The sequence below is a fragment of the Streptomyces sp. NPDC090798 genome, from assembly GCF_044768965.1.
GTDB lineage: Bacteria > Actinomycetota > Actinomycetes > Streptomycetales > Streptomycetaceae > Streptomyces.
The window spans coordinates 115344-173014 of the sequence record NZ_JBIVXA010000010.1 but is presented as its reverse complement, the minus strand read 5'-3'; the positions used below and the strand labels follow the sequence as shown (position 1 = coordinate 173014).

50 protein-coding genes (2 of these 50 cut by a window edge) are annotated in these 57671 nt (G+C 70.4%); 21 read left to right on the top strand and 29 right to left on the bottom strand.

From position 1 onward, the window contains the following. Positions 1-1008, bottom strand: partial view of an alpha-amylase family glycosyl hydrolase gene (locus ACIQTP_RS22900; protein ID WP_403402327.1) — the 5' portion only. It extends 666 nt beyond the left edge of the window; 1008 of the gene's 1674 nt are visible here — the first part of the coding sequence; it begins with the start codon at positions 1006-1008; its stop codon lies beyond the left edge, outside the window. A 161-nt stretch (positions 1009-1169) separates the two neighbouring features. Further along, on the bottom strand, positions 1170-2441 hold the full coding sequence (locus tag ACIQTP_RS22895) for an ABC transporter substrate-binding protein (RefSeq protein ID WP_403402324.1): 1272 nt from the start codon (positions 2439-2441) through the stop codon (positions 1170-1172). 177 nt (positions 2442-2618) lie between these two features. Between ACIQTP_RS22895 and ACIQTP_RS22890 the strand changes: the two genes are divergently transcribed. The 3 genes from ACIQTP_RS22890 (at position 2619) to ACIQTP_RS22880 (ending at position 6281) form a co-directional block, all read left to right on the top strand. Then, a complete protein-coding gene (locus ACIQTP_RS22890) occupies positions 2619-3134 on the top strand; it encodes a PadR family transcriptional regulator (RefSeq protein WP_403402321.1) in 516 nt (171 codons plus the stop codon). After that, complete coding sequence (locus tag ACIQTP_RS22885) at positions 3131-3904, top strand: ABC transporter ATP-binding protein (protein WP_402043246.1); 774 nt, start codon at positions 3131-3133, stop codon at positions 3902-3904. The genes ACIQTP_RS22890 and ACIQTP_RS22885 overlap by 4 nt, the downstream gene beginning before the upstream one ends. A gap of 85 nt (positions 3905-3989) precedes the next feature. After that, positions 3990-6281: an ABC transporter permease gene (locus ACIQTP_RS22880; protein WP_403402318.1), complete on the top strand. Its 2292-nt coding sequence runs from the start codon at positions 3990-3992 to the stop codon at positions 6279-6281. A 6-nt stretch (positions 6282-6287) separates the two neighbouring features. Here ACIQTP_RS22880 and ACIQTP_RS22875 read toward each other — a convergent pair whose 3' ends face one another. From ACIQTP_RS22875 to uvrC, 13 genes are all read right to left on the bottom strand, one after another. After that, the gene (locus ACIQTP_RS22875) at positions 6288-7229 is read right to left on the bottom strand and encodes a hypothetical protein (RefSeq protein ID WP_403402315.1); all 942 of its coding nucleotides are present in this window, start codon (positions 7227-7229) and stop codon (positions 6288-6290) included. Positions 7230-7330: 101 nt separating this feature from the next. Continuing rightward, on the bottom strand, positions 7331-8983 hold the full coding sequence (gene pgi / locus ACIQTP_RS22870; RefSeq protein ID WP_403402313.1) for a glucose-6-phosphate isomerase: 1653 nt from the start codon (positions 8981-8983) through the stop codon (positions 7331-7333). A 72-nt stretch (positions 8984-9055) separates the two neighbouring features. Further along, complete coding sequence (locus ACIQTP_RS22865; protein WP_403402310.1) at positions 9056-10324, bottom strand: MFS transporter; 1269 nt, start codon at positions 10322-10324, stop codon at positions 9056-9058. Positions 10325-10510: 186 nt separating this feature from the next. After that, a complete protein-coding gene (locus ACIQTP_RS22860; protein ID WP_075026247.1) occupies positions 10511-10846 on the bottom strand; it encodes an RNA polymerase-binding protein RbpA in 336 nt (111 codons plus the stop codon). Positions 10847-11082: 236 nt separating this feature from the next. After that, positions 11083-11319, bottom strand: a complete 237-nt coding sequence (secG, locus tag ACIQTP_RS22855) for a preprotein translocase subunit SecG (RefSeq protein WP_006373292.1) — start codon at positions 11317-11319, stop codon at positions 11083-11085. A gap of 125 nt (positions 11320-11444) precedes the next feature. Then, the gene (gene tpiA, locus ACIQTP_RS22850; RefSeq protein ID WP_403402307.1) at positions 11445-12221 is read right to left on the bottom strand and encodes a triose-phosphate isomerase; all 777 of its coding nucleotides are present in this window, start codon (positions 12219-12221) and stop codon (positions 11445-11447) included. Positions 12222-12227: 6 nt separating this feature from the next. Beyond that, complete coding sequence (locus tag ACIQTP_RS22845; RefSeq protein ID WP_351435218.1) at positions 12228-13439, bottom strand: phosphoglycerate kinase; 1212 nt, start codon at positions 13437-13439, stop codon at positions 12228-12230. Between the two features lie 128 nt (positions 13440-13567). Next, positions 13568-14578: a type I glyceraldehyde-3-phosphate dehydrogenase gene (gene gap, locus ACIQTP_RS22840; RefSeq protein WP_403402304.1), complete on the bottom strand. Its 1011-nt coding sequence runs from the start codon at positions 14576-14578 to the stop codon at positions 13568-13570. A gap of 190 nt (positions 14579-14768) precedes the next feature. Beyond that, positions 14769-17726 carry a M14 family zinc carboxypeptidase gene (locus ACIQTP_RS22835; protein ID WP_403402302.1) on the bottom strand — a complete coding sequence of 986 codons (2958 nt, stop codon included), beginning with the start codon at positions 17724-17726 and terminating at the stop codon, positions 14769-14771. A 163-nt stretch (positions 17727-17889) separates the two neighbouring features. Next, positions 17890-18879: a DNA-binding protein WhiA gene (gene whiA, locus ACIQTP_RS22830; RefSeq protein ID WP_010987695.1), complete on the bottom strand. Its 990-nt coding sequence runs from the start codon at positions 18877-18879 to the stop codon at positions 17890-17892. Beyond that, positions 18870-19940 (bottom strand): uridine diphosphate-N-acetylglucosamine-binding protein YvcK, encoded by a 1071-nt coding sequence (gene yvcK / locus ACIQTP_RS22825; protein WP_352048600.1) that lies wholly within the window; start codon positions 19938-19940, stop codon positions 18870-18872. The genes whiA and yvcK overlap by 10 nt, the downstream gene beginning before the upstream one ends. Beyond that, positions 19937-20962, bottom strand: coding sequence for an RNase adapter RapZ (gene rapZ, locus ACIQTP_RS22820; protein WP_403402299.1), 1026 nt, complete (start codon positions 20960-20962; stop codon positions 19937-19939). Before rapZ ends, yvcK begins: the two co-directional genes overlap by 4 nt. Continuing rightward, positions 20959-23124, bottom strand: coding sequence for an excinuclease ABC subunit UvrC (gene uvrC, locus ACIQTP_RS22815; RefSeq protein ID WP_403402296.1), 2166 nt, complete (start codon positions 23122-23124; stop codon positions 20959-20961). Before uvrC ends, rapZ begins: the two co-directional genes overlap by 4 nt. Before the next feature lie 291 nt (positions 23125-23415). On the opposite strand from uvrC, the gene ACIQTP_RS22810 reads away from it, so the two are divergent. Continuing rightward, positions 23416-24363 carry a hypothetical protein gene (locus ACIQTP_RS22810; protein ID WP_403402293.1) on the top strand — a complete coding sequence of 316 codons (948 nt, stop codon included), beginning with the start codon at positions 23416-23418 and terminating at the stop codon, positions 24361-24363. A 40-nt stretch (positions 24364-24403) separates the two neighbouring features. Here ACIQTP_RS22810 and ACIQTP_RS22805 read toward each other — a convergent pair whose 3' ends face one another. After that, positions 24404-24808, bottom strand: a complete 405-nt coding sequence (locus ACIQTP_RS22805) for a Rieske (2Fe-2S) protein (RefSeq protein WP_402043278.1) — start codon at positions 24806-24808, stop codon at positions 24404-24406. Between the two features lie 211 nt (positions 24809-25019). On the opposite strand from ACIQTP_RS22805, the gene ACIQTP_RS22800 reads away from it, so the two are divergent. Both ACIQTP_RS22800 and ACIQTP_RS22795 read left to right on the top strand, forming a co-directional pair. Next, the gene (locus tag ACIQTP_RS22800) at positions 25020-26105 is read left to right on the top strand and encodes a LacI family DNA-binding transcriptional regulator (RefSeq protein WP_403402290.1); all 1086 of its coding nucleotides are present in this window, start codon (positions 25020-25022) and stop codon (positions 26103-26105) included. Then, complete coding sequence (locus tag ACIQTP_RS22795; protein WP_403402287.1) at positions 26102-27013, top strand: carbohydrate kinase; 912 nt, start codon at positions 26102-26104, stop codon at positions 27011-27013. Before ACIQTP_RS22800 ends, ACIQTP_RS22795 begins: the two co-directional genes overlap by 4 nt. A 129-nt stretch (positions 27014-27142) precedes the next feature. On the opposite strand, the gene uvrA is transcribed toward ACIQTP_RS22795, so the two are convergent. After that, entirely contained in the window at positions 27143-30184 is a 3042-nt protein-coding gene (uvrA, locus tag ACIQTP_RS22790; protein WP_403402284.1) for an excinuclease ABC subunit UvrA, read from the bottom strand. A gap of 223 nt (positions 30185-30407) precedes the next feature. Here uvrA and ACIQTP_RS22785 point away from each other — a divergent pair, with 223 nt between their 5' ends. From ACIQTP_RS22785 to ACIQTP_RS22765, 5 genes are all read left to right on the top strand, one after another. Beyond that, a complete protein-coding gene (locus ACIQTP_RS22785) occupies positions 30408-31097 on the top strand; it encodes a maleylpyruvate isomerase family mycothiol-dependent enzyme (protein WP_403402281.1) in 690 nt (229 codons plus the stop codon). A gap of 9 nt (positions 31098-31106) precedes the next feature. Further along, complete coding sequence (locus ACIQTP_RS22780) at positions 31107-31763, top strand: MBL fold metallo-hydrolase (protein ID WP_402043292.1); 657 nt, start codon at positions 31107-31109, stop codon at positions 31761-31763. 369 nt (positions 31764-32132) lie between these two features. After that, positions 32133-33017: an ABC transporter substrate-binding protein gene (locus ACIQTP_RS22775; protein ID WP_402043295.1), complete on the top strand. Its 885-nt coding sequence runs from the start codon at positions 32133-32135 to the stop codon at positions 33015-33017. Further along, positions 33014-33916 carry an amino acid ABC transporter permease gene (locus ACIQTP_RS22770; RefSeq protein ID WP_403402276.1) on the top strand — a complete coding sequence of 301 codons (903 nt, stop codon included), beginning with the start codon at positions 33014-33016 and terminating at the stop codon, positions 33914-33916. The genes ACIQTP_RS22775 and ACIQTP_RS22770 overlap by 4 nt, the downstream gene beginning before the upstream one ends. Then, on the top strand, positions 33913-34665 hold the full coding sequence (locus ACIQTP_RS22765) for an amino acid ABC transporter ATP-binding protein (protein ID WP_403402273.1): 753 nt from the start codon (positions 33913-33915) through the stop codon (positions 34663-34665). The genes ACIQTP_RS22770 and ACIQTP_RS22765 overlap by 4 nt, the downstream gene beginning before the upstream one ends. A gap of 76 nt (positions 34666-34741) precedes the next feature. Here the strand turns inward: ACIQTP_RS22765 and aroQ are convergent, their stop codons facing one another. Further along, the gene (gene aroQ, locus ACIQTP_RS22760; protein ID WP_402043304.1) at positions 34742-35215 is read right to left on the bottom strand and encodes a type II 3-dehydroquinate dehydratase; all 474 of its coding nucleotides are present in this window, start codon (positions 35213-35215) and stop codon (positions 34742-34744) included. A gap of 263 nt (positions 35216-35478) precedes the next feature. Between aroQ and ACIQTP_RS22755 the strand changes: the two genes are divergently transcribed. Then, positions 35479-36780 carry an MFS transporter gene (locus ACIQTP_RS22755; RefSeq protein ID WP_403402270.1) on the top strand — a complete coding sequence of 434 codons (1302 nt, stop codon included), beginning with the start codon at positions 35479-35481 and terminating at the stop codon, positions 36778-36780. Positions 36781-36853: 73 nt separating this feature from the next. Here ACIQTP_RS22755 and ACIQTP_RS22750 read toward each other — a convergent pair whose 3' ends face one another. The 6 genes from ACIQTP_RS22750 to ACIQTP_RS22725 form a co-directional block, all read right to left on the bottom strand. Beyond that, complete coding sequence (locus tag ACIQTP_RS22750; protein ID WP_403402267.1) at positions 36854-37954, bottom strand: calcium:proton antiporter; 1101 nt, start codon at positions 37952-37954, stop codon at positions 36854-36856. 126 nt (positions 37955-38080) lie between these two features. Continuing rightward, on the bottom strand, positions 38081-39097 hold the full coding sequence (locus ACIQTP_RS22745; RefSeq protein WP_403402265.1) for a TerC family protein: 1017 nt from the start codon (positions 39095-39097) through the stop codon (positions 38081-38083). A 282-nt stretch (positions 39098-39379) separates the two neighbouring features. Next, the gene (locus ACIQTP_RS22740; RefSeq protein WP_403402262.1) at positions 39380-41398 is read right to left on the bottom strand and encodes a TerD family protein; all 2019 of its coding nucleotides are present in this window, start codon (positions 41396-41398) and stop codon (positions 39380-39382) included. Positions 41399-41443: 45 nt separating this feature from the next. Next, on the bottom strand, positions 41444-42022 hold the full coding sequence (locus ACIQTP_RS22735; RefSeq protein WP_101405777.1) for a TerD family protein: 579 nt from the start codon (positions 42020-42022) through the stop codon (positions 41444-41446). A gap of 160 nt (positions 42023-42182) precedes the next feature. Next, a complete protein-coding gene (uvrB, locus tag ACIQTP_RS22730) occupies positions 42183-44312 on the bottom strand; it encodes an excinuclease ABC subunit UvrB (protein WP_403402259.1) in 2130 nt (709 codons plus the stop codon). Between the two features lie 40 nt (positions 44313-44352). Next, positions 44353-45219, bottom strand: coding sequence for an MHYT domain-containing protein (locus tag ACIQTP_RS22725; RefSeq protein WP_403402256.1), 867 nt, complete (start codon positions 45217-45219; stop codon positions 44353-44355). Positions 45220-45498: 279 nt separating this feature from the next. Between ACIQTP_RS22725 and ACIQTP_RS22720 the strand changes: the two genes are divergently transcribed. The 3 genes from ACIQTP_RS22720 to ACIQTP_RS22710 all read left to right on the top strand — a co-directional run bounded on the left by ACIQTP_RS22720 (position 45499) and on the right by ACIQTP_RS22710 (position 48510). Then, the gene (locus tag ACIQTP_RS22720; protein ID WP_403402253.1) at positions 45499-46374 is read left to right on the top strand and encodes a glycerophosphodiester phosphodiesterase; all 876 of its coding nucleotides are present in this window, start codon (positions 45499-45501) and stop codon (positions 46372-46374) included. 92 nt (positions 46375-46466) lie between these two features. Next, entirely contained in the window at positions 46467-47021 is a 555-nt protein-coding gene (locus ACIQTP_RS22715; protein ID WP_403402250.1) for a methylated-DNA--[protein]-cysteine S-methyltransferase, read from the top strand. A gap of 214 nt (positions 47022-47235) precedes the next feature. After that, positions 47236-48510: an MFS transporter gene (locus ACIQTP_RS22710; protein ID WP_403402248.1), complete on the top strand. Its 1275-nt coding sequence runs from the start codon at positions 47236-47238 to the stop codon at positions 48508-48510. Between the two features lie 13 nt (positions 48511-48523). Here ACIQTP_RS22710 and ACIQTP_RS22705 read toward each other — a convergent pair whose 3' ends face one another. Both ACIQTP_RS22705 and ACIQTP_RS22700 read right to left on the bottom strand, forming a co-directional pair. After that, on the bottom strand, positions 48524-48886 hold the full coding sequence (locus ACIQTP_RS22705) for a cupin domain-containing protein (RefSeq protein ID WP_403402245.1): 363 nt from the start codon (positions 48884-48886) through the stop codon (positions 48524-48526). A gap of 168 nt (positions 48887-49054) precedes the next feature. Further along, the gene (locus ACIQTP_RS22700) at positions 49055-49483 is read right to left on the bottom strand and encodes a VOC family protein (protein ID WP_403402243.1); all 429 of its coding nucleotides are present in this window, start codon (positions 49481-49483) and stop codon (positions 49055-49057) included. 97 nt (positions 49484-49580) lie between these two features. On the opposite strand from ACIQTP_RS22700, the gene ACIQTP_RS22695 reads away from it, so the two are divergent. Together ACIQTP_RS22695 and ACIQTP_RS22690 are read left to right on the top strand one after the other, a co-directional pair. Next, entirely contained in the window at positions 49581-50486 is a 906-nt protein-coding gene (locus ACIQTP_RS22695; RefSeq protein ID WP_403402240.1) for a pseudouridine-5'-phosphate glycosidase, read from the top strand. A 23-nt stretch (positions 50487-50509) separates the two neighbouring features. Then, positions 50510-51457 carry a carbohydrate kinase family protein gene (locus tag ACIQTP_RS22690; protein ID WP_403402746.1) on the top strand — a complete coding sequence of 316 codons (948 nt, stop codon included), beginning with the start codon at positions 50510-50512 and terminating at the stop codon, positions 51455-51457. A 121-nt stretch (positions 51458-51578) separates the two neighbouring features. Here ACIQTP_RS22690 and ACIQTP_RS22685 read toward each other — a convergent pair whose 3' ends face one another. Next, complete coding sequence (locus ACIQTP_RS22685; protein ID WP_403402238.1) at positions 51579-52370, bottom strand: methyltransferase domain-containing protein; 792 nt, start codon at positions 52368-52370, stop codon at positions 51579-51581. A gap of 260 nt (positions 52371-52630) precedes the next feature. Between ACIQTP_RS22685 and corA the strand changes: the two genes are divergently transcribed. After that, positions 52631-53758 (top strand): magnesium/cobalt transporter CorA, encoded by a 1128-nt coding sequence (corA, locus tag ACIQTP_RS22680; RefSeq protein WP_403402235.1) that lies wholly within the window; start codon positions 52631-52633, stop codon positions 53756-53758. Positions 53759-53843: 85 nt separating this feature from the next. On the opposite strand, the gene ACIQTP_RS22675 is transcribed toward corA, so the two are convergent. After that, positions 53844-54272, bottom strand: a complete 429-nt coding sequence (locus ACIQTP_RS22675; RefSeq protein WP_402043348.1) for a CBS domain-containing protein — start codon at positions 54270-54272, stop codon at positions 53844-53846. Between the two features lie 156 nt (positions 54273-54428). Then, positions 54429-55061, bottom strand: coding sequence for a uridine kinase (locus ACIQTP_RS22670; protein WP_403402233.1), 633 nt, complete (start codon positions 55059-55061; stop codon positions 54429-54431). A gap of 165 nt (positions 55062-55226) precedes the next feature. On the opposite strand from ACIQTP_RS22670, the gene ACIQTP_RS22665 reads away from it, so the two are divergent. The 3 genes from ACIQTP_RS22665 to ACIQTP_RS22655 form a co-directional block, all read left to right on the top strand. After that, positions 55227-55922 (top strand): DUF2293 domain-containing protein, encoded by a 696-nt coding sequence (locus ACIQTP_RS22665; protein WP_403402230.1) that lies wholly within the window; start codon positions 55227-55229, stop codon positions 55920-55922. Between the two features lie 159 nt (positions 55923-56081). Further along, on the top strand, positions 56082-56561 hold the full coding sequence (locus tag ACIQTP_RS22660) for a DUF1772 domain-containing protein (RefSeq protein ID WP_403402227.1): 480 nt from the start codon (positions 56082-56084) through the stop codon (positions 56559-56561). A gap of 157 nt (positions 56562-56718) precedes the next feature. Further along, positions 56719-57671, top strand: the 5' portion of a protein-coding gene (locus tag ACIQTP_RS22655; RefSeq protein WP_403402226.1) for a glutamate synthase subunit beta. Its footprint extends 535 nt past the window's final position; the window shows 953 of its 1488 coding nt (coding positions 1-953); the start codon lies at positions 56719-56721; the stop codon falls past the right edge of the window.

Here is a 57671-nt window from a genome sequence, read left to right as displayed (position 1 = left end):
GGTGCCAGCTATGTCCTGCATGGCCTCGGAGATGACCTTGCGGAAGGCGTCGGCGTTCCAGGGCGCGCTGAGCAGGTCGAAGAAGAAGGCCTGGTGGAGCTCGTCGGGGCGTACGTACTGGGCGTGTTCGCGGGCCGTCGGTACTGAGACCTCGCCGACCAGCAGCCGGTCGCGGCCGTCGCGCCCGGTGTACTCCTCGCAGACGGACCGCCAGTGGCGCCACACGTCGTGCACCTCGGGCCGGTTCCAGGCGAGCGGGTTGACCGAGTCGCGGGTGCGGGCGTCGGCCTCCGGGTCGGGCGAGTCCGGCAGGTCGGAGTGTTTGAAGAGGCCGGCGGCGACGTCGATGCGGAAGCCGTCGACGCCCCGGTCGAGCCAGAACCGCAGCACGTGGTCGAAGTGCGCGCCGACCTCGGGGTTGCGCCAGTTCAGGTCGGGCTGGTCGGACGTGAACATGTGCAGATACCACTGGCCGGGGTTGCCGTCCGCGTCGGTGACACGGGACCAGGCGGGTCCGCCGAACATGGCGTGCCAGTTGTTGGGCGGCTCGGCGCCGTCCGGGCCGCGTCCGTCGGCGAAGTGGAAACGGGCGCGGGCCGCGCTGCCCGGCTCCGCCGCGAGCGCGGCACGGAACCACGGGTGCTCACTGGAGCAGTGGTTGGGGACGATGTCCAGAAGCACCTTGATGCCGAGGCGGCGGGCGTCGGTCATCAGCAGGTCGAACTCGGCGAGGTCGCCGAAGAGCGGGTCCACGTCGCAGTAGTCGGCGACGTCGTAGCCGTGGTCGTGCTGCGGCGAGGGGTAGAAGGGGCTCAGCCAGATGCCGTCGACACCGAGCTTCTTGAGGTACGGCATGCCCGCGCGAACCCCGGCGAGATCGCCGATGCCGTCTCCGGTGCTGTCCAGGAAGCTGCGGACGTACACCTGGTAGATCACTGCGTCGCGCCACCAGCGATGTGTGTTGAGGGTCACCCGTTGACCTGTCTGTGCGTGCCTTCGGTTATGCATGCATGTTAAGTAGGCGTGTCGCACGGGTGTCAACGAGTAGGCAGCAGTAACCCGGAAGCTGGTCGGTTATGTACCGACTTTTCGGGCACAAAACCCGGAGATGGGATGCTCCCGTTACCTAACAAGTAACTAGTGGGCGCTGCCGAAGCGCCCCCGAGGTGCTACCGGCTTGAGATGGCCGCCAGCTCGCGTGCGAGCCGCCGTACCGCGGCGGACGGCGTCTCGTGCCCCGTCATCGCGTCGTGGACCACGGCCTGCACGACCAGGCTGACCTGGTCGTAGCGCGGGCTCTTGGGGCGTGGGGCGGCCGCGAGGATGCCCGCGCGCAGCGTGGGCAGATAGGGGAACTCCCGGATCAGCTCCGGGTCCTGGTACAGCGCCGCCCGTACCGGCGGCAGCGCACCTTTGGTGAGGACCTGGCGCTGCGCCCGCTCGGTCGTGAGGTACGCGATCAGGCGCGCGGCCGAATCGGGGTGCCGCGCATGTGTGTTGACGGCCAGGTTGGAGCCGCCCAGCACGCTCGCGCCCGGTCCGTCGGGTCCGGGCAGGGGGACCGCGCCGACCTTCCCGGCGACCGCCGATCCCTTGCCGGAAGCACCGACGTAGGCGTAGGGCCAGTTGCGCAGAAAGAGGAGGTGGCCGTCCTGGAAGGCCTGTTTCGACTCCTCTTCCTTGTACGTCAGCGCCTTCTTCGGAATCCAGCCGTCGCGCACCCCGTCGGCGAGGAACCCGATGCCCTCGCGGGCCGCCTCGGAGTTCACGGTGACGCGCTCGCCCTCGTCGCCGAGGATCGTGCCGCCCGCCGAGTAGACCGCCTCCGCCGCGTTCACGGTGAGACCCTCGTAGGGCAGGAACTGGCCGGCGTAACCGTCGAGTCCGTACTTCGGGGCGATGGTCCTCGCCTGTCGCTCCAGCTCGGCCCAGGTCCGCGGCGGCGCGACGCCCTCCTTGGCGAGGACGTCCTTGCGGTACAGGAGGAGTCCCGCGTTGGTGACGTACGGGACCGCGTACAGCCTTCCGTCGTACGTCGCCGTGTCCACGACCGGCGGCAGGAAGCTGCGGAGCGGGAAGCGGCCGCGGTCCAGCGGGGAGATCCAGCCCGCGGCGGCGAACTCCGAGGTCCAGGCGACGTCGATGTTGAGGACGTCGAAGCGGCTTCTGCCACCGCCGCGCAGGTCGGTCGTCATCTGCGCGTGCGTCTCGTCGGCGGAGTCCGGGAGTTCGACGAGGGTGACCTTCTCGCCGGGGTGGGTACGGTTCCACCCTTCGAGCAGCGGCCCCAGATAGCCGGTGAGGTCCCCCGCGGTCGCCAGGGTGAGCGGGCCGCGACCGGCGCCGTGCGCGCCGTCGGCGGGGGTGCCGGAAGCGACGTAACCGGTCAGGACCACCGCTGCGACCAGGAGGCCCCTACCGGCGGCACGTATCCACCGCATAGGTTCCTCCCTGTACACCGGCGTCGGGCACCTTCGCCCGGCGTCAGTGGCCATGTATACCTGTTAGGTATGGGCGATACTAGGGCCTGCGACACATTGGCCTCCGGCCGCATCGACCGGGCAACGGCCTGACATCGGTGCGCGGCACAAGACAAGGATGCGGGGAGGAGAGCACGGGTGCGGCTGCCCCTCCTGGCCCTGCTGGCGCGAGGCCCGGCCCACGGGTACGAGCTCAAGCAGGACCTTGAGCAACTGCTGGGCGCCGCGTACCCTCAGCCCAACGTCGGCCAGATCTACGTCACGCTCGGCCGCCTCGAGAAGACGGGGCTGATCGAGGGCGAGGAAGTCGAGCAGTCGAGCCGGCCCAACAAGAAGATCTACCACCTCACCGATACCGGGCGCGAGGCACTGCATGCCTGGTACCAGGAGACGGCGGACGAGCCTCGGGTACGGGACGAGTTCTTCATGAAACTCGCGCTCGCCCCGACGACCGGCCTGGCCGACCAGATCGCCCTGATCAACAGGCAGCGGCGGCAGTACCTGAACACCATGCGCAACCTGTCGAAGCTCGCCGCGGCCGAGGACCGGGACAACCGCATCTCCCAGTTGCTGATCGAGGGCGCCATGCTGCACCTGCAGGCCGATCTGGACTGGCTGGAGCGCTGCCAGGAGGAACTGGAGGAGCTGGAATGAGCCGCACCGCTCCTTTGCCGCACGCCGAGGGCCCGGCGCCCTTGCTGCGCGCCGAGGGCCTGGTCAAGACCCACTACGGCGAGGGCGCCCCGGCGTACGCCGTGCGCGGAGTGGATCTTGCCGTGCGCCAGGGTGAGTTCGTGGCCGTCACCGGCCCGTCCGGCGCCGGCAAGTCGACGCTGCTGCACCTCCTCGGCGGCCTCCAGCGGCCCGACTCCGGCAGCGTCTGGCTGGACGCCGAATGCACGGACGCCTACAGCGAGGCGCGCTGGGCGGTGGAACGGCGACGGCGCATCGGCATCGTCTTCCAGTTCTTCAACCTGGTCTCCAACCTGTCGGTCGCCGACAACGTGGAGCTGCCCGCCCTGCTCGCCGGGGTCTCCCCCCGGCAGGCGCGCGCCGAGCGCGAGCGGCTGCTGTCCGAGCTGGGCCTGGAGGGCAAGGGACGCAGCATGCCGGGTGAGCTGTCCGGCGGCGAACAGCAGCGCGTCGCCCTGGCCCGGGCGCTGGTCAACCATCCGTCCCTGCTGCTGGCCGACGAACCCGCGGGCAGCCTGGACAGCAAGGGCACCCGCGAGGTGATGCGGCTGCTGTCGCGCTTCCACCAGCGCGGTCAGACCATCGTGCTCGTCACCCACGACGCCCGGCTCGCCAGCGCCGCGGACCGCGTGATCAGTTTCTTCGACGGCCGCATCGCCGACGACGCGGAACTCGACGGCACGCCGTCGCGCGGCGCCGGGATATCCGGCGTGCTGGAACTGAGGGACTGAGCAGCGTGCGCGAACCGAGGCAGACTCCCGCTGTACGCGCCCTGCGGCACGCGCCCGCCGTACGCGAGCCGAAGGGCTGACCGGCGTGCGGGCCACTTTGCGCTGGGCGCATGCCGATCTGCGCACCCATCGGGGCGAGGCGCTGTTCATCGTGCTCGCCACGGCGGGAATCGTCACCTCGCTGCTGCTCGCCGCGGCGCTCTTCGGATACGCGACGAACCCCTGGCAGCGCGTCTTCACGCAGTCGCACGGCGCCCATGTGTGGATCCACACCGGCGCGTCCGCCGACGCCGGGCGGCTCGCGCGGCTGGACGGCGTCGAGTCCGTGGCGGGCCCGTACCGCACCGCGTCCGCCACCGTCGAGTCACGCGGCACCCGTGCCTCCGTCGAGCTGCGCGGTGCCGTCGAGCCGCCCACCACCGGTCGGCCGCTGCTCGTCTCCGGTCACTGGCTCGACCCCGCCCGGCCCGACGGAGTCGTCCTGGAGGACAGCCTCGCCCGGGCGCTGTGGGCCGAGCCCGGGGACACCCTCACCGTGCCCGGCACCTCGCGCACCCTGACCGTCCTGGGCGTGGCCGACAGCGCAGAGCCCCACTACAGCCCCGGCGAGCGGTCGGGGGTCGTCTGGGCGCCGCTCTCCGCGGTGTCGAGCGCCGACGGGCGCGCCGGCCAGGTCATCGGCCTGCGCCTCACCGATCCGGGCGACACGGACTACGCCGTGCAGCGCGCGGTGACGGCGCTCGGCTCCGGCGCGGTCACCCAGGTGTCGAACTGGCAGCAGGCCCGCGCCGAGGCCCAGGGCGACAACCGGCTGCTGGGACAGGTCCTCGGCCTGTTCGGCCTCGGCGCGCTCCTCGCCGCCGCGCTCGCCGTGCACGGCGCGATCGGCACCCGTATCCGCGGCCACCTGCGGGACATCTCGGTCCTGAAGGCGATCGGGTTCACGCCCGGCCAGGTGGTGCGCATCTTCCTGATCCAGCACGTGGTGTACGCGTCGCTGGGCGCCCTGGTCGCCGCCACGCTCACCCAGGCGCTGGGGAGCCGGATCCCCGGCCGCCTCGGCGACGCCCTGGGCGTCTGGCAGGGACTGCCCGGGCACACCGCGGCACTGTTGGCGGTACCGGTGGCCGCGGTGCTCTTCATCGGGGCGACGACCGGGATCGCGGCGTGGCGGGCGGGCCGGGTGCCTCCCGTGCCCGTGCTGCGGGCCGCGGCGCCGCCGGCCGGCCGCCTGTCGGGCGTGGCCCGCCGGGCGCTCGGACTGCGGCTGCCCCCCGCGCTCGTGCTGGGCTGGCACCAGGCGTTCCCGCGGCGGCCGCGCTCGCTGGCCACGGTCGCCCGGCTGGCCCTGCCGCTGCTGCTGATCGTGGTCGCGCTGAGTGCCTGGACCACCATCGACCGCTTCCACAGCGAACCCGAGCGGATCGGCCTCGCGGCCGCGCTCACGGCGCACCCGGACGAGAGCCTCGGCGATCCGGCAGCCCGCGCCCTGCTCGCCCGCAACGCACAGGTCACCGCCGTGCACCCGGGCGCCGAGGTGGCCGCTCTGGTTCCGGGCCAGACGGCGACGATCGCACTGCGCGGGCTCGGTACGCGCCGGGACCCGTACCCGTTCACGCTGGCCGAGGGCCGCCCGGCCCGCGGGCCCGACGAGGCGGTGGCCGGTCAGGGGCTGCTCGACCTGCTGGACGTGCGCGTCGGGGACTGGGTGCGGATGACCGTCGGCGCGCGCCCGCAGATCCTGCACATCGTCGGCCGCAGCATCGAGCCCGAGAACGGCGGCCGCGTCATCTCCACCTCGCTCGACACCCTGCGCGAGAACGACCCGGAGCTCCGCCCGACCCTCTACCAGCTCCAGTTGCGCCCCGGCGCCGACCCGGGCAAGGTCGCAGCCGAGCTGACCGCGGCCGGGCACGGGCACCTGGACGTGCACGCCGTGACCAACCCGGCCGACGGCCTCTCACCGCTGCGCGGCGTCGTCGTCGGGCTGATCGCCGTACTGGCCCTCATCGGGCTCATCGAACTGCTGACCGCGATCGGCGGCACCGTGCGCGAGGGCGAGCGGGATCTGCTGGCGCTCAAGGCCATCGGGCTGTCCCCGCGGCAGATCACGGCGGTCACCGTCACGGCCACCGCCTGCACCGCGCTGGCAGCGGTCCTCGCGGGTACGGCGCTGGGGCTGCCGTTGGCGCACTGGCTGATCGACGTCCAGGGGAAGTCGAGTGGGATCGGCGCAGGTATCGCCCGGGGACCGTCTCCCCTCCTGCTGTCGCTGTTCGGTCTGGCCGCGGTCCTGGGTGCCGCCGCCCTCGCCGCGCTCCCCGCGGGCCGCGCCGCCCGACGACGGCTCGCGGACACCCTGAGCGCGGTGGCCTGATCACGGTCAGGACCCGTACGGGTTCTGCTGGTTGTACGGGTTCGGGTTCGGGCTTGGCGGCGCGTACGGGTGCCGCGGCGGATACGGGCTCGGCGGGGCGTACGGGTGCCGCGGCGGATACGGGTACTGCGGGCCCGGCGCGTAGAGGTTCCCCTGCGGCGGCACGAACCCCGCGTTCGGCCCGTACGCGGATGGCGCGGGAAGCGGCGGCAACGTGGCGGGGTGCGCGCCCAGCCGAATCCCGTAGCGGCGGCGGAGCCGGTTCATCTCCAGGAAGGCTATGGCCGTGACCGTCACCGGCGCGCCCAGAATGAAGACGATGCCCATCGTGAAGCTGAGCCCGTGCAGATCACCCGTGACCAGGTCGGGAATGGCCATCAGCCAGGTCGTCACCATGGCGAGCAGCGGCGGCAGGCAGCGGTGGACGGCGGCGGAGCCGAAGAAGTTCCCGGACAGCTGCACGGCTCCGTAGGCCAGGAATCCGGTCAGCCAGAGCGCGGTGAAACCGAGCACCACCAGCATGATGCCGCCGAGTGAGGTGGACAGCTGCCACAAGAACACCGTCGCCACGACCATGCCGATGAAGAGCAGCAACAGCTTGAGCGAGTTGAAGAGAGGCACGCGCAGCTGGCGGATCCTCCCGGTGCGCCGCCAGACGAAGAGCATCACGCCCACCGTCGTGGGCGTGATGAACAGCAGGACGACGGCCGCCGTCAGCATGTTCTGCAGAACCTCGGTGAAGTCGAACCTGCCCTGCACGAAGGTGTACACGCCGAACGCCGCGACCGCCCCGGCAACGACACGCACGCGCTTGAGCCGCTCCACGGACGGATCGACCGACGCCGGAATCCACACGGGGTGGAACACCGCCTGCGCCACGGTCTTGGGTTGCAGAATCGACCTCGCCGACAGCGTGCCGCTCAGCCATCTTCCTCGCGAACCAGTCAACTTCCGCTCCCCCGAGCCTTCATCTGCGTGATCGCCGGGGAGTCTACGGGAAGCGGGCGGACTCCCGCCGTCCGCTTCCCGTGACCCACGCGCGTCCGCGCCTACCGGCCGCGCAGCTCCCGGTACTTCGCGACGAGCGCCTTCGTCGACTCGTCCAGGCCCGGCACGTCCGCACCCTCGGTCAGCGCGGGTTCGACCCGCTTGGCGAGGACCTTGCCGAGCTCGACACCCCACTGGTCGAAGGAGTCGATGTTCCAGACCGCGCCCTGGACGAACACCTTGTGCTCGTAGAGGGCGACCAACTGGCCGAGTACCGACGGCGACAGCTCCCTCGCGAGGATCGTCGTCGTCGGGTGGTTGCCCTTGAACGTCTTGTGCGGGACCAGTTCCTCGGCCACGCCCTCGGCGCGCACCTCGTCCGGTGTCTTGCCGAAGGCGAGGGCCTGGGTCTGCGCGAAGAAGTTCGCCATCAGCAGGTCGTGCTGGGCGACCAGGCCCGGCAGCAGATCGGCGACAGGCTCGGCGAAGCCGATGAAGTCGGCCGGGATCAGCTTCGTGCCCTGGTGGATGAGCTGGTAGTAGGCGTGCTGCCCGTTGGTGCCTGGCGTCCCCCACACGACCGGGCCGGTCTCCCACTCCACGTCGTGCCCGTCACGCTCCACGGACTTGCCGTTGGACTCCATGTCCAGCTGCTGCAGATACGCCGTGAACTTCGAAAGATAGTGCGAGTACGGCAGTACCGCGTGCGACTGGGCGTCGTGGAAGTTGCCGTACCAGATACCCAACAGGCCCATCAGCAGCGGCACATTGGTCTCGGCCGGCGCGGTGCGGAAGTGCTCGTCGACGAGGTGGAACCCGTCGAGCATCTCCCGGAAGCGGTCCGGCCCGATCGCGATCATCAGGGACAGACCGATCGCGGAGTCGTACGAGTAGCGTCCGCCGACCCAGTCCCAGAACTCGAACATGTTGGCCGTGTCGATACCGAAGTCGGCGACCTTCTCGGCATTGGTCGACAGCGCCACGAAGTGCTTGGCCACGGCCTCCTGACCGGCCTTCAGCTCCGTCAGCAGCCAGTTGCGCGCGGAGGTCGCGTTGGTGATCGTCTCGATGGTGGTGAACGTCTTCGAGGCGATGATGAACAGTGTCTCGGCCGGGTCGAGGTCGCGGACGGCCTCGTGCAGGTCGGCGCCGTCCACGTTCGACACGAAGCGGACCGTGAGGCCGCGGTCGGTGAAGGAGCGCAGCACCTCGTACGCCATCGCCGGGCCGAGGTCGGAGCCACCGATGCCGATGTTCACGACGTTCTTGATGCGCTTGCCGGTGTGACCGGTCCACTCGCCGGAGCGGACCCGCTCGGCGAAGTCGGCCATCTTGTCGAGCACGGCGTGCACGGCCGGGACGACGTTCTCCCCGTCGACCTCGATCACCGCGTCGCGCGGGGCGCGCAGCGCCACGTGGAGCACGGCCCGGTTCTCGGTGACGTTGATCTTCTCACCGCGGAACATGGCGTCCCGCAGCCCGAAGACGTCGGTCGCCGCTGCCAGCTCGCGCAGCAGCCGCAGCGTCTCGTCGGTGACCAGGTGCTTGGAGTAGTCGACGTGCAGATCGCCGACCTGGAGCGTGTACCCGCTTCCGCGCCCGGGGTCGGTTGCGAACAGGTCCCGCAGATGGGTCTTGGCGAGCTCCTCGCGGTGCTTGGCCAGAGCGGTCCACTCGGGCGTCTGGTTGAGCCTGGCACGGCTGTCTGCGTTCATCTCTGGCTTCCGCCTTCTTTCCTGCGTGTGCTGCTGCTTGCCTCGCCCCACTGCCGGTCCCAACCTAATTGATCAGGGCTTGACGTGAGCTGTCGTAGCGCCGTCATCCGGCTCAACAACAGATACGTCCGGCAGCTGCGCGGGTATCAGCGAGGTGACGGCGAGCCCGAAGAGGGCGGCCGCGAACAGCGCGGGCCCGTTCAGCCCGTAGGCACCCGCCACGGCGCCGCCGAGCAGAGCGCCGAGCGGGGCCCCGGAGGTGGAGGCGGTGCGGAACGCGGAGCTGACGCGGCCCACCATGGCTGCCGGGCTGCGCTGCTGCATCAGCGTGACCTGGTTGACGTTCCACACCATGCCCATCAGTCCGAGCAGTGCCATGCCCACGAGGAGTGCACCCAGGTGGCGGACGGTACCGAGGAGTACCAGGGCCGCCGTCTGGACGCATCCGCACAGGAACAGGCTCCGCACCCGTCCGATCCGGCGCGCGATCCACTGGGCCGGCACTCCCCCGGCCAGGGATCCGGCCGAGTAGGCCGTCATCGCGGCCGCGAAGCCCGCGTTTCCCGCGTGCAGCCAGCCGGTCACGTGCAGGACCAGCGTGGCGATCAGCGCCCCCATGCCGATGTTGCACAGCAGTGTGGCCGTGCAGACCGCGCGCAGCACCCTGTCGTGCCACAGGGTGCGCACTCCTTCGGCCACCTCGGCCCGCAGGGTGCTCCCGGCGGGCCGGGGCTCCCGCTCGGGCACCCGGATCCGCAGGGAGGCCACGAGGGCCGCGGCCAGCAGATAGGTGACCGCGTCGGCCGCGAACGGCGCGGCGGCCCCGAGGGTGAGCAGCAGCGGTACGAAGGGGCCGGCCAGGAAGCCGCCGGCGAACTGCTGGCCGGTCATCAGCCGGGCATTGGCGCTGCCCAGGGTCTCTTTGCCGACCAGGGAGGGCAGCAGGGCCGTGGACGCGTTGTCGAACAGCGTCTGGAGGGCGGTGAGGGCGAAGGCGAGCGCGATCAGCAGGCCGATCGTGGCGTGGCCGAGCCCGACGGCGAGGGCGAAGCAGGCCACCAGCCCGCCGCGTACGGTGTCGACGGCCCACATCGCCCGCCGCTGGTCCACCCGGTCCGCGACCGCGCCGCCCAGCAGCCCGAAGAGGAGCCAGGGGAGGTAGCCGCAGGCCGTGACGGAGGCGATGACGAGCGGATCGTCCGTGAGGCGCACGGCGAGCAACGGCAGCGCGGCGGTGCGCAGGGCGTCCCCGAAACGCGATACCACCGCCGCGCTCCACAGCCGCCCGAATCCCCCGCGCCACGCGGGTGCCCGCACCCCCGCCGCCTCGACCGTCGTCACAACGCCCCCTCGGGTTCCGCCACTTCAAGAACCGTAGAGGGCACCACTGACAATCGGCTCGCGGCAGCGCCGCGGACGCTCCGCGACCGGGCCGGCACAGCGGTCCGCCCCAGCGGCGCGCCCGCGTGACCGGGCGTACGAAACACCTCCGGCCAGGCACCTCGGTGCCCGGCCGGTTCTCAACTTCTAGATCTCGCCCCGCAGTTTGGCGAGCGCCTCGGCGAGGATCGCCTCGCCGTCCGCATCGCTGCGCCGCTCCCGTACGTACGCGAGGTGCGTCTTGTACGGCTCGGTGCGCGGCGGGTCCGGCGGGTTGTCCTGGTCCTGTCCGGCGGGAAAGCCGCAGCGCGGGCAGTCCCAGGTCTCGGGAACCTGCGCGTCGCTGGCGAAGCTGGGCACCGTCTCGTGCCCGTTGGAGCACCAGAAGGAGATGCGCAGCCGCGGCGCGGACTCGCCGCGCTCGGCCTCGCCCATCGGCCCCGCCCCGACCCGGCTTCCTCGGATCGCGTTGCCACTTGCCACGGTCGTAACTCCCTGCGTGATGGTGCCGCGAAGCGAGTCGGCGTGACGCTTCGCTGCGAGCGCCTCAGTCTACGTAAGGCCCAACGCGCGTCCAGTGATTGGAGTTACACCCCGGCCCCTAGACGCAAGCCCCATGATAGGCCGCGCCTGGGGGCGCGTACCGGACATGGGGCCTTACGTGCGGATTGTGCTTGCGTAATGTGCAGTTGTGCTGCTGTACCGATGCCGGTCGGTGATCAGTTGTTGACCTTCATCAGGATGCCGAGCACGACAATGGACGCGAACCAGAGCAGACCGATCACCACGGTGATGCGGTCGAGGTTGCGCTCGGCGACCGAGGAGCCACCGACGGACGACTGCATGCCGCCACCGAACATGTCGGAGAGACCGCCGCCCTTCCCCTTGTGCATCAGCACCAGCAGCATCAGCAGCAGGCTGAAGACGATCAGGGCGATCGAGAACCCCAAAACCACGGCTGGACCAACTTCCTCGGAACTGAATGGACGACGGGGGCCGAAGCCTACTGGGTGAGCACCTCAAGCCCACTCCGAAGGCCACGACCCCCGCAAGGGTACGACGAATCGCCGCTAGCGCATACTTACTGGTCGCGGAAGCGGACGATCTTGACGAACTCGTCGGCGTCCAGGGAGGCACCGCCGACCAGGGCGCCGTCGATGTCGGGCTTCGCCATGATCTCCGCGACATTGCCGGACTTCACGGAGCCGCCGTACTGGATGCGGACCTGGTCGGCCACTTCCTGGGAGTACAGCTCGGCCAGCCGGGCGCGGATCGCCGCGCAGACTTCCTGGGCGTCGTCGGAGCCGCAGACCTTGCCGGTACCGATGGCCCACACCGGCTCGTACGCGATCACGATCGACTCGGCCTGCTCGGCCGGGACGTCCTTGAGACCCCCGTCGACCTGGGCGAGCGTGTGCGCGACGTGGTTGCCCGCCTCGCGGACGGCCAGCTCCTCGCCGACGCACAGGATCGGGGTCAGGCCGTGCTTGAAGGCGGCCTTGACCTTGGCGTTGACGATCTCGTCGGTCTCGTTGTGGTACTGCCGGCGCTCGGAGTGGCCGACCGCCACGTACGTGCACTTCAGCTTGGACAGCATCGGGCCCGAGATCTCGCCGGTGTAGGCACCGGAGTCGTGTGCCGAGAGGTCCTGCGCGCCGTACTTGATCTTGAGCTTGTCGCCGTCGACCAGGGTCTGCACGGAGCGCAGGTCGGTGAAGGGCGGCAGGACGGCGACCTCACAGGCCTCGTAGTCCTTGTCGGCCAGGGCGAAGGCGAGCTTCTGGACGTGCGCGATGGCCTCGAGGTGGTTGAGGTTCATCTTCCAGTTGCCCGCCATCAGCGGCATACGGGTCGTCATGCGGGGTCAGTCCTCCAGTGCGGCGAGGCCGGGGAGCGTCTTGCCCTCGAGGTATTCGAGGGAGGCGCCGCCACCGGTCGAGATGTGACCGAATGCCTTCTCGTCGAAGCCCAGGATGCGGACGGCCGCGGCGGAGTCGCCACCGCCGACGACCGTGAAGGCCTGGGAGTCGACGAGGGCCTGGGCGACCGCCTTGGTGCCCTCGGCGTAGTCGGGGTGCTCGAAGACGCCCATCGGACCGTTCCAGAAGACGGTGGCCGCGTCGGCGAGCTTCGAGGCGTACAGCTTGCGGGTCTCCGGGCCGATGTCCAGGCCCTCCTGGTCGGCCGGGATGGCGTCCGCGGCGACGGTGGTGGGGTTGGCGGGGGCCTTGGTCTTCAGGTCCGGGAACTCCGGAGCGACCAGGACGTCGACGGGGAGGACCAGCTCGACGCCGTTCTTCTCCGCGCGGTCCATGTACTCCTTGACGGCCGGTACCTGGTCCTCCTGGAGGAGGGAGATGCCGACCTCGTACCCCTTGGCCTTGAGGAAGGTGTACGCCATGCCACCGCCGATGAGCAGACGGTCGGCCTTGCCGAGCAGCTGGTCGATGACGGCGAGCTTGTCGGAGACCTTGGCGCCGCCGAGCGCGACGACGTAGGGGCGCTTGACGTCCTCGGTGAGCTTCTTCAGGACGTTGACCTCGGTGGCGATGAGGTAGCCCGCGTAGTGCGGAAGGCGCGCCGGGAGGTCGTACACGGAGGCGTGCTTGCGGTGCACGGCACCGAAACCGTCGCCTACGTAGACGTCGGCCAGGGCGGCGAGCTGGTCGGCGAACTCGCCGCGCTCGGTGTCGTCCTTGGACGTCTCGCCCGCGTTGAAGCGCAGGTTCTCGATCACGGCGACCTGGCCGGGCTGGAGGCCGTTCACGGCGTCGTGGGCGGCGGGACCGACGGTGTCCTGGGCGAACGCCACGGGGGCGCCGAGCAGTTCACCGAGCCGCTCGGCGGGCTGCAGCAGGGAGAACGCCGGGTCCGGGGCGCCCTTGGGGCGGCCCAGGTGTGAGGCGACGACCACCTTGGCGCCCGCTTCGGCGAGGGCCTTGATGGTGGGCAGGACGGCGCGGATACGGCCGTCGTCGGTGATGAGGCCGTCGGCCAGCGGCACGTTCAGGTCGGCGCGGACGAAGACCCGCTTGCCGTCCACGCCTTCGGCGAGAAGTTCGTCGATCGTCTTCATAAAAGGACTCCTAGGAGGGCTCTGTTGTCCGGGAGGGCTGATCGATCCGTGCACAGAGCAGGGCTCGGACAACGCGGCTGTGCGCTGCCCGAGCCCTGCTCTCACATCAGAGGTGCCTGCTCCGGGACTTAGAGCTGGCCGCCGACGAAGACCGTGAGGTCGACGAGGCGGTTGGAGTAGCCCCACTCGTTGTCGTACCAGCCGAGGATCTTCACCGAGTTGCCCTCCTGGACCATCGTCAGGGAGGAGTCGAAGGTGCAGGAGGCCGGGTCGCCGACGATGTCTGAGGAGACGATCGGGTCCTCGGTGTACGACAGGTATCCCTTGAGGTCGCCGTCGTCGGAGGCCTTCTTGAACGCGGCGTTGACCTCGTCCTTGGTGACCTCGCGCTGCAGCGTCACGACCAGGTCGGTGGCCGAGCCGGTCGGGACCGGCACGCGCATGGCGATGCCGTCCAGCTTGCCCTTGAGCTGCGGGAGGACCAGGGCGGTGGCCTTGGCGGCACCGGTCGTGGTCGGGATGATGTTCTCGGCGGCGGCGCGGGCGCGACGCAGGTCCGAGTGCGGGAAGTCCAGGATGCGCTGGTCGTTCGTGTACGCGTGGACCGTCGTCATCAGGCCCTTGACGATGCCGAAGTTCTCGTCGAGCACCTTGGCCATCGGCGCCACACAGTTGGTGGTGCAGGAGGCGTTGGAGATGATGTGGTGCTGAGCCGGGTCGTACTTGTCCTGGTTGACGCCCATCACGATGGTGATGTCCTCGTCCTTGGCCGGAGCCGAGATCAGGACCTTCTTGGCGCCGCCGGCGATGTGCTTCGCGGCGTCGGCCTTCTTGGTGAAGATGCCGGTCGACTCGATGACGATGTCGACGCCCAGCTCGCCCCACGGGATGTCGGCGGGGTTGCGCTCGGAGAGCACCTTGATGGTGTGTCCGTCGACGGTGATCGTGTCGGCGGTGTGCGACACCTCGGCCTTGAGGCGGCCCAGGATGGTGTCGTACTTCAGCAGGTGAGCGGTGGTCGCGGTGTCACCCAGGTCGTTGACAGCCACGATCTCGATGTCAGCACCCTGCTCCAGCAGCGCGCGGAAGTAGTTACGACCGATGCGGCCAAAGCCGTTGATGCCTACGCGGATCGTCACGAACCGATCTCCTCGTTAGGTACGCCGACTCAGTGCCGGCGAGTTGTATGGGATGTCCCCGACCGCCTACGACCCTACCTCCCTGACGCGTCTGCGGTGACATCGAGATGCCCCATACACGGCAGGGCGTTCCGTACCCATCAGTAGGGGTACGGAACACCCTCGAAGTTGACGAGATAGTCACACAGGGTTAGCTCTTCAGCGCCCCGAGCGCCTTCTTGATGAGGGCCGCGCGGTCGGCCGCCGCGGTGACGTGCTCCAGGCCGAAGCCCAGCAGCACCGTGTCGTCCGTGGTGACTCCGCCGTACGTCTTGAACAGTTCCCCGTAGCGCGCCCAGTCCTTGAGCACGGAGGGGCTGCCCGGAGGCGGTCCGGAGGCGCTCCAGGGCCCGAGGGAGGCCTCGAAGCCCTCGGTCTCGGTGGCCGCCCCGCCGACGACGAGGGAGGCGTTGTCCGCGAGGACGCCGTGACCGCCGGTGCTCGGGTCGGTGATGTAGCTCAGCGACACCTCGACCGACTTGCCGGCGTACGCGCTGAGGTCGAAGTCGACCTGCTGCCAGCCGCTGGAGGCACCGGTGAAGCTGTTCCAGGCCCCGCTGGTACCGGTGTTGGCGCAGCCGGTGGAACTCACGGTCAGGTACCGCTTGAGGAACGGGTGCTCCCTGACCAGGAATCCGGCCTCGCAATCCGCGGGAACCGCGGTGCTGGTGGCGCCGCCCGCCTCGGGGAGCGTCGTCCAGTCGTCGGCCCCGGCGGTGTGGGCCTCGAGCACCGCGTGGTCGTAGCCGGGCTCGGTGTCCCACTGGAGCTGGGTGCGCAGCGTCGGCTTGTCGGCGGCGCTGACACCGGTGAGGTCGATGGTCCGGGTGAGGCGCTTGTAGGCGTCGTCGGTGTGGACGGCGGCGGCCATGTACGAACCCGCGTAGGGCCCGTACGGGTTGACGGTCCCGGCGAACTGGCCCGCTCCCGCGCTCGACGCGAACTGCGGGTACTGCGCGGGCGCCAGCGAGTCCGAGGTGACGCCGTAGGTACCCGCCGTGTTCAGCGGATTTCCGGGCGCGTCGCCGAGCGCCCCCGCGAAGCCGGTGAGCTTCCCGGAGCCGGCGAATCCGTTGGCCCCCGCGGTCGACGTACGGGAGTAGGCGCCCAGGTAGTACTGGCTGAAGTCGTTCGAAAGGGTGCCGCCGCCGAGGTCGACGTTGCCGCCGGCCTGCTCGCCCGCCTCGATCAGCTTGCCGCCCTCGTTGAGGAAGGCGCGCAGCTGGAGCTGGGTGGCGTTGCCCGGCCGTGCGGCGCCGGTGTAGTGGACGACCGTCTTGAAGTGGTCGAGCACGCCGAGCGCGTCGGGTGCGCCCAGGGCCGCCACGTCCCAGACGAGCGGCTTCTTGCCGTTGGCCTTCAGGGCGTCGACGTAGGCCTGGGACTGCGTGGCGGGCGCGCCCTCCTCGGCGACGACCAGCGTGTCGGCACTGGGCCGCTGGGCCACGGTGTACGTGAAGTGCGTACTGGAGGTCTTCTTGCCGCTCCTGGTCTCACCGGTGAACCACACCTCGACCTTGTCGCCGGGGTCACCGTCCTTCACCTTGGCGCGGTACTCGTCGAAGTAGAGGTTGTCCTTGCCGCCGTAGGTCTCGCCGCCCTTCCAGGCCTTGAGCGCCATGTCCAGCGTACGGCCGCCGTTGACGCGGTACTTGAGCTCCTTGTCGCGTACGGACTTGCGGACGACGACGGAGACCTCCTGGTCGGCGCCGCGGGAGTACGACGTCGTGAAGGCGGCCGGGGTGAAGTCGGGTGCGTCGAGGCCCACCGAGGACGACGGCTGGTCGGGGTGGGCCGCGGTCTCGGCGACGGAGAGCGCGAACGGGACGTTCTTCTCGAACTCCTGCTCGATCAGCTTCTCGTCGTCCGGGAAGGTGAAGATAGAGGCGCAGTCGGCCGCGTTCCAGGCGTCGTTCGGGTCGATGTTCGAGGCGGTCTCGCAGGTCGACATCTCGGGGGTGAACATCGCCATGCCGTTGACGTTGCCCGCGTGGCCGTCCGCCTCGCCGTTGGTCGTGTAGAGCTCCGAGGAGACCTGGGGGTGGTAGCCCGGGATCGCGGAGTTCTCGGGGGTTCCGGCGAGCGCCTTGTAGAGCACGTCGTCCGGGGTGGGCGTCGCCACCTGCCAGCCCACTCCGTAGAGGAGCAGTTCGGCGGCGGAGTGGTAGTTGATGCCGTACGTGAAGCCGATCCGCTTCTCGAACGTGTCGAGCGCCTTCGTCTCGGGCTCGGAGCCGGGGCTCGCGCCGCGGTAGGTCTCATTGGTGGGGTTGGGTGACGAACCCTCGTCGTCGTAGCCCCACTTGTAGGCGAAGTTGCGGTTGAGGTCGACACCGTCGCCGGTGGAGATGACCCCGTCGCCGTTCACGTCCCGCAGGTTCTTGCGCCACTGGCGGGCGTCGGCGTCCTTGAACGTGTAGTCGTAGCCGTCGGGGTTGGCCGACAGGACGAACCACAGCTCGGTGGAGTCGACGATCTTCTTGATGCGTTTGTTCGTGGAGTAGTTGTCCAAGTAGTAGTGCATCAGACGCCGTGTCATCTCGGGCGTGATCCACTCGCGCGCGTGCTGGTTGGACATGTACAGCACGGACGGCTTGGCGCCGTCCTTGGTCTTCTTCGCGCCCTTGGTCAGTTTGAGCGCGAGGATGTCCTGGCCGTTGACCGTCTTGCCGATGGAGACGACCTTGGTGAGGTCGGGGTGGGCGGCGCCGGTCTTGACGATCTCCTCCTGGAGATTGCCCTTGCCGCTGTACGGGCGGAACACGCCCTGGGCCGCGTTCTCCACCCGTGCCTCGGCCTTGGCCGTCAGGGTGTGCTCGGTGAGGTCGACGCCCTGCTTCTCCAGCTTCTTGGCCTGCTGGTCGGTGACGTAGACCTCGACCGCGCTCTTGCCGTTCCTCCACGTCGTGTCGCCGAGTTCGTGGCCGTCCTGCCCGGCCGCGAGCAGCAGGGGTATCTGCTGCTTCGTGATCTGCGCGCGGAACACCTTCACGGCGTTCGCGTCGGGCTTGGGCGAACCGCCGTTCTGTGCCTGGGCGATGGGCGCCATGCCCGCACCGCCCAGCAGGAGCGCGCCCGTAGCGAGGATCGCTCTCGCTCTTCGTCTCATGAGCCCCCCTTGCGTGAGTCCGCCACAGCAGCGAACAGATGCCAGGCTCATGACACTTCATGGTCAAGTCAAGGGTGCCTCACAGGAACGCAAACGCCGGTGCCGATGTCCCAAGTGGGCATCGGCACCGGCGTGTTGGGCTTCTGGTGGTCGACCGGACGGGTCAGCCCGCGAGGTTGTCCGCCATCTCCTCGGTGAGGTTCGACTCCGTCCCGGGGATGCCGAGATCCTGCGCCCGCTTGTCGGCCATCGCGAGCAGCCGCCGGATACGGCCGGCGACGGCGTCCTTGGTCAGCGGCGGGTCGGCGAGCGCGCCCAGCTCCTCCAGGGAGGCCTGCTTGTGCTCCATGCGCAGCCGTCCGGCGGCCGCGAGGTGCTCGGGCACCTCGTCCGCGAGGATCTCCAGGGCGCGCTGCACGCGGGCCCCGGCGGCGACGGCGGCACGGGCCGAGCGGCGCAGGTTGGCGTCGTCGAAGTTGGCGAGCCGGTTGGCCGTGGCGCGGACCTCGCGGCGCATCCGCCGCTCCTCCCAGGCCAGCACCGACTCGTGCGCTCCGAGGCGGGTGAGCAGCGCGCCGATCGCGTCTCCGTCACGGACGACCACCCGGTCCACGCCGCGCACCTCGCGGGCCTTCGCGGCGATCGAGAGCCGACGGGCGGCGCCCACGAGCGCGAGCGCGGCCTCCGGCCCCGGGCAGGTCACCTCCAGGGAGGAGGAGCGGCCCGGTTCGGTGAGCGAGCCGTGCGCCAGGAAGGCCCCGCGCCAGGCCGCCTCGGCGTCGCAGGTGGCCCCCGAGACCACCTGCGGCGGGAGGCCCCGGATCGGGCGCCCACGGCCGTCCACGAGCCCCGTCTGGCGGGCCAGCTGGTCGCCGCCCGCGACGACGCGTACGACATACCGGGAGCCTCGGCGCAGACCGCCGGGCGCCATCACGATCAGTTCGGAGCTGTGGCCGAAGATCTCCAGAATGTCCCGCTTCAGCCGGCGCGCCGCCATCGCGGTGTCCAGCTCCGCCTCGATCACAATCCGGCCGCTCACCAGGTGGAGGCCGCCGGCGAACCGCAGAATGGCGGAGACCTCCGCCTTTCTGCAGCAGGTCCGGGTGACGGGGAGCCGGGAAATTTCATCCTTCACCGCTGCCGTCATCGCCATGGGCCGATCCTTCCATGCATCCGAAAAATACGGTCGTACGCGGCGGCCAACAGCTCCGGGTCGTGCCGCGGAGATCCGTCGGTCCGGGCCACCGGCGCCAGCTCGACCGCGGCGCCGAACCGCTGGGCGGCGTCGGTGAGTGAGTCGCGATCGGGCACGGCGGCCTCGTCGGCCAGCACCACGTCCAGGGCGAGTTTAGGGGCGTGTCGTCCCAAAACCTCCAAATGACGCTGCGGGGAGAAGCCCTCGGTTTCTCCGGGCTGCGGGGCGAGGTTCAGGGAGAGTACCCGGCGCGCCTTCGTCTCGGTGAGCGCATCGAGGAGCTCGGGCACGAGAAGGTGGGGAATCACCGAGGAGAACCAGGAGCCGGGGCCGAGGACCACCCAGTCGGCGTCGAGGACCGCCGCCACGGCCTCGGGGACGGCGGGCGGGTCGGCGGGGACGACGTGCACGGACTGCACCTCGCCGGGGGTGAGGGCCACGGTCGCCTGTCCCCGTACCGTGTCCACGTCCTCGGGCCGCTCCGGGTCGTGCCCCTTGACCAGGGCCTGGAGCTCCAGGGGTACGGCGGACATGGGCAGCACCCGGCCGTGCGCGCCGAGGAGCCTGCCGACCAGGTCCAGGGCCTGGACATGGTCGCCGAGCTGTTCCCACAGGGCGACGATCAGCAGATTGCCGACCGCGTGCTCGTGCAGATCGCCCTGGGACTGGAAGCGGTGCTGGATGACGCGGGCCCAGGTCTGGCCCCAGTCGTCGTCGCCGCACAGCGCGGCCAGGGCCTTGCGCAGGTCGCCGGGCGGCAGCACGCCCAGCTCGTCGCGCAGGCGCCCGCTGGAACCGCCGTCGTCGGCCACGGTGACGACGGCGGTGAGGTCGCCGGTGATCCGGCGCAGCGCGGCGAGCGAGGCGGACAGCCCCATGCCGCCGCCGAGGGCGACGACCTTGGGCTGGGCACCCCGGCGGCGCGGCTTCCCGCCGCGCGCCTCGGCGGGCCTGTCGCCGCGTCCCTCGGAGGCGACCCGGCGCAGCCTGCTCAGCCGCAGTGCGGCACGTCCGGTCACTCGCGCCCCATGTCCCGGTGGACGACCACGGTCTCCACGCCCTGCGAGACGAGGCGGGCGGCGAGCTTCTCGGAGGTGGCGACCGAGCGGTGCTTGCCGCCGGTGCAGCCGACCGCGATGGTCACATAGCGCTTGCCCTCGCGGCGGTAGCCGGCGGCGATGAGCTGGAGCAGCTCCGTGTAGCGGTCGAGGAACTCCTTGGCGCCGGGCTGGTTGAAGACGTACGCCGACACCTCCTCGTTCAGGCCGGTGAAGGGGCGCAGCTCCGGGACCCAGTGCGGGTTGGGCAGGAAGCGCATGTCCACGACCAGGTCGGCGTCGACCGGAAGGCCGTACTTGAAGCCGAAGGACATGACGGTGGCCCGCAGCTCGGGCTCCTCCTCGCCGGCGAACTGGGCGTCCATCTTGGCGCGCAGCTCGTGCACGTTCAGGCTGGAGGTGTCGATGACCAGGTCGGCGTCGCCGCGCAGCTCGCGCAGCAGCTCGCGCTCGGCGTCGATGCCGTCGACGATGCGGCCGTCGCCCTGGAGGGGGTGCGGACGGCGCACGGACTCGAAGCGGCGCACCAGGGCCTCGTCGGAGGACTCCAGGAAGACGATCCGCCGGGTGACGTTCTTCGCCTCCAGGTCGGCGAGGGACTCGCGGAGGTTGTCGAAGAAGCGGCGGCCGCGTACGTCGACGACGACCGCGATCCTCGCCACGTTGCCCTGGGAGCGGGCGCCGAGCTCCACCATGGTGGGGATCAGCGCGGGCGGCAGGTTGTCGACGACGAACCAGCCGAGGTCCTCCAGACACTTGGCGGCCGTCGACCGGCCCGCCCCGGACATCCCTGAGATGATCACCAGCTCGGGGATGGCGGCTTCGGGCACCGCGGGCGTCTCCATCGTCGTACCCCCCTGGGTCTCGTCGGCGGCCTGTGGTGCGGCCGTCTTCCCGGTCTGCGGTCCGGCCGGTTGTTCGGCCGGTTGTTCGGCCGGTTGTTCGGTCTGTGCTGGGATCTCTTGTCGTCCGTTGTCGCTCATGTCTCCTGCCCCCGTCGCTCGTGTGAGGCGCCCGCGGACACGGGCTCCTCCGGGGAGCCCGCGGTCGTACCGGACGCCCCGACTTCCTCGTCTTCCATGATCTCTCCAGTCGCCGTGTTCACGGCGGGTGCGGCCGGAGCCGCCTGGGCGAGGGCCACGGCGACCGCCTCGGCCGTCTTGCGGCCTATGCCGGGGACCTCGCAGATCTGGTCGATGGTCGCGGATCGCAGCTTTTTCACCGAGCCGAAGTGCTTGATCAGCGCCTGCTTGCGGGTCTCGCCGAGGCCCGGCACCTCGTCCAGCGGGCTCGCCCTGAAACGCTTGGCCCGCTTGGTGCGCTGGTAGGTGATGGCGAAGCGGTGGGCCTCGTCACGGACCCGCTGGAGCAGGTACAGGCCCTCGCTGGTACGGGGCAGGACCACCGGGTCGTCCTCGTGCGGCAGCCAGACCTCCTCCAGGCGCTTGGCGAGGCCGCAGACGGCGATGTCGTCGATGCCCAGTTCGTCGAGGGCCCTCTTGGCCGCCGCGACCTGCGGCTGGCCGCCGTCGACGACGACGAGCTGGGGAGGGTAGGCGAAGCGCTTGGGGCGGCCGTCCTCCTCGGTGAAGGCGTTCACCGCGAAGGCGTTCCCCGTGGTGTCACTCTCCGGAGTGGCGTTCCCCAGGGCCGCGTTCCCCGGGGTCGCGTTCCCCACGGTGGCGCTTTCGGCGGAGGCCCCGTCGGTGGAGGCGCTCTCGCCGTCCGTCCACTCGCCCGTCCGCTCCTTCTCGGCGAGATAGCGCCTGAAGCGGCGGGTGATCACCTCGTGCATGGAGCGGACGTCGTCCTGGCCCTCGAAGCCCTTGATCTGGAAGCGCCGGTACTCGCTCTTGCGCTGCAGCCCGTCCTCGAAGACGACCATGGAGGCGACCACGTCGTCCCCCTGAAGGTGCGAGATGTCGTAGCACTCGATCCGGAGCGGGGCACTGTCCAGGTCGAGGGCTCCGGCGATCTCCTCCAGGGCGCGCGAGCGGGTGGTCAGGTCGGAGGCGCGCTTGGTCTTGTGCAGGCCGAGCGCCTGGAGCGCGTTGCGCTGCACGGTCTCCATCAGCGCCTTCTTGTCGCCGCGCTGCGGGATGCGGAGGGAGACGTTCGACCCGCGGCGCTCGGTCAGCCACTCCTGGACGGGCTCCACGGGGTCGGGCAGTGCCGGAACGAGCACCTCCTTGGGGACGGAGTCGCCCTTCTCCTCCCCGTAGAGCTGCTGCAGCGCGTGTTCGACCAGGTCGCCGGTGGTGACGGCCTCGACCTTGTCGGTGACCCAGCCGCGCTGGCCGCGCACCCGGCCGCCGCGCACGTGGAAGATCTGCACGGCGGCTTCCAGCTCGTCCTCGGCGACGGCCATCAGGTCGGCGTCGGTCGCGTCGGCGAGCACGACCGCGTTCTTCTCCATGGCCTTCTTCAGGGCCTCGATGTCGTCGCGCAGACGGGCCGCCCGCTCGTACTCCATCTCCTCGGCCGCGTCCGTCATCTGCTTCTCGAGGCGGCGGATGTACGTCCCCGTACGGCCGGCCATGAAGTCGCAGAACTCCTCGGCCAGCTCACGGTGTTCCTCGGCGGAGACCCGCCCGACACAGGGGGCGGAGCACTTGCCGATGTAGCCGAGGAGGCAGGGGCGGCCGGTGCGGGCGGCGTTCTTGAAGACGCCCGCCGAGCAGGTGCGGACCGGGAAGACGCGCAGCAGCAGGTCGACGGTGTCGCGGATCGCCCACGCGTGCCCGTACGGACCGAAATAGCGCACGCCCTTGCGCTTGTGGCCGCGCATCACCTGCACCCGCGGGAACTCCTCGTTCATCGTCACCGCGAGGTAGGGGTAGCTCTTGTCGTCGCGATACTTGACGTTGAACCGGGGGTCGAACTCCTTGATCCAGGAGTACTCCAGCTGTAGCGCCTCGACCTCAGTGGACACCACCGTCCACTCCACGGACGCGGCCGTGGTGACCATGGTGCGGGTGCGGGGGTGGAGTCCCGCCAGGTCCTGGAAGTAGCTGGCCAGGCGCTGGCGCAGGCTTTTCGCCTTTCCGACGTAGATCACCCGGCGGTGCTCGTCGCGGAATTTGTACACCCCGGGAGAGTCCGGGATCTGTCCCGGCTTGGGGCGGTAGCTGGAGGGGTCGGCCATGTCACACACCCTACTGGCGAGGGCTGACACCGCGACGACCTCCCGGCCCGCCTGTGGACTCGGCCGCCGGGACCGTGATCGCAGATCGGCCAGAGGGCGGTACGGCAGGGTGAGTAGGTTGCGTATCAGGTGTTGTCGGGGCTTGGTCAACACGCTTCAATGCGTGGAACCTCGGGGTCGTGGACGGCGACAGGCGCGTGTGAACAAGCCCCGCGCGCCTGCCGGGCGCCCCGAAGACCTACATCCAACGGCCTGACCAGCCGTTGTGAACATTCACAGAAAGGCCCCTGCATGCGGTACGGCACACAGCACGCGGACGTCGCCATTGCGGAACTGGAGACGGCCCTGGCGGGCGGCCCCTTCCATGTCGCGCTGCGCGCCGCGATCGCCGCACGCGGCCTGCCCCTGCAGCGCGTGCAGCACCATCTGTCGCGCTACGGGGTCAAAGTGGGGGTCACGAGCCTGAGTTACTGGCAGCAGGGCGCCCGGCGCCCGCAGCGCCCCGAGTCGCTGCGCGCCGTACGCGCCCTGGAGGAGATCCTCCAGCTCCCGGACGAGTCGCTGATCCGGCTGCTGGCCAAGGCCGACGAGCGCTGCGACCCGCAGCGCCCCACCGGCCGCTCGTACCGCTCCCTGGTGGAGGCCTCCGGCGTCCTGGAGCGGCTTTTGGCCGAGCTGGAGTCACCGCTCGACGGCGGGCTGCACACGCTCGGCCACCACGAGCTCGTCCGGATAGGCACGCACCGCGAGCTGCTCGCGCGCGAGTCCCACCACATCGTGCGGGCCTACAAGGACGGTGTGGACCGCTATGTGGCCGTCCACCACGGCGACCCGGGCTGCGCCCCGGAGCGCACGGCGGTCCGGGCCCTGGAGAACTGCCGCACGGGACGGGTGCGCTGGCACCACGACACCGGAGTGCTCGTGGCGGAGTTGCTCTTCGACACGCGGCTGCGCGCAGGAGATACGTTCCTCTTCCGCTACGGCTTCGAGGACGGCACGGCCGGTGCGTCCAGCGAGTACGTACGCGGGTTCGGCTTCGCGGGCGGGCAGTACGCCCTCCAGGTGCGGTTCGCCGAGGAGACACTGCCCGTGCGCTGCCACCGGTTCACCCAGCACTCGGCGGCGGCGCCACGCAGCGGCCGCCAGGAGCTCCCCCTCAGCGGGCGCCATCGCTCGGTGCATCTCGTCGAGCCGCGGGTGCGGTCGGGCATCGTGGGCATCGGCTGGGACTGGGAGTGACCCCGGCCGGCCGGGGACGCGGCGTCACCGCGACTCCCGGTCAGGGACCCGCGACGATCCTGCCGCCCTTGGCCTCCACGGACAGCTCCTTCAGCGCCACGGTGGCCGGGGCCTGCAGCACCTTGCCCGTCGCCGCGTCGAATTCGCTGCCGTGGCACGGGCAGATCAGCGTCGTGCCCTGAAGCTTGTTGATGGCGCACCCGGCGTGCGTGCAGATCGTGCTGAACGCCTTCAGGGAGCCGTTCTCGGCGCGGCTGACCACGACGTTCTCCTCCCGGTACAGCTTGGCGCCGCCCTTGGCGATCTCGCTCTCCGCGCCCAGCTCGACCGGCGCGGTCGGCGTCGCCGGCCTCCCGCCACCGCTGGCGCCGGAGCAGGCGCTGAGGGCGATCCCGGCGACCGGGGCGAGCGCCGCTCCTCGCAGGACGGTACGGCGGGCAGGCATGGCGTCTCCACAGGTCGGGGCCGGGTCTGTGTCGACGATACCGGTACGGATCATTCCGCCCCGCGAGGGTCCGGACAGGTGTGAGTGACCGGACGTAGACGTTTGCGCAAGCGTTTACGTCCACCGCCGAATGCGATACGTTCCCGCCGGAGCAGGCCGAGAGTTCGGGGAGGGCCCAGAGGGGTCGCCCAGGGAGAGGCGAGGCAGGGCGATGGCAACGATGGTCGACGTGGCGGCGCACGCGGGAGTGTCCGTGGCGACCGTCTCCCATGTGCTCAACGACACGCGCCCCGTGCTGCCCCACACCCGCCAGGCCGTCCTGGACGCCATCGACGCGCTCGGATACACACCCAACACCCTGGCCCGTTCGCTGGTCACCGCACGCACCCGGTCCATCGGGCTCGCGGTGTCGGCGATCAGCAACCCGTACTTCACGGAGATCCTCCAGGGCGTCGAGGCGGGCGCCCTGGAGCACGGATACGGGCTGCTCCTCGCCGATCCGCACGACGATCCCCAGCACGAGCGGAAGGTCGTCCAGCTGCTGCACGAGCGACGCGTCGACGGTCTGATCGTCGCACCCTCCGCCGATCCGGAAGCGCTCCTGCGCTACCTCGGGCAGCACAACGTGCCGACCGTCTTCCTGGACCGCCTGGTCGCGGCCCCGGCCGGCCGCCCCTTCCGCTTCGACCAGGTCTGCGCCGAGAACGCCGAGCCGATGGCACAGCTGGTCGGGCACCTCGCCGAGCGGGGTCACCGGCGCATCGGGCTCGTCGCGGGCCTGCCCGGGCTCAGCACCACGAACGAGCGGATCTCCGGCTACCGCCACGGCCTCGCGGGCGCCGGACTCCCCTACGACGAACGGCTCGTGGCGCACGGCGACTCCGAGGCAACGTCCGCCGAACGTGCCACCGACGCGCTGCTGTCCCTGGCGGCGCCCCCGACCGCGCTGGTCACCGGAAACAACGCGATGACCATCGGGGCCCTGCGCGCCCTGCGCGAACGCGGTCTGTCCGTGCCGGACGACCTGGCGCTGTGCTGCTTCGACGACTTCGCCTGGGCGGATCTGTTCGCGCCCCGGCTGACCGCGATCTCCCAGCCCAGCAAGGAGATCGGCGCGCAGGCCGTCCGGCTGCTGCTGGACCGGCTCGCCTCGCCGGACCGCCCGGCCCGCACCGTGCGGCTCCCCTGCGCCTTCGTCCACCGCACCTCGTGCGGCTGCGCCGAGCCTCCCAGGACATCGGGGGCCTCCCCCACCGACCTGAGTCAGAAGAGTCCCGCGAAAGGATCCCTGTCGTGATCGTCGTCGCCGGTGAGGCCCTGATCGACCTGGTACCGCAGGGCGCGGGCGCGCTCGTCAGCCTGCGTCCCGCACGCGGCGGCGGCCCCTACAACACGGCGGTGGCGCTGGGCCGCCTCGGCTCCCCCACCGCCTTCTGCTCCCGGGTCTCGTACGACGCCTTCGGTGAGGCGCTCGTCGGCGGCCTGCGCGAGGCGGGCGTCGACGTGTCCTCGGTGCAGCGCGGAACGGAGCCGACGACCCTCGCGGTCGCCTCCATCGACGCGGACGGCTCGGCGGCGTACTCCTTCTACGTCGAGGGCACGGCCGACCGCCTGTTCGCCGCGCCGGACCGCCTCCCGGACGCCACCCGGGCGGTGTCCTTCGGGACCTGCTCGCTGGTGCTGGAGCCGGGCGCGAGCGCCTACGAGGAGCTGATGCGGGCCGCCGCCGCGCGCGGTGTGTTCACCACCCTCGACCCGAACATCCGGGCCGTGCTCATCCCCGACGCGGACGCCTACCGAGCCCGCTTCAAGAGCTGGCTGCCGTCGGTGTCGCTCCTCAAGCTCTCCGAGGAGGACGCGCTGTGGCTGGGCGGCACCCCGCGCGAGTGGCTGGCGTCCGGTCCCGCGGCCGTCGTGATCACCCAGGGCGGCGACGGCCTGACGGTGTTCACCCAGGACGGCTCCGTCCACTCCGTGCCCGGTGAGCCGGTCGAGGTCGTGGACACCATCGGCGCCGGAGACACGGTGAACGCGGCCCTGCTGCACGGACTGGCCGCGCGGGACGCGCTGTCCCCGGCGGCGCTGGCCGAGCTGGGCCCCGACGGCTGGAGCGAGCTGCTGCGGTTCGCGGCCCGCGCGGCGGCGATCACCTGCTCACGAGCGGGCGCGGAGCCACCGTTCGCCGCGGAACTCGACGCCCCCTGAGGCAACTGGATCCTCCGGGACCGATGTGGTCCAAGGACGGCCGGCTGCGCAACAGGCGGTGCCCCACGGGGAGTTCCCGTGGGGCACCGTTTTCTTCGTGACGTCTCGGGCCTGGCCCGTCCGGCCGGATCAGGCCTTGCGTGCCCGCGTGGTCTTCTTCGCGGGGGTCGCCTTCTTCGTGGCCGTCGTCCTGGTGGCCGCGGCGGCCTTCTTCGTGGCCGTGTTGTTCACGGTCTTCGTGGTCGTCTTCCTGGCCGTCGACTTGGCCGCGACCGCCTTCTTGGCCGCCGCCTTGCGGGGAGCCGGTACGGAGGCGGCGTCGCTGATCCGGTCCGCGCCCAGGACCTCGCGCAAGAACTTGCCGGTGTGGCTGGCCGGGACCCCGGCGACCTCCTCGGGAGTGCCCTCGGCGACCACGAGACCACCGCCGTTGCCGCCCTCCGGGCCCATGTCGACGACCCAGTCGGCGGTCTTGATGACGTCGAGGTTGTGCTCGATGACGATGACCGTGTTGCCCTTGTCGACCAGACCGGAGAGCACCGTGATCAGCTTGCTGATGTCCTCGAAGTGCAGACCCGTGGTCGGCTCGTCCAGCACGTACACCGTGCGGCCCGTGGAACGCTTCTGGAGCTCGCTGGCGAGCTTGACGCGCTGGGCCTCGCCGCCGGACAGCGTCGGCGCGGACTGACCGAGCCGGACGTAGCCGAGACCGACGTCGTTGAGCGTGCGCAGGTGGCGGGCGATCGCGGGGACGGCCTCGAAGAAGCCGAGGGCCTCCTCGATCGGCATGTCGAGGACCTCGGAGATGGACTTGCCCTTGTAGTGGACCTCCAGGGTCTCCCGGTTGTAGCGCGCCCCGTGGCAGACCTCGCAGGGGACGTACACGTCCGGCAGGAAGTTCATCTCGATCTTGATGGTGCCGTCGCCCGAGCAGTTCTCGCAGCGGCCGCCCTTGACGTTGAAGGAGAAGCGGCCGGGCATGTAGCCCCGCACCTTCGCCTCGGTGGTCTCGGCGAACAGCTTGCGGACGTGGTCGAAGACTCCGGTGTACGTCGCCGGGTTCGACCGCGGGGTGCGGCCGATGGGCGACTGGTCGACATGCACGACCTTGTCGACGAGGTCGTCGCCGTCCACGCGCGTGTGCCGTCCGGGGACGCTCCGGGCGCCGTTGAGCTCGCGCGCCAGGTGTGTGTACAGGATGTCGTTGACCAGGGTCGACTTGCCGGAACCCGAGACGCCCGTGACCGCCGTGAGCACGCCCAGTGGGAAGGACACGTCGATGTCCTGGAGGTTGTTCTCACGGGCGCCGCGCACGGTGAGTCTGCGACCCGGGTCGGCGGGGCGGCGGATGTCCGGAAGCGGGATCTCCCTCTTGCCCGACAGGTACTGGCCGGTCATCGACTCGGGGTTGGCGAGCAGTTCCTTCAAGGGGCCGCTGTGCACGACCTTGCCGCCGTGCTCGCCCGCGCCGGGGCCGATGTCGACGACCCAGTCGGCGACCTTGATGGTGTCCTCGTCGTGCTCGACGACGATGAGCGTGTTACCCATGTCGCGCAGCCGGACCAGGGTCTCGATCAGCCGGTGGTTGTCGCGCTGGTGCAGGCCGATGGACGGCTCGTCGAGGACGTACAGGACGCCGACGAGGCCGGAGCCGATCTGGGTGGCCAGGCGGATGCGCTGGGCCTCGCCGCCGGAGAGCGTGCCGGCCGCGCGGTTGAGCGACAGGTAGTCGAGGCCGACGTCGACCAGGAAGCGCAGGCGTTCGTTGACCTCCTTCAGGACGCGCTCGGCGATCTTCTTGTCGCGCGCGTCGAGCTTGAGCTTGCCCAGGAAGTCCGCGCAGTCGCTGATCGACATCGCGGAGACCTCCGCGATCGACTTCTCCATGACGGTGACGGCGAGGATGAGCGGCTTGAGGCGGGTGCCCTCACAGGTGGGGCAGGGCACCTCGCGCATATAGCCCTCGAAGCGCTCACGGCTGGCGTCGCTCTCGGACTCGCTGTGCCGCCGCTTGATGAAGGGGACGGCCCCTTCGAAGGGTGTGGTGTAGACGCGCTCGCGCCCGTACCGGTTGCGGTAGCGCACCTCGATCTGCGTCTTGTGGCCGTAGAGCAGGGCCTTCTTGGCGCGCTGCGGGAGACCGGCGAAGGGGATGTCGGTCCGGAATCCCAACGCGTCGGCGAGGGCTCCGACGAGCCGCCCGAAGTAGTCCTTGGTGTGCCCGTGCGACCAGGGGTGGATGGCGCCCTCGTCGAGGGACTTGTCCTCGTCCGGGACGATCAGCTCGGGGTCGACCTCCATGCGCGTACCGATACCGGTGCACTCGGGGCAGGCGCCGAAGGGCGAGTTGAAGGAGAAGGAGCGGGGCTCCAGCTCCTCGAACGACAGGTCGTCGTACGGGCAGTACAGGTGCTCCGAGTACATGCGCTCGCGCTCGGGGTCGTCCTCGGGGAGGTCGACGAAGTCGAGCACGACCATGCCGCCGGAGAGCCCGAGGGCGGTCTCCACGGAGTCGGTGAGGCGGCGCTTGGCGGAGTCCTTCACCGTGAGGCGGTCGACGACCACCTCGATGGTGTGCTTCTCCTGCTTCTTCAGCGTGGGCGGCTCGGTCAGCTGGATCGTCTGGCCGTCGACCCTGGCCCTGCTGTACCCCTTGGTCTGGAGATCGGCGAAGAGGTCGACGAACTCGCCCTTGCGCTCGCGCACCAGCGGCGAGAGGACCTGGAAGCGGCTCCCCTCGGGCAGCTCCAGAACCCTGTCGACGATGGCCTGCGGCGACTGGCGCGTGATGGGGCGGCCGCACTCGGGACAGTGCGGCTTGCCGATGCGCGCGAAGAGCAGGCGCAGGTAGTCGTAGACCTCGGTGATGGTGCCGACCGTCGAGCGCGGGTTGCGCGAGGTCGACTTCTGGTCGATGGAGACCGCCGGGGAGAGGCCTTCGATGAAGTCGACGTCCGGCTTGTCCATCTGGCCGAGGAACTGCCGGGCGTACGAGGACAGTGACTCCACGTAACGCCGCTGTCCCTCGGCGAAGATCGTGTCGAAGGCCAGCGAGGACTTGCCCGACCCCGACAGGCCCGTGAAGACGATGAGCGAGTCGCGCGGGAGGTCGAGCGAGACATTCTTCAGATTGTGCTCGCGCGCTCCACGGACGATGAGACGGTCGGCCACGCCGGTCCGCACCTTTCTTGAGAGAAGTGACAGGGGCCGAGGCCCCCGTCTTTCCCAGACTAGGGGGAGCCACTGACAGCGCCGGTTGCTTTCCCTGGTTCACAACAATCCCGGACCATCCAGCATGCCCGACGCCACACTCGAGGGTATAGCACGTGCATTCGATTTGCGGGCATGGCCGACCACCTTCACCCGAACGTGTGGCGGAGCTAGGGTCGGCCGCATGATGGATCATGTGCGCGACCTGGCATCTGTACGTGACGCGACCGACCGGCTGCTCAACGCAGCCGCCGAACTGGACAACGCTTCCGTGGCCGAGCCGTCACGACTGCCCGGCTGGAGCCGCGGCCATGTGCTCGCCCACCTCGCCCGTAACGCGGACGCGCTCGTGAACGTCCTCGACGGGCGCCCCATGTACGTCTCCGGGGAAGCCCGGGACGCCGACATCGAGCGGGACGCGCCGCGCCCCCTGGACGTACAGCTCGCGGACCTGCGGCAGAGCGCGGCCCGGTTCCTGGACGCGGGGGCGGTGCCCGCGGACTGGTCGCGCACGGTGGAGCTGCGCAACGGGGTCACCGACTCCGCGGCCCGGGTGCCGTTCCGGCGCTGGGGCGAGGTCGAGCTGCATCACGTGGATCTGGGAACCGGGTACGAGCTCGAAGATCTCCCGGGGGAGTTCGTCGAACGGGAGATCGAGTTCCTCGCCGATCGCTTCACGGGGCACCCCGAGGTGCCGTCCACACGGATCACCGACGCCGTGCGCGCGTGGAGCACGGGACGCGACGCCGAGGGCGGCCCCGAGGTCACCGTGACCGGTCCCTCGCCGGCGCTGCTCGGCTGGCTCTGCGGACGGCGCGACGGTTCGGGGCTGAGCGTCGATGGCGGGCCACTCCCCGCGCTCCCCCCGCTATAGGCTGCCGTCATGACGTACAGCGGAGCGGTGAAGGTCGGCGGACCTGCCGATGTGCACGAGCTGCAGAACCTGATGATCTCCAAGGTCGCGGTCGGCCCGATGGACAACAACGCCTATCTGCTGCGCTGCCGGGCCACCGACGAGCAGCTGCTGATCGACGCGGCCAACGACGCCGGCACCCTGCTCACGCTGATCGGTGACGACGGCATCGCGTCCGTCGTCACCACCCATCAGCACGGCGACCACTGGCAGGCGCTCGCGGAGGTCGTGGTGGCCACCGGCGCCCGCACCTACGCGGGCCGGGAGGACGCCGAGGGCATCCCCGTGCCGACCGACGTCCTCGTGGGCGACGGCGACACGATCCGGGTGGGCCGCGTGGAACTCACCGCGCGCCACCTCGTGGGGCACACGCCGGGCTCGATCGCCCTCGTCTACGACGACCCGCACGGGCACCCGCACGTGTTCACCGGGGACTGTCTCTTCCCCGGCGGTGTGGGCAACACCCGCAAGGACCCGAAGGCGTTCGCCAGCCTCATCCACGACGTCGAGACGAAGATCTTCGACGCACTGCCGGACGAGACCTGGGTCTACCCGGGACACGGCAACGACACGACGCTGGGCGCCGAGCGGCCGCACCTTCCGGAGTGGCACGCGCGCGGCTGGTGACTCCGGGTCGTATGACACCCGCCGACCGGTCCGGGCCATCCGACGAACCCCGGCCGGGGGCGTGAAGTCCGCGAACACGCGCCCCGTGTGAATGGAGCGCACGCGCCGATGCCCTGCGCGCGCTCCCGGCGCGAGGGGTGGTGCAGTCCACTGGAAGCAGCCCCGCTCAGGTCGACGGCTCCTGACGCGAAACGGGCCGCCGGCCCATTGATCCCCGCCCTCGGCCGGCGGCCCCGGCGAAGCCGTCGGCGGGCCGATCCACGGCTCTTCTCATCGAGTGTTCACGGGACCGCAACACACGTTCCCACTATGCGGACATTTACCGTTGTGACCTCGACAAACGGTATGCCTCGCTGTCACTCTCCCGCCATGCATCTCGCCCAACGCACCCTGCGCCGCGCCGCGTCCGCCGCCACCGTCGCCCTGCTCGCCGTCGCCGTGGGCTGTGCCCCGCAGCCGGAGGACAAAGCCTCCGCCAAGGCCTCCGGGACAACCGGGGAAGCCTGCGCGAAGGGCGCGTTGGGCACCCGGACGTCCGGCAAGCTGACCATCGCGACCGACGAGCCCGCGTACGAGCCGTGGTTCAAGGACGACAAGCCCGCCAACGGCAAGGGCTTCGAGTCCGCGGTCGCGTACGCGGTGGCCAAGCAGCTCGGCTACGACAAGAACAACGTCGTCTGGCAGACCGTTCCCTTCAACAAGGCCTTCGCGCCCGGCGTGAAGACCTTCGACTTCGACATCAACCAGGTGTCGATCAGCGCCGAGCGCAAGAAGGCGGTGGACTTCTCGTCCGGCTACTACGACGTCCGCCAGGCCGTCATCGCGCTCAAGGGCTCCAAGGCCGCGAAGGCGAAGAGCATCGCGGACCTCAAGGGCGTCAAACTGGGCGCCCAGGTCGGCACCACCAGCCTGAACTACATCGACGACGTGGTGAAGCCGACCCAGCAGCCGGCCGCGTACGCGAAGAACGACCAGGCCAAGTCCGCCCTGAAGAACGGCCAGGTCGACGCCATCGTGGTCGACCTGCCGACCGCGTTCTACATCACGGCGGCCGAGGTGACCGACGCCAAGATCGTCGGACAGTTCGAGAACACCGGCGGCACGCCCGAACAGTTCGGACTCGTCCTCGACAAGGGCAGCGCCCTGACCTCGTGCGTGACGAAGGCCGTGGACGCCCTGCGCCAGGACGGCACGCTCGCCTCGATCGAGAAGCAGTGGCTGTCCGAGGCCGTCGACGCTCCGGTGCTCAAGTGACCGTCGTCAAGGAGGAGTCGGGAGAGGACTTCGGCGAGGGTGACATGCCCGAGGCGTACGTCCCGTCGCGGCGGCGGATCGAACGGGAGCGCCACAAGCGCGCCCGCGCCCGCCGCGCGACGGCGATCGCCGCGCTCTCCACCCTGGTCACCGGCGTCGTGCTGTACCTCGTCGTCGTCAACGCGCCCGGCTGGTCGCGCACCAAGGAGACGTTCTTCAACGGACAGTACGCGCGCGAGGCGTTCCCCAAGGTCCTGGAAGGGCTGTGGCTGAACGTACGGCTGCTCCTGATATGCGGCGTCGCGGTCCTCGTCCTGGGCATGCTGATCGCCATCGCCCGCACCCTGCGCGGCCCGGTGTTCTTCCCCGTACGGGCGCTGGCCGCCGCGTACACGGACTTCTTCCGCGGCCTCCCGCTCATCATCAACCTGATGATCGTGGTCCTGGGCGTCCCCGCGCTGCGGCTGCAGGGCGTCACCGTGGACCCGGTCCTGCTGGGCGGTACGGCGCTGACGCTCACGTACTCGGCGTACGTGGCCGAGGTGTTCCGCGCCGGCATCGAGTCCATCCACCCCTCGCAGCGCGCCGCGGCCCGCTCGCTCGGACTCACCAACCGGCAGGCCCTGCGCTACGTCGTCCTCCCCCAGGCGGTACGCCGCCAGGTGCCGCCGCTCCTCAACGACCTGGTGTCCCTCCAGAAGGACACCGGGCTCGTGTCGATCGGCGGCGCGGTCGACGCGGTGCGGGCCTCCGACATCATCGTGGGCCGCAGCCTCAACTACACGCCGTACATCGTCGCGGGACTGGTCTTCGTCGCGCTGACCATCCCGATGACCCGCCTCACGGACTGGGTCACGGCCCGGATGGACCGTCAGCGGGCCCAGGGAGGGACCATATGACCGGCACACCGGTGCTGCGGATGGAATCCGTCCGCAAGACCTTCGGCGACTTTGTCGTACTGCGGGACGTCGACCTGGAAGTCGCCCCGCACACGGTGACCGCGCTGATCGGCGCCTCCGGCTCCGGCAAGTCGACCCTGCTGCGCTGCGCGAACCTCCTCGAGGAGATCGACGACGGCGCGATCTGGCTGGACGACGAGGAGATCACCGACCCGAGGGCCGACCACGACGCCGTACGCCGTCGGATCGGCGTGGTCTTCCAGGCGTACAACCTCTTCCCGCACATGACCGTGCTCGAGAACATCACGCTCGCCCCGCGCCGCGTGCACGGCGTGGGCCGCGCGGAGGCCGAGGCACACGCGCGTGAGCTGCTCGACCGGCTCGGCCTCGGCGCCAAGGCGGGCGAGTATCCCGACCGGCTGAGCGGCGGGCAGCAGCAACGGGCCGCGATCGTCCGCGCGTTGGCCGTACGTCCCCGGCTGCTGCTCCTCGACGAGATCACCGCCGCCCTCGACCCGGAGCTCGTGGGTGAGGTCCTGTCCGTCGTCCGGGACCTGAAGGACGAGGGCATGACCATGGTGCTGGCCACGCACGAGATGGGCTTCGCCCGCGAGGTCGCCGACCAGGTGTGCTTCCTGGACGGCGGTGTGGTCCTCGAACGCGGCACGGCCGAGGAGCTCTTCGGGAGCCCGCGACAGGAGCGCACCCAGCGGTTCCTGCGCCGGATCGTGGAGGCGGGGCGGCTCTGAGCGGCGGCTTCAGGGGCGGCTCTGAGGGGCGGCCTGAGGGGCGGCTCTGAGCGGCGGCTTGAGGGGCGGCTCTGTGTCAGGCTTCCGCCTGCCCCGTCCCCGCCAGCGCCGCCACCCGCTCCACCGCGAACGCGTACCCCTGCACCCCGCACCCCGCGATGACCCCGTCGGCCCGCTGCGAGACGTACGAGTGGTGCCGGAACGCCTCGCGCCGGTGGATGTTGGAGATGTGGACCTCCACCACCGGAAGGCCGTCACAGGCGTTGAGCGCGTCCAGGATCGCGACGGAGGTGTGCGAGTACGCGGCCGGGTTGATCACGATCCCGGCGTGGTTCAGGCGCGCCTCGTGGATCCAGTCCACCAGCTCGCCCTCGTGGTTGGACTGGCGGAAGTCCACCGTGCCGCCGTGCGCGGCGGCCGCCTTGGCACACAGGGCCTCCACGTCCGCGAGCGTGTCCGAACCGTAGATCTCCGGCTGGCGCTGCCCGAGGAGGTTCAGATTGGGCCCGTTGAGGATCATGATCGGGGCGTTGGCGAGGGTGCGGGGCACGGTTCCTCCGGTCCTTCCAGATCTGCCGGCCCGTCGAGGACCGCTGCTCGGACCCGGTCTATCACGCTACGGCGCGGCGGTGACGGGCCGTCCGATCCGTGACGAGACCCGCCGTTCGGTGATGGCACCCGCCGTTCCGTGAGGAGACCCGCTCCGAGCCGTACGAGGCCGGTCTGCTCCGGCGCATCGCGATCAGCCTCCGACGCGCACCATGCTCCCGCGCGCCCCCGTAACCGTCCGTCACCGTGGGTAGTTGACGCGGCATGCACGACGTACACACCGTAAGGGCGCCCTCCATGCTCCGGCTCGCGGCCGCCTCGCTCGCCGGAACGGCCATCGAGTTCTACGACTTCTTCGTCTACGGGACCGCGGCCGCCCTGGTCCTGGGACCGCTGTTCTTCCCGACCTTCTCACCGCTGGCGGGAACGCTGGCGGCCTTCGCGACCTTCGGCGTCGGGTTCGTCGCCCGCCCGCTCGGCTCGATGCTGTTCGGGCACATCGGGGACCGGCGCGGACGGCGTCCGGTGCTTGTCGCCTCACTGTTGCTGACCGGCGCCGCGACCGTCGCGGTCGGGTGCGTGCCGACGTACGACTCGATCGGTACGGCCGCTCCCGTGCTCCTTCTTCTCCTGCGTTTCCTTCAGGGGCTCGGGCTCGGCGGGGAGTGGGGCGGTGCGGTACTGCTGACCGCGGAGCACGCGCCCGCCGAGCGGCGCGCGCTGTGGTCGAGCTTTCCGCAGATCGGCCCCTCCGTGGGGTTCGTGCTGGCCAACGGCGTGATGCTGACGCTGTCGGCGACGCTGTCCGACGCGCAGTTCGCGGCATGGGGGTGGCGGGTGCCGTTCTGGGCGGCGGGCCTGTTCGCCGCCGCGGGGCTGTGGCTGCGCAGTTCGCTCGCGGAGAGCCCCAGCTTCCTCGAAATGGAGGACCACGCGCGTGTGCCGCTCGCCGAGGTGGTGCGCGACCACTGGCGGCTCGTCCTGCTGACGGCCGGTGGACTCGCGGTCGGTTACGCCGTGTTCTACGCGGTGACGACCTGGGCGCTCGCCTACGGTGTCGAGCGGCTCGGGGTGAGCCGTACCGTCATGCTGTCCTGCATCATGGCGGCCGTGGTGGTGCAGGGTTCCCTGACGCCCGTGATGGCCCTTCTCGGCGACCGCTACGGGCGGCGGCCGCTGTGCCTGGCGGGATGTGCGGCCTCGGCACTGTGGATGTTCCCGTTGATCGCGCTCCTGTCGACCGGCGAACCCCTGTTGATGTTCCTGGGCTTCCTGGTGGCGCTGCTCGCGTTCATCACGACGTTCGCCGTGATCGCCGCGTATCTGCCGGAGCTGTACGAGCCTCGGGTGCGCTGCACGGGGGCGGCGGTGGGCTACAACCTGGGCGGGGTCCTGGGCGGCGCGCTCACGCCCATCGTCGCGACGGCGGTGGCCGACGGCGAGCGGGTGCCCTGGGGTGTGGCGGCGTATCTGACAGGGATCGCCCTGTTCAGCCTCGGGTGTTTCGCACTGCTGCCGGAGACCCGGCCGGTACCCCGGATGGCCGTCGCACCGGCCACGGAGTGAGTGCGTGCACGGCGTCGTGGGTCTGGGGGCACCTCCCGGCCGAAGGCTGGGGGAGGGAATGTGACGACAGGGCCTAGGGAGTGACCGCCAGCTCCAAGTACGCCGCGAACACCACCAGATGCACGCCTCCCTGGAGGGGGGTCGCGCGTCCGGGGACGACCGTCAGGGAACTCACGACCACCGTGAGCGCGAGCAGCACCATATGGGTGGAGCCGAGGCCGAGTACGAGCGGTCCGGAGAGCCAGACGGACGCCAGGGCGACCGCGGGGATCGTCAGGCCGATGCTGGCCATCGCTGAGCCGAGGGCGAGGTTCAGGCTGGTCTGCACCCGGTCGCGGCGGGCCGACCGGACCGCGGCGATGGTCTCCGGCAGCAGCACGAGCAGCGCGATGATCACACCGACCACGGACTGCGGCATACCGGCCGCCTCGACGCCTGACTCGATGGTGGGCGATACGCCCTTGGCGAGGCCGACCACTCCGACGAGGGCCAGGGCGAGCAGGCCCAGGCTGATCCCGGAGGCGCGGGCGGACGGGACGTCCGCGTGCTCGTCCACGTCGATCACCTCGCCCAGACGGGTGATCGGGAGGAAGTAGTCGCGGTGCCGCACGGTCTGGGTCGTCACGAACAGGCCGTACAGGACGAGTGAGGCGAGCGCTGCGAAGGTGAGCTGGGCCGTGGAGAACTCCGGGCCCGGCTTGCTGGTGGTGAAGGTCGGGAAGACCAGGCTGAGCGTCGCCAGCGTCGCGACGGTCGCCAGGGCGGCGCCGGTGCCCTCCGCGTTGAAGACGGCGAGCCCATGACGCAGGGAGGCGACGAGCAGGCACAGTCCCACGATGCCGTTGCACGTGATCATCACGGCCGCGAACACCGTGTCACGGGCGAGCGTCGAGCTCTTCGCGCCGCCGTCCACCATCAGGGTGACGATGAGCGCCACTTCGATGATCGTGACCGCGATGGCCAGGACGAGGGAACCGAAGGGTTCGCCGACCCGGTGCGCGACCACCTCGGCGTGGTGGACCGCGGCCAGCACCGCCCCGGCCAGGACCAGGGTCACCAGTGCGACGATCGCGCCGGGCAGGTCGCGCCCCCAGGTGAAGGCCAGCAGGACCACCGCGACCACGGGCACGACGGCCGTCCACTGCGTCAGGAGTGACCGGAGCCGAACGATCATGCAGCGATCGTCGCAGGCGCGGACGGGCCCCGCATTCCGATGATCGCCCGAGCGAACATCTGGTGGGGTGCGCGGCCCTGCGCCGCGCACCCCACCACGAGGCGGCTGTTGCCGCCTCCGACGTGATCAGACGTCGATGCTGTTCGTCGGGGACTTCTCAGACGTCGGAGTCTCCGAAGCGCCTTCGGACGCTTCCAGCGCCGCCTGCTTCTTGGAGGCGATCAGGCTGGTGATCGTCGTGACGACCAGGACCGCGCAGATCACCCCGAGCGAGACCGGGATGGAGATCTCGGGGACGTGGACGCCGGACTCGTGCAGTGCGTGCAGCACCAGCTTGACGCCGATGAAGCCGAGGATGACGGACAGGCCGTAGCTGAGGTGGACCAGCTTCCTGAGGAGGCCGCCGATGAGGAAGTACAGCTGGCGCAGGCCCATCAGCGCGAACGCGTTGGCCGTGAAGACGATGTACGGGTCCTGGGTCAGGCCGAAGATCGCGGGGATCGAGTCGAGCGCGAAGAGCACGTCCGTGGTGCCGATCGCGAGCATCACGACCAGCATCGGCGTCATGACGCGCTTGCCGTTCTGCTGGATCCACAGCTTCGTGCCGTGATACCGGTCGGCGACACCGAAGCGCTTCTCGGCGGCCTTGAGCAGCTTGTTCTCCTCGAACTCCTCCTCCGGCTCGTCGGCCCGTGCCTCCTGGATCAGCTTCCAGGCCGTGTAGATGAGGAACGCGCCGAATATGTAGAAGACCCAGGCGAAGTTGGAGATGATCGCGGCGCCCGCGGCGATGAAGATCGTGCGCAGGACGAGCGCTATGAGGACGCCGACGAGAAGTACCCGCTGCTGGTACTGCGTCGGCACGGCGAACTTCGCCATGATCAGGACGAAGACGAAGAGATTGTCGACGCTCAGCGACTTCTCGGTGATGAAGCCTGCGAAGAACTCGCCGGCGGGCTGGCCGCCGGAGAACACGAGCAGTCCCAGGCCGAACAGTCCGGCCAGAGCGATCCAGACGATCGTCCAGATTCCGGCTTCCTTGATCGATACGTCGTGCGGCTTGCGGCCGATGAAGAAGTCGACCGCGATGAGGGCCGCGAGGCCCACGATCGTGAGGACCCAAAGGGTCACGGAAACATCCACTGCGCCTCCGGCAGTCGTAACGGCAAATACAGCGTCGTCGCTGCCGGAGGTCTCTTCCACCCGCGACCGAGGGGACGCGTGACGCGTCCGCGGTCCACGGGCCGACGCCCCGGGATCCGGTCGGATCCGTATTGACGGGAACGCCGCTACTGGTAGGGAGTACTCCCCTCCGTACGGAAAACAGTACCCGAAACACCAAGGAAAGGTAAAGCGATTAGTAAAAGAAAGACCAAACTGCCTGGTCGGACAGCTTTACTGATGCTTGACAAAGCCCTCCGCAGGTCAGCGCTTCCATGAGCGGCGGGCCGCCGCCACCTGGGAGAGCACCTGCTGGAGCACCTGGCTGCCCGCCGGGACGAGGGCAGGTTCGTACGTCCAGGCGTGCCCTACCCACGGGTCGGCGAGATGGTCGTCGGGCACCGGGGTGAGTCGCAACAGCGAACGCCAGAGAGGATCGAGCAGCGGCCCGTAGGCGGCGGCGTCCTCCCGGTCCGCGACCATCATCAGATGGACCCCGACGGCCGGTCCCTCGTCCGCGAGATAGCGCAGCTGCGTCACGGCGCGGTCGTCGAAGCCGTGCGGGAAGTCGTTGACGATCAGCAGCTGTTCGGCGGTGTCGAGGTCCGGCGGCAGCGAGTCGGCCACGCCGCCGCGCACCGCCATCTGCACCAGGTCGACACGCTGGGTGAGCCGGGCCAGCACCTCGCCCACCCCCGCGGCACCGGCGGCGGGCGGAGCGTCGAGGACTCCGGAACGCACCAGCGGCGCGAGAGACGAGGCTCCCGAACCGGCCGGGTCGATCACATGCACCGTGAACTCACCCGCGGGATAGACGGCGAGCAGCCGGGCGGCATGCGCCACCGCCGTGTCCATGGCGAGTCGGCGCAGCTCATCGGAGTCGGTGAGCGGGTCGTCGAGGCCGGCCCGTCCGCTGTCGATCCACAGGCCGCGTTCGAGCGGAAGCCGGACCAGCATCGGGATGCCCAGATTCTCGCTCTCGGGCAGCCGGAGGTCGCCGAGGCGCAGGGCCATGGGGATCTCCATGGGTACCCGGTAGCCATGCCAGACCGGGTTGTCCCAGGATGCGTACGCCGCGGGCAGCGCGGGCTCGACCACCTCGGCCTCGGCCGCGAGCTGGGCGAGGTCCCGGTCGAGCGCGGCGCGGGCCTGGTCGACCAGGCCCGCACGCTTGGCCTGGGCCGCCTCACGCGCGGCGTCGCCCTGCCCGCCGATCCGGCTGCGCGGGTCGGACAGGACCTTGTCGAGCTCCTGCTCCAGGCGCGAGTCGGCGAAGTCGACGGCGCTGCGGTACGCGGCCGTGGTGCGCGCCAGGTCCTCGAACATGCCCCACACCTGGTTGTAGAGCCGCTCCTCCATGGACCAGCCGGTCGCGTCACCGGCGACGGGCTGCGCGGGTTGCCCCGGCGCGGCCGGCGGTGCGGTCGGCGGAGGCGGGGGCGGCGCGGCGGCCTGTCTGCCCGGGTGGCTGTAGTTGACCGGGCCGCCCGTGGGGGCGGACGGCTGGGTGACGGCGGAGGGGTCGGGCTGCGCCGGGCCTCCCGGGTAGCCCGTCTGCGGCACCGTGGCTCCTTGCGGACCCGGCGCGTCGTACGGGGACTGGGCCGGTACGGTCCCGGAGGCGCCCTGCGGTCCGGCGTAGGGCTGGTCCGGTCCCGAGGCCGAGGCGGCCGCCTGTGGTGAGCGGTCCGTGTCCGTCGTACGCGGCGGGGGTGCCGACACCGAGCGGGCCAGCCCCCGGGCCACCGCTTCGTTGATGCTGCCGGCGAGCTGCTGGGCCTCGGACAGGCCCTGGTCGGTGAGGAGTTCGGCGAGGCCGCCGGCGTACCCCTGGCCGACCGCGCGTACCTTCCAGATGCCCTGTCTGCGGTAGAGCTCCAGGGCGACGACGGCCGACTCCGTGTCCAGGCCGGTGATGGTGTAGCTGGCGACCTCGGAGCCGTCGAGGCCGGTGACGGCGACGAAGGGGGCGGCGACGGCCCCGAACCGGACAGGGCCACCGACACCGGTCGGCAGTGCGAGCAGCACGCTGACGCGGTGCACGGTCCCCGGCAGGGCGTCCAGGTCGAACGCGAGGCGGTGATCGGCCGCCGCCTGCTTGGAGACCTCGAGCCCGGGCAGGGTCGGCGCGCCCGGGTGAGCCACCCATTCGACGCCCCGGACCCTGCCCTGCTCGTCGCTGAGCGTGGCCCCGGCCACGATCGGCCGGCCGGCCGATACGCGGACCTCAAGACGGGCCTGGGAGAGCGGGTGGTTCTGCCCCCGGACCAGCTCGGCCGTCATCGCCTTGTCCCCCCGTGTCGCTTCGTGTACCGGGCGCCGCGCTGCCTACAGGTGCGGCAGGATCGCGGGCATCAGGTCCTGGAAGGTACGGCCGTTGGCCGGTGTGCCCAGGGCCGTCATCTGCCAGCCGGGGCCCGCGCGGTGCACCTTCGCCATGATCTGCGCCGTGTACTGGCCGCCGCCAGCGAGCGTGTAGCGGGCGAGCTCCTGGCCGTTGCTCTCGTCGACCAGACGGCAGAACGCGTTCTGCACTTCCTGGAACGTCTGGCCCGTGAAGGAGTTCACGGTGAAGATGATCTGGTCGATGTGGACCGGGACGCGCTGGAGGTCGACGAGGATCGCCTCGTCGTCGCCGCCCTGGCCCACGCCGCCGACCAGGTTGTCACCGGTGTGCCGCACGGATCCGTCGTCGCTGACGAGGTGACGGAAGAACACCACGTCGACGGGCTGCTTGTCCGCGAACAGCACGGCGGACGCGTCGAGGTCGATCTCCCGGGTGCGCGAGCCGAACAGGCCGCGTCGGGGAGCCGCCTGCCAGCCGAGCCCCATGCGCACCGCGGTCAGGGTGCCCCCGTCGTTCTTCTGCAGACTGATGGCCTGACCCTTGGTCATGTTGACCGTCACGCGCTGTTCCCCTCTCGAGCTGTCCCCTGTTGCCGCGGAGTCCGCGGATGTCCAGAACCCTACGCAGCGCCGGCGACCGTGCCGAACCCTGGGGCGCGCTTTGTGTCGGTGTTGCAACACAGCGCGTATCCGCCGAGGTCCGGCACGGTAGGCGGGGGTCTCAGGCCAGGCCCCCCTCCTTCATCTGGCGCAGTTCCTTCTTCATCTCCGACACCTCGTCGCGCAGCCGTGCCGCGATCTCGAACTGGAGGTCGGCCGCGGCGGCCCGCATCCGCTCCGTCATCTCCTCGATCTGCTCGGCGAGTTCGGCCGCGGGGCGGTCGGTCGGCACCGTCTCCTTGGCCTTGCCCTTGGCGGACTTGGCCGCCTTGCCGCCGAGCGCGGGCACGGGGGCCTTGGCTCCCTTGCCGTCCTTGCCCTTGCGGTATCCGGAGCCGAGCAACTGCTCCGTGTCGACGTCCTCGCGGGCGATCTGCGCCACGATGTCGTTGATCTTCTTGCGGAGGGGCTGCGGGTCGATGCCCCTCTCCTCGTTGTAGGCGACCTGCTTCTCCCGGCGGCGGTTGGTTTCCTCGATGGCCTTCTCCATCGCCGGGGTGATCCGGTCGGCGTACATGTGGACCTGGCCGGAGACATTGCGCGCCGCGCGGCCGATGGTCTGGATCAGCGAGGTGCCCGAGCGCAGGAAGCCCTCCTTGTCGGCGTCGAGGATCGACACCAGGGAGACCTCGGGCAGGTCGAGGCCCTCGCGCAGCAGGTTGATGCCGACCAGGACGTCGAACTCGCCCGAGCGCAGCTCGCGCAGCAGCTCGACGCGGCGCAGGGTGTCGACGTCGCTGTGCAGATAGCGCACCTGGATGCCGAGCTCCAGGAAGTAGTCGGTGAGGTCCTCGGCCATCTTCTTGGTGAGCGTGGTGACCAGGACGCGCTCGTCCTTCGCGGTGCGCTCCCGGATCTCGTGCACCAGGTCGTCGATCTGGCCCTCGGTGGGCTTGACGACGACCTCGGGGTCGATCAGGCCGGTGGGGCGGATGATCTGCTCGACGAAGCCGTCACCCCGCGAGAGTTCGTACTTTCCCGGGGTCGCCGACAGATAGACGGTCTGCCCGATGCGCTCCTGGAACTCCTCCCACTTCAGAGGGCGGTTGTCCAGGGCGGAGGGCAGCCGGAAGCCGTGGTCGACCAGGGTGCGTTTGCGGGAGGCGTCACCCTCGTACATGGCGCCGATCTGCGGCACGGTGTTGTGCGACTCGTCAATGACGAGCAGGAAGTCGTCCGGGAAGTAGTCGATCAGCGTGTTCGGCGGGGAGCCGGGTTCGCGGCCGTCGAAGTGCATCGAGTAGTTCTCGACGCCGGAGCAGGAGCCGATCTGGCGGAGCATCTCCAGGTCGTACGTCGTACGCATGCGCAGGCGCTGGGCCTCAAGGAGCTTGCCCTGCTTCTCCAGCTCGGCGAGACGCTCCCCCAGTTCCTTCTCGATGTCGTTGACCGCGCGCTCCATGCGCTCGGGGCCCGCCACGTAGTGGGACGCCGGGAAGACGTAGACCTGGTTGTCGTCGCTGATGACCTCACCGGTGAGCGGGTGCAGCGTGGAGAGGGCCTCGATCTCGTCGCCGAACATCTCGATGCGGACGGCGAGTTCCTCGTAGACCGGGAAGATCTCGATGGTGTCGCCGCGGACCCGGAAGGTGCCGCGGGCGAACGCCACGTCGTTGCGCGTGTACTGGATGTCCACGAAGCGGCGCAGCAGGTCGTCGCGGTCGATCTCGTCGCCGACCTTGAGGCTGACCATCCGGTCGACGTACTCCTGCGGCGTGCCGAGGCCGTAGATGCAGGAGACCGAGGCGACCACCACGACGTCGCGGCGGGTGAGGAGCGAGTTGGTCGCGGAGTGGCGCAGACGCTCGACCTCCTCGTTGATCGAGGAGTCCTTCTCGATGTAGGTGTCCGACTGCGGGACGTAGGCCTCGGGCTGGTAGTAGTCGTAGTACGAGACGAAGTACTCGACCGCGTTGTTCGGCAGCAGCTCGCGGAACTCGTTGGCCAGCTGGGCGGCCAGCGTCTTGTTCGGTGCCATGACGAGCGTGGGGCGCTGGAGCTTCTCGATCATCCACGCGGTGGTGGCGGACTTGCCGGTGCCGGTCGCGCCCAGCAGGACGACATCCTTCTCACCCGCGCGGATGCGCTTTTCCAGGTCGGCGATGGCCGCCGGCTGGTCACCGCTCGGCTGGTAGGGGCTGACGACCTCGAAGGGCGCCACCGAACGTTCGATCTTTGATACGGGCCGCATGGGTTCCACCGTACGACCCCGCACTGACAACGGGCTCGGATCACCGGTTCTGGGGGGTGCGTGAGCTGCGGTGGCCGCGCTCCCGGCCGGTGCGCGGCAGGGGGCGGCGGCCGACGTACTGGACCGTGGGGTGGGCCGGGACGCCGGGCCGGTGCTGCGTGGGCCTCCAGTCGGGTTTGCCCATGACCATCAGCGGGTCGAACATCACGACGACGCCCGCCAGACACAGGAAGGCCAGCGGGCCGATCATCATGGGCGCGAGCAGTGCGGCGGCCGAGTCGCCGCCGGGGCTGCTGGACGTGCCGTGGAGATGGACGCTGAGGGCGGCCATGCCCGTGTAGTGCATACCGCTGACGGCCAGGCCCATGACGAGGCTGGCGCCCACGCTCCAGAGGAATCCCCGGACCTGCCCGGCCGCCCACAGAGCGGCGGTGGCGGCGACGACGGCTATGACCACCGAGGCGGAGACGGTGAGGGTGTTGTACTCGAGGTTCCCGTTGAGGCGCATGCCTGCCATGCCCAGATAGTGCATCGAGGCGACCCCCAGACCGGTGATCGTGCCCCCGGTGAAGAGCGCCGTTCCGGTGGCGCCCCGGTAACCGACGATGAAGATCCCGATGCCGACCATCACGATGGCCACGCCCAGGCTCGCGAACGTCGTCGGCCTGTCGTAGTGGACCGGGGTCTCCTTTACGGTGAACCCCATCATGGCTATGAAATGCATGGTCCATATGCCCGAGGCGATCGCCACCGAGCCGAGCGCGAGCCAGCCGGCCCGCCAGGAGTGGGCGACGAGCATCGATCTGGTGGTGCAGCGCAGGCCGAGCGCTCCGCCCAGGCAGGCCATGAGGTACGCCACCAGCGGTGTGACGAGTCCGTAACTGAAGCCGTCGACCGTGCCCTGCATGTGCGGCTGCCCTTCCCGCCCTTTTACGCCAGAAATTCCCGGAAATGCCCCCACCCTCGGGGCCGAAACAACGGCCAGGGTCGAGGCAGAGAGTATGACCCTCACCTGAATGGTCGAACGATTTTCCGGCAAAGAATCACGACCTCGCCGCACCTGTGTGATGCCAGTGAGCGGACTTGGTCAACTCCATTCAGTCCGTGTCCATCCCGTACCCCTCCGTCGTTGACTCTCTGCTGTCACTCTTGACCTGTCTGTGATCGCTCGACGCGAGGAGTACGTATGCACGCGCGCGTTGCCGCCGCCACGACCGCCGCGTTTATCGGGGGAACCGTCCTGATACTGCCCACCTCCCACGCACAGGCCGGCTCCCTGCGCAAAGCTCCGTTGATCGTCTCGCACCGCGGAGCCTCCGCCTACGCGCCCGAGAACACCCTCGCCTCCATCGACAAGGCGGCCGCGATGGGTTTCGGCTGGGTCGAGAACGACGTCCAGCGCACCAAGGACGGCGAGCTCGTCGTGCTCCACGACGCAAGCCTGGCGCGTACGACCGACGTCAAGAAGGTCTATCCCCACCGGGCTCCCTGGAAGGTCAAGGACTTCACCGCGGGGGAGATCGCGCGCCTGGACGCGGGGAGCTGGTTCGGCCGCCGGTACGCGGGCACACGTGTGCCGACGCTGAAGCAGTACATGAACCGCGTCTCGCACAATCACCAGAAGCTCGTGCTGGAGATCAAGAACCCCGAGCTCTATCCGGGTATCGAGCGGCAGACCCTCAAGGTTCTGAGCAACGAGGGCTGGCTGGATCCGGACCACCTCAGGAACCGGCTGGTCGTCCAGAGCTTCAGCGAGCAGAGCGTGCGGACGGTCCACGAACTGCGTCCCGGGATCACGACGGCCTTCCTGGGCAAGCCGTCGGCCGCGCGCCTGCGCGAGTACGCGCGGTTCGCCGATCTGATCAACCCGGACCACGCCTCCCTCTCGGCCGGCTACGTCTCCGCGGTCCACTCCTTCGTCGGACCGCACCGTCGGCCGATGGAGGTCTTCGCCTGGACCATCGACGACGCGAACACGGCGCGGCGCCTGGCGGGCTATGGCGTGGACGGCGTGATCACAAACAAGCCCGACGTGATCCGGAGCGCTCTGCAACAGACCTGAACCGTTGCCGACGGGCCTCTCGCCCGCGGTGCGGACGCCGGACGGCGTCCGCACCGCGGGCGTTGTCAGTGGCGGATCGTACGGTGGATCGCATGAACAGCGATGGGCAGGACGAACAGCGGGTCGTGTGGGCCGTCGTCGGCACGGACATCGGTCCGCTGCTGCTTGCGGCGACACCGGACGGCCTGGTGAACGTGGTCTTCCACGCCACGGACGCGGTGCGCGACAAGGCACTCGAGCGGCTCGCCGCGCGTCTGGGCTCCGAGCCTGTCGAGGCACCCGGGTCACCGCTCCTGGCCGAGTCGATACGCCAGGTCACGGCGTACTTCGCGGGCGAGCGGCGGGACTTCGAGCTGCCGCTGGACTGGTCGCTGATCTCCGGGTTCAACCGTCAGGTGCTGCGCGAGCTGGCCGCGGGAGTTCCGTACGGCGGGGTCGTGGGCTATGGCGACCTGGCCCGGCGGGTCGGCCAGCCGGGCGCGGCGCAGGCCGTGGGCGTGGCCATGGGCTCGAACCCGCTGCCGGTCGTCGTGCCGTGCCACCGGGTGGTGGAGAGCGGCGGCGGCATCGGGGGGTTCGGGGGCGGCCTGGAGACCAAGCGGAAGCTGCTGGCGCTGGAAGGGGTGCTGCCGGAGCCGTTGTTCTGACGGGCGGGGCTGGCGGCTGGCGGCTGGCGGCTGGCGGCTGGCGGCTGGCGGCTGTGTACGGTGCCTGCCGTGCCGGGTGCGGGCTGCCGTGCCGCTGCCCTACCGGCGGAACCGACAGCGCTCACCGCTCGCGACAACCCTTGTTCATGTGGGGGCGTGGGCTGGAGACTGCGCCGGTGACCCGAGCCGATTCCAGCGCGTCCGAGTGTTCGCCGTGACCTCCGTCGAGCGGCGGCTCGCCGTACCCGTGGCCGCGGAGGAGATACCGGCGTTGCGGCGCCGCATCACCGCCGTACTCATCGCCGGTCAGATCCTCGGCGGGCTCGGCGTCGCCACCGGCATCGCGCTCGCCACCGTGCTGGCCAAGCAGGTCAGTGGCACCGAGTCGCTCTCCGGGCTCGCACCCACCGCGACGGTCACCGGGACGGCGGTGCTCTCCGTGCCGCTGGCCGCGCTGATGACCGCGCGAGGACGCCGCCCGGGCCTGGTGCTGGCGTACCTCATCGGGGCGTCGGGAGCGGGCGTCGTCGTGATCGCCGCGTGCGTGGGGAGCTTTCCGCTGCTGCTGCTCGGCATGGCGGGCTTCGGCGCGGCCTCGTCGGCGAACCTCCAGGCGCGGTTCGCGGCCGCCGATCTGGCCGAGCCGCAGCGGCGTGCCCGGGCCATCTCGAACGTGGTGTGGGCGACCACGATCGGAGCGGTGCTGGGACCCAACATCGCCGCGCCCGCCGGACGCAGTGTCTCCGGGATCGGGATACCCGAGGCGGCGGGGCCGTTCCTCTGGGCGGCCGGGGTCTTCCTCCTCTCGGCGCTGCTGGTGGCCGTACTGCTGCGTCCCGATCCCCTGCTGACCGCACGGGCGCTGGCGCCCGTCGAGGAGCAGTCGGCCCAGGCGCGTTCCATCCGCGCAGGTTTCGCCGCGGTCGCCGCCTCGCCGCGGGCCAGGCTGGCGCTCGTGACAGTGGCCGTGTCGCACACCGCGATGGTCTCGATCATGTCGATGACCCCCGTCGACCTCGGACACCACGGGGCGAGCATCGATCTGATCGGGCTGGTGATCAGTGGCCACATCGCGGGCATGTACGCGTTCTCGCCCCTCATGGGGCGGCTCTCGGACCGGCTCGGGCGGCTCTCCGGGATCGGGCTCGCCGTGGGCCTGCTGGCCTGCGCTGCGCTCCTCGCGGGCACGGCGGGCGGCAGCCACGGACAGATCGCCGCGGGGCTCTTCGTACTGGGCCTTGGCTGGTCGTCCGGGCTCGTGTCCGGCTCGGCGCTCCTGACGGACTCGGTCCCCCAGGCCGCGCGCGCCGCCGCCCAGGGAGTGTCCGACCTGACCATGAACACGGCGGCCGGTGTCGGTGGGGCGACCGCCGGTCTCGTCGTCGCACAGGCGAGCTACGGGTGGCTGAACCTCCTCGCCGCGTGCCTGCTGGTGCCGCTGGGCGGGCTGGCGCTGTTCACACGGCGCCGAGGCCGAAGCCTCCGGTGAGCGCCGAAGGGCCTCAGAGGCTGATGTGGTACGCCTTGCGGAGCGTCTCGTGCACGGTCCACGTCGAACGGTCACCCTCGCGCAGCACGGCCGCGTCGCCCGGACCCACCTCGATCACGTCACCGCCCTCGACCTCGATCGTGGCACGGCCACTGACGACGACGAAGAGTTCGTTGGCCTCGGTGTCCGTCACCACGCCGGGCGTGATCTGCCAGATGCCGCGCAGTTGCCTGCCGTCGGCCGACTCCCACAGCACCTTGCCACTCACCACCGGGTCACCGGAGACGATCTGAGCCGGGTCCAGGGGCTCAGGTTCCAGCTCGGCGTCGGGGATGTGCACGGCGAAGGACGGGGTGGCCTGCGTGTTCGTGGTCATGAGCGGTCACCTTAAAGGCATGCGAGGAAGCCTCACGCGGAGGGTGGTCAAAAGGCCCCACAGCCTGGTGCCGCAACAGGCAACGTTCGCCCCCGTCGCAACGCCCGGCACGCACTCTCGCCGCACCGGACGCCGCTCCTTGACGGGCAAACGTTGTCTGCCGCGGCACTAGTCGTAGTGGCGTGCCTCGAAGACGTTTCCGTCCGGGTCCTGGAAGTAGAAGCTGCGCTTGGCCATGCCACGGGCGCCGAAGGAGTCGTACGAGAAGCCCGAGAGGGGGACGGACCGTTGCGCCAGACGTGTGTGCAGCGCGTCGAAATCGGCCTTCTGGAGGGACAGGCATACGTGGTTGACCGGGTGCCCCGCGCTGTCCGCGGCGCCCGGGATCATGTTCATGTACGCGGCCATGGGGAGGGCCATGAGGTCGAAAATGGTCTCTTCATTGAGGCGCACGGAGGGAAACGGTGCCTTCCCCTCCGCGTATTCGGCGACCCTCACGGGTTCCAGGCCGACCGTCTTCTCGTAGAAGTCGGCCGAGGCGACCGGATCGCGCACCCACAGGACGACATGGTCAAGACGTGCCGAGTTGTCCGTCATGCCCCCAGGCTGGTGTCGTACGCCGCAGGTCGCAAGGGTTTGACCGGGCGCACCGCCCGCCAGAGATGAGGAAAGGCGACAGACAGGAGGCAGGCACGTGATCGTGGTGTCCGAAGAGGTGCGGGAGGCGCTCGACGCGCGCCGGCCGGTGGTGGCCCTGGAGTCGACGATCATCGCGCACGGGCTGCCCCGCCCGCGCAATCTGCAGGTCGCGCTGAAGCTGGAGGACGTCGTACGGCAGGAGGGCGCCGTACCGGCGACGATCGCCGTGCTGGACGGGCGGCCCCATGTCGGACTGGACAAGGAGCAGTTGGAGCGGGTCGCCAACGAGGACGGGATCCGCAAGCTGGGGCACCGCGATCTGCCGCTCGCGGTGGCGGCGGGCGCGAGCGGGGCGACGACCGTGTCCGCGACGGCGCTGCTGGCCGCGCTCGCGGGCATCCGCGTGTTCGCGACGGGCGGCCTCGGCGGGGTGCACCGGGAGTGGACGGTGACGCAGGACGAGTCGGCGGACCTGGGTCTGCTGGCGCGGACCCGGATCACGGTGGTGTGCGCGGGCGTCAAGTCGATCCTGGACGTGCCGGCGACGCTGCAGCGCCTGGAGACACTGGGTGTCGCGGTGGCCGGGTACGGCACCGGTCACTTCCCCGGCTTCTATCTGTCCGACTCGGGGCATCCCGTGGACTGGACACTGGACTCCCCCGGGCAGGTGGCGGACGTCATGCGCGCGCAGGACGCGCTGCACGGCCCCCAATCGGCGCTCATCGTGGCCAACCCGGTCCCGGAGGAGGAGCAGCTCGATCCCGCGCTCCACGCGCGCGTGCTCGCCGAGGCGTTGCAGGCGTGCGAGGCGGAGGGCGTGAGCGGGCAGGCCGTGACGCCGTTCCTGCTCGATCATCTGGTGCGGCACACCGACGGCGCGTCGCTGAGCGCCAATCTGGCGGCGGTGCGCGGCAACGTACGACTCGCGGGACGGATCGCGGCGGCCTGGGCCGGGGCGTGAACGGGACGGATCGCGACGGCGGCCTGGGCCGGGGCGCGAACCGGGCGGACCGGGGCGGTGCCGGGCGGGACGCGGGCCCGGCGACGGGGGCGCTGCTCGTCGTCGGTGACGTGGTCACGGACATCGTCGCCCGGCACCACGGGCCGCTCGCGGCGGGTACCGACACGGCCGCCGCGATCCGGACCCTGCCGGGCGGGGCCGGCGCCAACGTCGCGTGCTGGGCCGCGCATTGGGGCTGTGGGGAGGTGCGGCTGCTGGGCCGGGTGGGAGCGGATGCCGCCGCTTGGCACGAGCGCGAGCTGGTGGCCTGCGGCGTACGCCCCTTGCTCGTCGTCGATCCGCTGGCGCCGACGGGGACGGTGATCTGCCTGGTGGACCAGGGTGCCTCGGCCGAGCGGACGTTCCTCACCGACAGCGGGGCTTCCCTGCGGCTCGAGCCCGCCGACTGGTCGCCCGCGCTGCTCGACGGTGTCGCGCGGCTGCATCTGTCGGGCTATCTGTTCTTCTCCGAGCCGAGCCGGGCGCTGGTGTCGGTGGCCCTGGAGTCGGCACGCGCGCGTGGGGTACCGGTCAGCCTGGACCCCGCGTCGGCGGGGTTCCTCACGGAGCTGGGCGTGGACCGCTTCCTCGCGCTCGCCGAGGGCGTCGATCTGCTGCTGCCCAGTCGCGACGAGGCGTTCCTGCTGACGGGCCTGCCCGATCCGGCGGACGCGGCGGGCAAGTTGAGCCGCCACGTCCCCCTGGTCGTCGCGAAGCAGGGCCCTGACGGGGCTCTGGTGGCCCGCTCGGGCGCCGTACGGGCCCACGTCCCGGCGGTGCCCGCGAACCCTCGCGACACCACGGGCGCCGGTGACGCCTTCACCGGCGCGTTCCTCGCCGCCCTTCTCGCGGGCGCCGAGCCCGAGGCGGCGGCGGTGGAGGGGTGCAGGGCGGGGGCGATGGCGGTGGAGCGGGTCGGGGGCAGGCCTTAGGCCCTGTCGTCACATTCCCGACATTCCCGTCTGCCCCACGACGCCATGCACGCACTCTCACCGCAGGGGCCGCCCTCGGGGTGGACGACGGGAATGCGACGGCCCTGGGTCCGTTGCGGCGCTACTTGCGTCCCCAGGCCGAGATCATCGGCGCGGTCGCCAGGTCCATCGAGCCGGAGGCCACGTTGGCCAGGTGACGGTCGATGTCCTCGTCGGTGGCGAGTCCCGCGGTGACGAGCCGGTCGCGGATCTGACGGACCGTCGCGGACTCGAGGTCTGCGCAGGCGGTCGAGGTGAGGGGGAAGTAGGCGTCGGCCTCCACCTCACGCAGTCCCGCCTCCCGCAGCAGGCGAGGGAGTTTGCGGCCGTAGGAGAGGTCGGCGCCGCGCTCGGCGAGCAGCTTGCGGAAGCCGTGCCTCAGCCGGTTCGCGAGCTGTTGCTCGGGGCCGTGCTCGTCGGGGCAGAGCAGCGGTTGCAGCGCGGGGTCGGCGTCCTCGACGAGAAGCCGCCCGCCGGGCCGCAGTGCCTTGACCATCGACCGCAACGCCCGCTCCCGGTCCGGCACATGGACCAGCACGAGCCGGGCGTGCACGAGGTCGAAGCCCTCCCCCGGCGGTTCCTCGGCGCCCACGTCGTGCACCCGGATCTCGACCGGCGGGCGGGCCGCGGAGGCCGCCCACGACGTGTCGATGTCGGTCGCGACGACCCGCCCGGTCGGGCCGACCTTCTTGGCGAGCCAGGACACCACGGACGTGCCGCCCGCGCCGACCTCCCAGCAGCGCCAGCCGGACCCGATGCCGAAGCGCTCGATGTGCCGGAAGGTCGTGGGGTCGAAGAGAGTGGCGAAGGCGTCGAAGCGCTTTCCCGCCTCGGTCTGCCGGTTGTCGAGGAGATAGCCGTCGGTTTGCGTCATACGGCGATCATCCCAGTTGACCCGCTTGTCCGGAATCGCCGACGCTCCCGTTCTCCCCACCCGTGCGTCACCGCGGGCACCGCCCGCCTCTGACGCTCGGACAACAGCCCTGCCCGGTCCGGTCCGATGCCGCCCGGCACCACTGAAACGAAGTGGAACATTCCGTTCCCACAGGCTTTCCCGGCGAGCGAAAGGGACTGGCAGACTTGCACGCCAGGGCGCGAAGTGCGGCGCGGGGAGATCCACGCAAGGAGTTCCGGATGTCCATGGCAGGGAATCTGCGGAAGGTCTCGGGCCTCGGCAAGGTCGGCGGCCTGCGTAAGGTGGCGCGGCTGGCCCGGCGGCGCACCCGTGTCGACCTGAGTCACCACGCCCGGTCCCCGCTGGGCACGGCGGTGGTGAACTGCGTGGCGTACCAGGACGGTGCCAGGGTTCCGGGCGGACGCGATCTCGTCGAGACCGTGGAGCGGATCCGCAAGAGCCACGAGGGTTTCGTCTGGCTCGGGCTGCACGAGCCCACGGACCAGGAGTTCGCCGGCATCGCCGACCTCTTCGACCTGCACCCGCTGGCGGTGGAGGACGCGGTGGAGGCCCATCAGCGGCCGAAGCTGGAGCGGTACGGCGACACACTCTTCGCGGTGTTCAAAACGGTCTGCTACGTCGAGCACAAGGAGCTGACGGCGACCAGCGAGGTGGTGAACACCGGCGAGATCATGGTCTTCGTCGGGTCCGACTTCTTCATCACCGTGCGGCACGGACGGCACGGGTCGCTGGGGCCGCTGCGCGAGGAGCTGGAGGCGGACGCCCGTCAACTCGCCAAGGGCCCGGCCGCGGTACTGCACGCGATCGCGGACCATGTGGTCGACGACTACGTGCATGTCACGGACTCGGTCCAGGAGGACATCGACCAGGTCGAGGCCGATGTGTTCGCCGAGAACGGCGCGCGGGCCGACGCGGGCCGCATCTACCAGCTCAAGCGCGAACTCCTCGAACTGAAGCGGGCGGTGGTGCCGCTCGCCCGCCCCGTCCAGGAGCTCGCCACCCGGCCGATACGGGTGATCGCCCCGGAGATACAGGCGTACTTCCGGGACGTCTCCGACCATCTGCTGCGGGTCACCGAGCAGATCGCCGCCTTCGACGAACTGCTCAACTCGATCCTGCAGGCGCACCTCGCGCAGGTGACGGTGGCACAGAACGAGGACATGCGGAAGATCACGGCATGGGCGGCGGTCATCGCCGTGCCGACGATGGTCTGCGGGCTCTACGGCATGAACTTCGACCACATGCCGGAACTGCACTGGCGGTTCGGTTACCCCATAGTCATCGGCGTGATCACCCTCGCCTGCCTCGTCCTGTACCGGGGGTTCCGGCGCAACGGCTGGCTGTGAGAGTGGTGAGCCGCCCCTCGCCCGGCACGGCCGGCCGGGCGGGAGTGCGCGCTCATGACCCTCCCGGTCGGGGGAGCCCGCGCGGTCAGCGCATCGCGCTCCTCGCGTAGACGCTCTCGACCCACGCGGCGAGCTGTTCGTCCGTCAGATGCTGGGCCAGGTCGGCCTCGCTGATCATGCCGACGAGGCGTTTGTTCTCGATCACGGGAAGCCGGCGGATCTGGTGCCCCTTCATCTCCTGGAGCACCTCGCCGACATCGGCGCCCGACTCGATCCAGCGCGGGGTGCCCTGGGCCATCTCGCCCGCGGTGACCTGGGCCGGGTCGTGGCCCATGGCGACACAGCCGACGACGATGTCGCGGTCGGTGAGGATGCCGCAGAGCCGTTCGTTCTCGTCACTGATGGGCAGCGCGCCCACGTTGAGCTCACGCATCAGCTGGGCTGCGCGGTCCAGGCTCTCGTGAGCGGGAATCCACTGGGCACCACGGTGCATGATTTCTCCGGCGGTGGTCATGAAGTACCTCCCGGTGCCGGACGGCCGGCGCGGCGCGGAACACACCGCTAGTCCCGGCGCCCTACATTCTCGCCGTGTCCCCAGGGACGCGCACCCGGAAGTCCGGGATGCGTGATGCGTTTCCGTGGCCGCTCTCAGCCGTTCCAGTGGCCGCCCTCAGCCGTTCCAGGCCGGGTGGCGTGGATCGTCGGCGCGGACCAGGACGTCGGCCGTGGCGCCCGGGTCAGCTTCCGTCTCGTAGCGCTCGAAGGCGGGCAGGGTCCACTGCTCGGGTTCCGGAGTGCGGCGGCGCAGGGCGCCCGGGGAGAGGAGGACGTGGACGCTCAGGTCGAAGGGGAACCAGTGCCGCAGCAGGAAGGGGCCGTGGAGCAACAGCACCCCGCCGGGCGGGAGCTGGACATAGGGGCTGCGGGTGGCGCGGTCGGTGGCCGGGTCCCAGAGGTCGGGCAGGACGCGGCCGTTGCCGCCGGGGTCGAGCGGGCCGAAGACCTCGCGCCACAGGGCACCGGTGTCGACCCAGCCGTCGTAGTACGCCTCGGCGTCCTCGTGACCGTATTCGAGCCGCAGTGACGCGGGGCGCAGGAAGCCCTCCGTGCCGACGACGAGCGAGGACCGGCCGCGTATGCGCAGCGCCTCGCGGACGCGCTGTGCGAGGTCACCGGGGTGGGCGGCGGGGGCTCCGTCGAAGGCGATCCGCGGCCACGGACTGCCGTCGTCCGGTTTCAGGTCGAGCAGGCGCTCGGCGAGGAGGTCGCCGAGCCGTTCCCAGGTGATCGCTTCGAGTCGCACAGGCCCATGATGCCGTGATCACAAGTCGTTCTCGTGGCATGGCGGGCGGCGAGGGCCAGGAGGGGGCGGGAGGGGGCGGGGGCGGGGGTCGAGGAGGAGAAAGAGGAATCGAGAAGGGGGCGGCATCGCGTAGCGGGCCGCCCCGGACGGGGGAATGAACGACCTATGGCACCGATCCCAACTCCCCCGCGCCGTGGCGGGCTTCTCGTCATCCAGCCGCTCAAGAAGCGGCGCTGTGCCGAGTGCCGGAGCGGGCCGTTGGCGCTGCTGGTGCTGGAGGAGGGGGAGCCACGTTGTCTGGACTGCGCGGACCTGGGGCACCTGGTGTTCCTGCCGCGGGGCGACACCGCGCTGACGCGCCGGTCGCGGGAGGGCAGCGCGCTGTCGGCGGTGGTGGTGCGCTTCAACCGGCGGCGCAGCCGGTACGAGCGGCAGGGCGTCCTCGTCGAGGAGGCGGCGCTCGCCCGGGCCGAGGAGCGGTGTCTGGCGGACGCGGAGGCGCGACGGCGGCGCCGGGTACGGGACGCGCGGCGGCGGGAGGCGGAGGATCTGCGGTTCACGGAGGCGTTCGCACGGGAGATACGCGGGCTTTTCCCCGGCTGTCCCGCCGACCGGGCGCACGCGATCGCCGCGCACGCCTCGGTGCGCGGGAGCGGGCGGGTGGGGCGCAGCGCCGCGGGCCGTGCGCTGTCCGAGGCCGCGGTGACGGCTGCGGTCCGTGCCGCCGTACGGCACACGGACACTCCGTACGACCAGTTGCTGATGAGTGGCGTGCCGCGGCACGAGGCGCGCCGGCGGATCGCGGCCGCGGTGGAGGCGCGGCTCCAGGGGTGGCACGACGAGCTCGCGGCACGCGCGTGACGCCTGCCATCCGGCGAAGGCACGGCACCCGGTTCTGGACGCTCGCGCATGCCTACGCTTCCCTCGGCCATGGTCACTGTGGCGGTACGGGATTTCACTTGTGGTGACGGTGGGTGCCGTGCAGGATCTTGGGCTTCGGGAAGCGACGGGGGAGTTGTCATGATCGATGGACCGTATTTCGTGCTGACCGTGCTGGGGGCGCTCGGCTGCGGGCTGGTGGCCGGGGTGTTCTGCGGGTTCTCGACGTTCGTGATGCGAGGGCTCGCCGAGTTGCCGCCCGCGCAGGGCGTGGCGGCGATGAACGCGATCAACGTGGCCGCGGTGCGCCCGGCGTTCATGCTCGTGTTCGTCGGGTCGGCGGGGCTGTGTGCCGTGCTCGCCGTGGTCACCTTCGTGCTGCTGCCCGACGAGGGGACGGTGGAGCTGTTGCTGGGCAGCGCGCTGTATCTGTTCGGGACGTTCGGGGTGACGGTCGTCGCCAACGTCCCGCGCAACGACGCGCTGCTGAAGACGGACCCGGGTACGCCGGAGGCCGCCGTGTACTGGCGTTCGTACGTACGCGAGTGGACGAGGTGGAACCACATCCGCGCGGTCGCCTCGGCCGCCGCGGCGGTCTCGTACACGCTGGCCCTCACCTGAGGCCGCCACCACCCTCGACCGGGGCCGGCAGCTGAGCGGCAAGGTACCCGCAGGCGACGTATCGTGGCGGGAAAGGAGAGCCGCCCAGGGCCGTGGGCCGAAGGCGTTCGATGGTCGCGCGGCCCCGTACCGGTACGCGTACGTGAGGGAGACGGCCATGGCCGATCCCAAGGGATTCATGACCACTCCGCGCGAGGAGTATCCCCGTCGGCCCATCGAGGAACGGGTGCGGGACTGGAACGAGGTGTACGTCCCCGGTGCGCTGCTGCCGATCATCAGCAGGCAGGCCGACCGCTGTATGGACTGCGGTGTCCCGTTCTGCCACGAAGCCTGCCCGCTGGGCAATCTGATCCCCGAGTGGAACGACCTCGTCTCGCGCGAGGACTGGCGGGCGGCGAGCGACCGGTTGCACGCGACGAACAACTTCCCCGAGTTCACCGGCCGGCTGTGCCCCGCGCCCTGCGAGGCGGGCTGTGTTCTCGCGATCAACCAGCCCGCGGTGACCATCAAGAACGTCGAGGTCGCCATCGCCGACCGCGCCTGGGCGGACGGTTTCACGCCACCGCGTCCACCGGACCGGCTCTCCGGCCGTACGGTCGCGGTGATCGGGTCGGGGCCCGCCGGGCTCGCCGCCGCGCAGCAGCTGACCCGGGCCGGGCACACCGTCGCCGTGTACGAGCGGGCCGACCGGATCGGTGGGCTGCTGCGGTACGGGATCCCCGCGTTCAAGATGGAGAAGCGGCATCTGGACCGGCGGCTGGAGCAGATGCGGGCGGAGGGCACGAAGTTCCGGGCGTCCACGGCGATCGGCCGGGACCTCGGGGCGGCCGAGCTGCGGGCGCGCTACGACGCGGTCGTGCTCGCGGTGGGCGCCACGGCCTGGCGCGAACTGGATGTTCCGGGGCGGGAGTTGGCCGGCATCCATCAGGCGATGGAGTATCTGCCGCTGGCCGACCGGGTGTGCGAGGGGGATCTGGAGGTCTCGCCGTTGTCCGCGGCCGGGAAGCACGTCGTCATCGTCGGCGGCGGGGACACGGGTGCCGACTGTCTGGGGACCGCCGTGCGCGAGGGCGCCGCGTCCGTGACCCAGCTCGACATCTATCCGCAGCC

What these genes read in the sequence shown, in the direction of transcription:
- ACIQTP_RS22755 (WP_403402270.1), top strand. Translation starts at nt 35,479, where the DNA reads ATGCACGACGTACACACCGTAAGGGCGCCCTCCATGCTCCGGCTCGCG.
- ACIQTP_RS22785 (WP_403402281.1), top strand. Translation starts at nt 30,408, where the DNA reads ATGATGGATCATGTGCGCGACCTGGCATCTGTACGTGACGCGACCGAC.
- ACIQTP_RS22750 (WP_403402267.1), bottom strand. Translation starts at nt 37,954, where the DNA reads ATGATCGTTCGGCTCCGGTCACTCCTGACGCAGTGGACGGCCGTCGTG.
- ACIQTP_RS22725 (WP_403402256.1), bottom strand. Translation starts at nt 45,219, where the DNA reads ATGCAGGGCACGGTCGACGGCTTCAGTTACGGACTCGTCACACCGCTG.
- whiA (WP_010987695.1), bottom strand. Translation starts at nt 18,879, where the DNA reads ATGGCGATGACGGCAGCGGTGAAGGATGAAATTTCCCGGCTCCCCGTC.
- pgi (WP_403402313.1), bottom strand. Translation starts at nt 8,983, where the DNA reads ATGAACGCAGACAGCCGTGCCAGGCTCAACCAGACGCCCGAGTGGACC.
- ACIQTP_RS22895 (WP_403402324.1), bottom strand. Translation starts at nt 2,441, where the DNA reads ATGCGGTGGATACGTGCCGCCGGTAGGGGCCTCCTGGTCGCAGCGGTG.
- ACIQTP_RS22675 (WP_402043348.1), bottom strand. Translation starts at nt 54,272, where the DNA reads ATGACCACCGCCGGAGAAATCATGCACCGTGGTGCCCAGTGGATTCCC.
- ACIQTP_RS22800 (WP_403402290.1), top strand. Translation starts at nt 25,020, where the DNA reads ATGGCAACGATGGTCGACGTGGCGGCGCACGCGGGAGTGTCCGTGGCG.
- ACIQTP_RS22765 (WP_403402273.1), top strand. Translation starts at nt 33,913, where the DNA reads ATGACCGGCACACCGGTGCTGCGGATGGAATCCGTCCGCAAGACCTTC.
- ACIQTP_RS22740 (WP_403402262.1), bottom strand. Translation starts at nt 41,398, where the DNA reads ATGACGGCCGAGCTGGTCCGGGGGCAGAACCACCCGCTCTCCCAGGCC.
- uvrC (WP_403402296.1), bottom strand. Translation starts at nt 23,124, where the DNA reads ATGGCCGACCCCTCCAGCTACCGCCCCAAGCCGGGACAGATCCCGGAC.
- ACIQTP_RS22775 (WP_402043295.1), top strand. Translation starts at nt 32,133, where the DNA reads ATGCATCTCGCCCAACGCACCCTGCGCCGCGCCGCGTCCGCCGCCACC.
- ACIQTP_RS22780 (WP_402043292.1), top strand. Translation starts at nt 31,107, where the DNA reads ATGACGTACAGCGGAGCGGTGAAGGTCGGCGGACCTGCCGATGTGCAC.
- ACIQTP_RS22835 (WP_403402302.1), bottom strand. Translation starts at nt 17,726, where the DNA reads ATGAGACGAAGAGCGAGAGCGATCCTCGCTACGGGCGCGCTCCTGCTG.
- ACIQTP_RS22700 (WP_403402243.1), bottom strand. Translation starts at nt 49,483, where the DNA reads ATGACGGACAACTCGGCACGTCTTGACCATGTCGTCCTGTGGGTGCGC.
- corA (WP_403402235.1), top strand. Translation starts at nt 52,631, where the DNA reads ATGTCCATGGCAGGGAATCTGCGGAAGGTCTCGGGCCTCGGCAAGGTC.
- ACIQTP_RS22810 (WP_403402293.1), top strand. Translation starts at nt 23,416, where the DNA reads ATGCGGTACGGCACACAGCACGCGGACGTCGCCATTGCGGAACTGGAG.
- ACIQTP_RS22805 (WP_402043278.1), bottom strand. Translation starts at nt 24,808, where the DNA reads ATGCCTGCCCGCCGTACCGTCCTGCGAGGAGCGGCGCTCGCCCCGGTC.
- tpiA (WP_403402307.1), bottom strand. Translation starts at nt 12,221, where the DNA reads ATGACGACCCGTATGCCGCTGATGGCGGGCAACTGGAAGATGAACCTC.
- ACIQTP_RS22660 (WP_403402227.1), top strand. Translation starts at nt 56,082, where the DNA reads ATGATCGATGGACCGTATTTCGTGCTGACCGTGCTGGGGGCGCTCGGC.
- ACIQTP_RS22720 (WP_403402253.1), top strand. Translation starts at nt 45,499, where the DNA reads ATGCACGCGCGCGTTGCCGCCGCCACGACCGCCGCGTTTATCGGGGGA.
- ACIQTP_RS22705 (WP_403402245.1), bottom strand. Translation starts at nt 48,886, where the DNA reads ATGACCACGAACACGCAGGCCACCCCGTCCTTCGCCGTGCACATCCCC.
- ACIQTP_RS22685 (WP_403402238.1), bottom strand. Translation starts at nt 52,370, where the DNA reads ATGACGCAAACCGACGGCTATCTCCTCGACAACCGGCAGACCGAGGCG.
- ACIQTP_RS22715 (WP_403402250.1), top strand. Translation starts at nt 46,467, where the DNA reads ATGAACAGCGATGGGCAGGACGAACAGCGGGTCGTGTGGGCCGTCGTC.
- ACIQTP_RS22665 (WP_403402230.1), top strand. Translation starts at nt 55,227, where the DNA reads ATGGCACCGATCCCAACTCCCCCGCGCCGTGGCGGGCTTCTCGTCATC.
- ACIQTP_RS22885 (WP_402043246.1), top strand. Translation starts at nt 3,131, where the DNA reads ATGAGCCGCACCGCTCCTTTGCCGCACGCCGAGGGCCCGGCGCCCTTG.
- ACIQTP_RS22845 (WP_351435218.1), bottom strand. Translation starts at nt 13,439, where the DNA reads ATGAAGACGATCGACGAACTTCTCGCCGAAGGCGTGGACGGCAAGCGG.
- rapZ (WP_403402299.1), bottom strand. Translation starts at nt 20,962, where the DNA reads ATGAGCGACAACGGACGACAAGAGATCCCAGCACAGACCGAACAACCG.
- uvrB (WP_403402259.1), bottom strand. Translation starts at nt 44,312, where the DNA reads ATGCGGCCCGTATCAAAGATCGAACGTTCGGTGGCGCCCTTCGAGGTC.